Genomic DNA, 57671 nt, shown 5'->3' with positions numbered 1-57671 from the left:
CATGGGCATTCCGCGTTTCATTTTGTTGGACCCCGAAGGCAATATTGTCACAGCTAATGCACCAAGACCTTCAGATGATAAATTGATTGATTTGTTTAATGAATTAAATATTTAATAGCAGCTTTGGTGGTTTATTAAAATTAGTTGGTTAAAAAAAAGTAAGTTTTATTAATTATTCTTATATGATAAACCACTTCTTAAACTGTTGTTAAAAACCTATAGATCCATGAGAAGAGTTGCGCCTTCCTACTTCTTTTAATTACCTTTGCACCTTGAATTTTATAAGTATTAAATATTTTAACATTTTATTATAAGGGCACTCTGCATTTGCAACGTCTTATGGGTAGAGAATTTATATGTCATGTTTTCTCTATTTTAAATATTGATAATACCCTAACGAATACTATCAGATGAGAAATATCTTTCTTTATTTTTTATTGGTTTCCTTAACATGGACAACAGCAAAAGCTCAAGTTTTGGAACCCGTAAAATGGTCCACTTCAGTTGAAAAAATCTCCGATACAGAATACGATTTAATATCAAAAGCCACTATTGATAGGGGCTGGCACCTATACTCACAAGAGGTTCCAGAGGATGGACCAATTCCAACGACGTTTATATATGATACTGGTAAAGACGCTGAGCTTATAGGTAATACCACCGAAGAAGAGGGGCGTACCGTTAATGACCCTGTATTTAATATGCGCATCAAATATTTTGATGATTCGGCGGAATTCAGACAACGTATCAATGTACTCAACAAGGAGCTTTCAATTGTTAAAGGTGAGGTGGAATTTATGGTCTGTGATGATATGCGATGTTTGCCTCCAGCTTATATCGACTTGGATTTTGATCTAACAAAAGCTGAGGGATTTACTGGAACAGACACCATTGCCTCTGATGAGAATAGTATTTTTAATTTTCAGGAGCCTGTAAAGATTGATACTGATAAAGAAGAAGTCATTATAACTGAAAAGGAGGAAAAAGAAGCAGAGAACAGCGGTCTGTGGACGATTTTCATTCTTGGAATGGGCGCCGGACTTATCGCCTTGTTCACCCCATGTGTCTTCCCATTGATACCCATGACCGTTAGTTTCTTTACCAAGCAAAGTCAGACCAAGGCCGAGGGGGTGAAAAATGCCATAATCTACGGCATCTGTATCATCGTCATCTATGTTATTTTGGGTACTGGCGTCGTGGCGATTTTTGGTGCGAGTGCCATTAACGAGTTTTCCACGAGTGTCACCTTTAACCTGTTGTTCTTTTTCATCTTGGTAATCTTTGCCGTATCCTTCTTAGGTGCTTTTGAAATCATGCTGCCACAATCGTGGGCAAATAAAATCGACAGTAAAGCCGGTAAGGGAGGCTATACGGGTATATTTTTTATGGCTTTGGCACTAGCCATTGTTTCCTTTTCTTGTACAGGACCATTTGTAGGTAATATTATTGTGCTCTCTGCCACCAAAGGCGGATTGGCACCTATGATCGGAATGTTGGGCTTTTCAATTGCTTTGGCATTGCCATTTGGATTGTTTGCGGCATTCCCAGGGTGGTTGAACTCCCTGCCAAAATCAGGAGGTTGGTTGAATACCGTTAAAGTAGTTTTAGGATTCTTGGAATTGGCATTTGCGTTCAAATTCCTGTCCCAAGCAGATCTGGTTCTGCAGTTACATTTCTTGGAGCGCGAGGTGTTCATTGCCATATGGATTGCTATTTTTGGCGCCCTGGCGTTTTACCTTTTTGGAAAGATCAGATTGCCACATGATTCGCCGTTGACTCATATTTCTGTTGGACGTTTGAGTCTTGGTCTGTTGGTACTGAGTTTTACTATTTATATGATCCCTGGTCTTTGGGGTGCACCTCTTAACTTGATCAGTGCGTTCCCACCGCCATTGGATTATTCTGAATCGCCTTATGGTGTTGGTAATTCCAAAACCGGAGGAGGGTTTAGCTCAGGTGAAGCACAGGTGCTTCCTGATGGTGGACATCTTTTGGCACCTCACCAGATCTTGGCCTTCAATGATTATGAAAAAGGAATGGCCTATGCCAGGAAAGTCGGTAAACCAGTGATGTTGGATTTTACGGGATGGGCCTGTGTAAACTGTAGAAAAATGGAACAGAACGTTTGGCCAAATGACCAAGTGCTCAATATCCTTAAAAACGAAGTGGTGTTGATTTCCTTATACGTTGATGATAAGCGAAAGCTTGAGGACGATGAGATCGTAGAATCGCAGTTACGACCAGGCAAACAGTTAAAGTATATCGGACAGAAATGGAGCGAATTCCAGACCATAAGATATAAAACAAATACCCAACCTTTTTATGTCTTGATAGATCATGATGAAGAAAACCTTAATGATCCGGTTGGCTATACACCGGATGCTCAAGAATACCTTGAATGGATGAGAGAAGGATTGGATGGGTTTGAAAAATAAGAGACAGATTTTAATATTAGTAAAATATAAGAGCAGTTTCAATCTAATACATTGATCAATTACATTGATATTAATATCGAAAACCACTTCAGCTAAATGAAGTGGTTTTTTTGATGGTGAAACGCAGATTTAAAAGTGAAATACGCTAATTTTTAAAGCTTTAGTTAATCCCACTATCCAATAGTAATTCGGATAGCAGGTATTAGATGATATGGATTTGGCCATGATACCAGCAAATGGAAGTTTTATAGACTGCTGATAATTTCTACAAGACCTCCTGATATTTTGAAGTTGCTTTTCTGAGATTTTCTGAAAGCGTCTTTAACCAGATTAGTTGGTTGGAAATTAAATATGCTTCTTGAAGATTGTGGAGTGTTTCAGTGTCTATTTCTGTATGGCCATTTTGAATGTTTTCATCGCGCATTCTAGATAGGCTACGATAGGTTTCCATTAATTTCTCCTGAGCTTTTTCAATATCGACGGTGATCGTTTCGCAATCGGCCTGAACATTTTTTAAAATTGAGCAAGAGGCTTCCAAGGTATTAGCTATTCTTCGGACTATGGCATCAAATTCTTTCGAAGCTGGAGTGGTTTGATGGTTGATAATAAAACTGCCAATGGACGCAATAGCCGAAACCATGGTTTGGTTCAAGGTCACCATGTCATAGATCAGTTGAAATTCCACTTGTTTTGATTTTGGATCTTGTGTCAATCTTTGGAACGCGGCATTCAAATTACTAATGGCCAAAAAGGCTTCTTTTCTTGCTAATTTATAATTGAGTTCGTTTTTATTTTTGTCATAATATAACTCTTGGGTAGCCAAAAGATATGTTCTGTTCTTGTGTAAAGCGTCGACAAGCACATTTTTTAAGTTTAAGGCTTCCCAACTTGGCCATAAAGTGTAATTGGCAATAACGGCAATCCCCGCACCTATTATGGTGTCAATCACCCGGTATTGGATGACCTGAAAGGCATCAGGATTGATAAGCGAATACACAAATATGATATTTATGGTGATAAATGCAGCCGCCGATCTAAGATTCTGTTGTATGAGTGAAAAGGCCAAGGTTAAGGATATAATCGCTAAAACCCCGTAAACAATGATATTTTGAGTCAGTAATACGATACCTATAGCTATGGCGGCACCTATAAGTGTACCAATAATTCGTTCTTTGGATCGCTCTTTGGTCAGGCCGTAGTTGGGTCGCATAATCACAATTATGGTCAGTAGAATCCAATAGGTGTTTCTGATGTCCAAAAGAGTGCCCAGGATAAAGGCAAATATAATGGCGACAGTAAATCGTAGGGCATGCCTGAATAAAGTAGAATTCCAACTGAAATTTTGAATAATTACGTTTAGGCGATACTCTTGAAGCGTTAAAAACTGACTTGTGTTCTGGCGTTTTAAGGATACTTTTGAGGCGTCCTTAACATTGGCCATTACGCGGCGAATGGCACTGATCTCATCAAAAATGTTTTCTTGGTAATCATAAAGATTACGAAGTGCTAGTGCTCCTTCACGAGCTTTTGGCAATTGGATATCCTCTACATATTTCGATATTGCCTCTTTAGCTTTTGAAAGGGCAGGAATTAGAGTATCGTTATCTGAAATTTTATCATTTTGGATTAGTAATTCTGATAAAGTCATTAAATGGCGCCCCATGACTTTATTTAGGTCCTTAAAAGCTTTAAGGTGTTTTCGATCACTAAAAAGTCGGTCTATTTCGTTATAGTCTAAGTGTTTGGCTTCAATAAGTTCAAAAATATTAACCGAAGATATAAAGATCAACAAATGTTTTTCGTCATAATGAGAACGCCCTGAACGTTTGCGCTCTAGTAGAAGTAATTCTCTTAAAGTTTCATGTTTTTCGTTGATCTGGCTTTGCAGTACGAATGCCTTTTGTATGAGTTCATGACGTTTTGATATTTTTGTCAATAGGCGTGCTCGTAATATTAAATACTCTCCAATAAGAGTCATACTATCAGACAAAAACTGGATTTCATCTTTTTTAGGTGACAGTTTCCTGAATAGATAAGATATGAGCAAATACCAAAGTCCCCCGCAACCAATCAGTAATACATGAGACAATATATCCACTGGAGTTTCCTTTTCAACGGCAAAAGCCAATACCATAGCTAATAATCCTGAAAATGAGAACATCGAGCCCCTAAACCCATATACCGAAATAAACGACACAAAAAACGAAAAAACGGCAAGTGCTACAATGACGAGTAGGAGATAAGGTTTGCAAAATAAAATGGTGGCTGTAATCAGCATTGTTAATGCGGTACTGATTAAAATCGCATTGACCTTACGTTTTAGGCTTCCCGGAATATCTCCAGGAGCATTTAAAAAAGCACCCATAGCAATGGCGGGAGCATATTCAAAATATCCCAAAAAATTAAGGACAACCAAAGGTGTTATCACCGCAAAGGTCAATCTGATACCTCTATAAAAGTCGGATCCTTTTAGGAATATTTCTATGGATGTGAGGAGTTCTTTCAAATGTTTATGTGATTGCCTGCAAAGGTAAACTAATTGATTTGCACGGATTCCATGCAGAGGTTATTTTAATGTTATTGGTTTTGCAATATTGGAGATAAAAAAACCACCTCTGAAAGGAAGTGGTTGTAAATGTTCATTATTTAGTTATGAATGAAAAGAAATTAGACAGGTTTTTCTGAATTTAATCTTCGCTCCCCCAAGGTGCACCTGGTGTTTCCACTTCCTTGGTGAGATCAAATTTTACGGAAAATAATCTATCCGTCCCTATTCTACGAAGATTATAAGTGAAGGAACTCTCATCAACGGTAATCCACCACACGTTGTTTGCAGCATGGGCCAATAAATTGGCTGTAAACTGATCTGCTGGAAAAAATTGAATGTCAGCTCGTCCTGTATTTGGACTCAGCCCGCCGTATTGAGTGACCTCATCATCAGTGCCATCCATCTTTCTATGGTCGTGCTTTAAGAGAATTAAGTTATCTTCTCCCATCGTCAATACCCAGGTTCTTGATTTGTCATCACCAACAAAAAAAGGAATTCTGAGCACGTTGTTCTCACAACTGCGAACATGCATGACCAATTTCTCTCCGGTGAAACCATCGCCTTCTTTGCCTCCAGCTATAATTTCGCCTTCATATGCTTTACCACAGTGATTTTTAAGGGTGTCCCAAAATTGAACAGATCCAGGCACCTCCTGCGCCAACAATTGGAGCGGTACTGCCAATAAAATAAAGAGTAGTTTTTTCATGGTTCCAAGATATGTATTTAATTCTTAGTTGGCAATCCCATTAATTTAGAATGCCAGATTATTCCACCGTCAAAATCAAATCATCCTGCATCACCATGGTTCCTTCTTTAATGGTAATGGATTTTACTTTCCCAGCCTTGAACGCCGTTACGGTGGTTTCCATTTTCATGGCCTCAATGATAAATAGCGGGTCATTTTCTTTGACCTTTTGACCTCTTTTTACCAATACCTTGTATAGTGATCCTTGCAAAGGGGCTCCTATTTGATTGGCATCGGCTGGATCAATCTTCTCATGGGTCTCTTTTTTGATATTAAGTGATTTGTCCAAAACCTCTACCAGTCGATTTTCACCGTTCACCTTGAAGAAAACAATTCTGACCCCTTCCTCATTGGGAACACCAACAGAAAGTAATCTGACAATTATGGTTTTTCCTGGCTCCAGTTCAATGAGGATTTCTTCACGTTGTTTCATGCCATAGAAGAAATTCTTGGTGGGCACTAAACTTAAATTGCCATATAGTTTATAGTTCTCGTGCGCCTGTTCGAAGACTTTCGGATATAAGGTGTAGGATAAGAAATCTTCAATTTCAATAGCTCTGGTAAAACCTTTTTGGAATTTCTTTTTGAAAGCGTCATATTCCACATCAAAATCGATAGGTTTTAAGTGGCCATTAGGTCTATCAGTATAGGCTTTGTGATTTCTTAAAATGATTTTTTGTAATTTCTTTGGAAAGCCGCCAGTGGGTTGACCTAAATCGCCTTTAAAGAAATTGATCACGGATTCTGGAAAGGAAATTTCCGAGCCACGTTCCATTACATCTTCTGGAGTGAGATTATTGGTGACCATAAAAATGGCCATATCTCCCACAACTTTGGAACTTGGTGTCACTTTTATCAGATTGCCAAACATGGCATTGACCTTGGCATACATTTTCTTTACCTCGTCAAATCGATCACCCAATCCTAGAGCAATAGCCTGTGGTCGCAAATTGGAATACTGACCACCTGGAATTTCGTGTTGAAACACTTCGGCTGTACCAGCTTTTAATCCTGATTCAAAAGGATAATACAGCTCACGCGTATCCTCCCAAAAATTAGAAAACTGGTTTAAAGTATTCATGTCAAAGTCGTGCGCTCTTGGTTGACCTTTCATCATTTCAACAATCCCATTGAAATTGGGTTGTGAGGTCAATCCCGACAAACCGCCCAGAGCCACATCAACCACATCTACACCAGCTTCAATGGCTTTAAGATAGGTTGCAGTTTGTAAAGATGAGGTGTCATGTGTATGCAAATGAATCGGCAGCTTGACCGTGTCTTTTAGTGCGCCTACCAATTCCGTTGCGGCATAGGGTTTTAACAACCCCGCCATATCTTTGATGGCAATCATATGAGCTCCAGCGCTTTCAAGGTCTTTCGCTAATTGGGTGTAATATTTAAGCGTGTATTTGGTTTCGTTGACATCCAAAACATTCCCTGTATAACTTATGGCAGCCTGTGCAATACCTCCTGTTTTATTTCTCACAAAATTAATGCTCGGTTCCATGGCCTTGACCCAGTTGAGTGAATCAAAGATTCTAAAGATATCAACCCCATTTTCCCAAGATTTTTCTACGAATTTCTCAATAAGGTTGTCCGGATAGGCTTTATATCCCACACCATTACTACCACGCAAAAGCATCTGAAACAAAATATTTGGGATTGCTTTTCGCAATTCGCGCAAGCGTGTCCATGGACTTTCGTGCAAGAAGCGTAGACAGACATCAAATGTCGCGCCGCCCCAAACTTCCATGCTGAACGTGTTTGGATGGTTTTTTGCAAAACTTTCAGCGACTTTCATCATATCGAACGTCCGCATTCGAGTGGCGAGCAGCGATTGGTGTGCATCGCGCATGGTGGTATCGGTATAATGGATTTTGGTGTCGTTTTTGAGCCACTCACAGAATTTCTCCGGTCCCATTTCGGTTAGCATATCCTTTGTTCCTTTAGGATGCGGTGCGGCTAAATTGAATTTTGGCACTTTCGGATTTCTGAAAACCTTATTTTCTTCTTTGTATTTCACATCCGGATTACCGTTGACAATCACTTCAGCCAAATACTGGGTGACTTTGGTTGTTCTATCTTGCGGGAGCTTAATTTTGAATAGGGAAGGGGTGTTCTGAATGAAATTTACGGTAACTTTTCCTTCTTTAAATGTATCATGTAAGATCACATTCTGTAAAAAGTGAATGTTTGTGTTCACCCCTCTAATCCGAAATTCCTTTAAGGCGCGCACCATTTTACGAACAGCTCCATCCAAAGTCCTACCGTGGGCAGAAACTTTGACGAGCATCGAATCAAAAAACGGACTCACACTGTAGCCTTGGTATATGCTTCCTGCATCCAAACGGATGCCCATTCCCGAGGCACTTCTATAGGTGGTTATTGTGCCATAGTCAGGTGTGAAGTTGTTGCTGGGATCCTCAGTAGTCAATCGGCATTGTAAGGCGAAACCGTAAGTTTTTAAGGATTCTTGTTCGTAGATCTTGATTTGCTGATCTGATAATTTGTAACCTCCAGCAATAAAAATCTGGGTTTTCACCAAATCAATGCCGGTTACCATTTCAGTAACCGTATGTTCTACCTGTATCCGCGGATTAACTTCAATAAAATAGACATTGTCTTCCTTGTCAACCAAAAACTCCACGGTTCCAATATTATTATAATTGACTTCCGTTGCAATGTCTACAGCGTATTTATATAGATCTTGTTTGACTTTTTCAGACACGTTATGTGAAGGCGCAATCTCCACCACCTTTTGATGACGGCGCTGTACAGAACAATCGCGTTCAAACAAATGGCGGATATTCCCGTGATTATCGGCCACAATTTGTACTTCAATATGTTTAGGATCTTCTACATATTTTTCGAGAAACATAGTGTCGTCACCGAATGAGTTGAGGGCCTCATTTCTGGCAGAATCGAAATTCTGTTCCAGGTCCTCGGCTTTTCTGATGATACGCATCCCGCGCCCACCACCACCTGAGGCCGCTTTTAACATTAAAGGATAGCCTATGCTTGTTGCTTCTGATAAGGCCACCTTTAATGAGCTTAACTTCTTTTTATTGCTTTCAATAATTGGTACATTACATTTTACTGCTATCTTCTTAGCGGTTATTTTATCACCTAAGGCATCCATGACCTCAGGAGAGGGTCCGATAAAAATGATATCGTTTTTGGCACATCTTCGAGCAAATTCTGAATTCTCTGAAAGGAACCCGTAGCCAGGATGAATAGCATCAACATTCTTGGACTTTGCCAGAGCAATGATCTCATCCATATCCAAATATGGCTTTAAAGGCTGATTGTCTTCTCCAATTTGATAGGATTCATCCGCTTTATTGCGATGTTGTGAATAGCGGTCTTCATAGGTGTAAACGGCAACTGTAGCAATGTTTAATTCTGTACAGGCGCGCATGGTGCGAATGGCAATTTCTCCTCTGTTGGCAATAAGTACCTTTTTTATTTTCATACTGTGCTATGGTTATCCGGTATTTGTGATTGGTTAATTTGTTGAAACCAGTGAATGAATTGATCAATAGCTTTTCTAAAAATTGAATTTTAAAAAATCCTGGCTGGCCATTGAAATGAACTTTTTGATTGCGAATTTTCCGCAACTCGCTCGAAGATAATTTTTAAATTAGTTAAAAACAAAATCGAGGCAGAAAAAAATCTGCTAAAATAAATTTGAAGAGAATTGAAATTGAATGGGTTGACGTGATGAATCAATCGAATTGAATTGTATTTTTTTAAGGTTTTATCATCTTTTAAAATGCTAGTATTTAGAATTTAAATACAAAAAAACCATCCCGATTTTGACGGGATGGTTTTGCATTTTTAACATGATATTGCTTCGTCGCCTAAAACGGCTCCTCGCAATGACCCTCATAATGAGGTTTACTTGATCATCTCATAAGAACGCTTAATGAATTCGCTCAGTTCTTTTCCTTTTAACAAACCTTGAGATAGGCGTGCTAAATCTAAACTTTGAGAAATCAAACGATCTTGTTTTTTCTTGGTTTTGGTGCTTAAAATTTCACCTACCAAATCAGAATTTGTATTGACCACCAAGTTGTACATTTCTGGCATATTGCCCATGCCGAACATACCGCCACCTGTTGCTTGCATTTCTTTCATACGACGCATAAACTCTGGTTGTGTGATGATGAATGGTGACGCATCACTATCCATGGCTTCCAATTGAACCATGAATTTTTCTGAAGGAATGGCTTCTTTCAATATGGTTTCCAATTCCTTTTTCTGATCTTCGGATAGTTTTGAAATCTTCGTATCGTCTTTCTTGATCAAATTATCAATATGGTCAGCATCCACACGAGCAAACGTAATGTTCTCCTTAGTGGATTCCATTTTTTGCATCAAGTGGCTCACAATTGGCGAATCCAATAACAATACTTCGTATGCTTTGTCTTTTGCAGCTTCAATATAACTGTGTTGTGAATCTTCATCGGACGCATATAGGATGACTAATTTTCCATCTTTGTCAGTTTGATTGTCCTTGATTTTGTCGAACAATTCTTGATAAGTATAATATTTCCCATCAACTGTTGGATATAGTGCGAAGGCGTCTGCTTTTTCAAAGAACTTATCTTCTGAAAGCATTCCATATTCAATGACAATTTTGATGTCGTTCCATTTCTTCTCAAAATCCTCACGGTTATCATTGAATAAGGATTTCAGCTTATCAGCTACTTTACGGGTGATATAGGAAGATATTTTCTTCACATTGCCGTCTGCTTGCAAATAACTACGAGAAACGTTCAACGGAATGTCCGGAGAGTCGATCACACCTCTGAGCATGGTCAAGAATTCTGGAACGATACCTTCTACATTATCTGTTACAAATACTTGGTTTTGATAGAGTTGAATTTTATCCTTTTGAATGTTCAAATCGGCCGTCATCTTCGGGAAATATAAAATTCCTGTCAAGTTGAATGGGTAATCCACGTTCAGATGGATATGGAATAACGGTTCCTCAAACTGCATTGGGTACAGTTCTCTGTAAAAATCTGAATAGTCCTTGTCTTCTAATTCAGTTGGCTGCTTTGTCCACGCCGGATTAGGGTTGTTAATGATATTGTCAACCGTGATTTTTTTTTGTGGCTCTTTGGTTTCCTTGCCGTCTTTATCTTTTTTGGTCTCAGGTTTGTGATCTGGGTCATTGATTTCCTTAGTTCCAAATTTGATCGGAATAGGCATGAACTTATTGTATTTGGTCAATAGTTCACGGATTCTTGATTCTTCCAAGAACTCAGTAGAATCGTCAGCAATATGAAGGATGATTTCTGTACCACGCTCAGTTTTATCAGCTGGCTCTAAGGTGAACTCAGGAGATCCGTCACATGTCCAACGTGCAGCTTCTGTATCTTCTAAGTAGGATTTAGTGATGATTTCAACTTTCTCTGCAACCATAAAAGCGGAATAGAAACCTAAACCAAAATGTCCGATGATACCTGAATCTTTTCCGGCATCTTTATATTTGTCCAAAAACTCTTCAGCTCCTGAAAAGGCGATTTGGTTAATATATTTTTCAACTTCTTCAGCAGTCATCCCAATACCTTGGTCAATGATGTGAAGTTTTTTACCTTTCTTATCGATCTTGACTTCGATTTTCGGGTTGCCATATTCTACTTTTGCCTCACCAATATTGGTTAAGTGCTTTAATTTTAAAGTGGCATCTGTAGCGTTACTGATTAACTCACGTAAAAATATTTCGTGATCACTGTATAAGAACTTCTTAATCAGTGGAAAGATGTTCTCTACCGAAACATTAATATTCCCTTTTGTCATATTTAATTTATTAAATGTTCCCACGAAATTGGGAAACTAATTGAACTTTAGTTTGTTTCATTGTAGTAGTCAACAAAAATGCCAATCCAACATTTGTGACAAGATGGCATAAAAAAAAGCCATTCCCGTAAAAGAATGGCTTTATAAAAAATGATTGCATTTTTTAGTTTTTAATGCTTTCCGTCGCATTGATAGGATTATCTTTCTTTTTGTTTTTCACATAGGTTTCCAACCATTGGTCTTGTTCCCAAAGCATGTGCATTACCGATTCCTTAGCGCTATACCCATGACTTTCGTTTGGTAGCATAACCAATCTTACTGGTGCTCCCAAGCCTTTTAGGGCGTTGAAATAACGCTCACTTTGCATTGGATAAGTGCCCGAATTGTTATCAGCTTCGCCATGAATCAATAATAATGGCGTTTTCATGGTATGGGCATTCATGAAAGGCGACATGGTATTGTAAACATCTGGTGCTTCCCAATAATTGCGCTCTTCACTTTGAAATCCAAATGGCGTCAAGGTTCTGTTGTAAGCGCCGCTTCTTGCGATGCCTGCTGCAAATAAATTGGAATGGGATAATAAATTGGCCGTCATAAACGCCCCATAAGAATGTCCGCCAACCGCCACGCGATCGCGATCAATATAGCCCATGGCATCAACAGCGTCAATGGCCGCTTTGGCATTGCCTACCAATTGCTTGACAAAGGTATCATTAGGCTGCTCATCGCCCTCGCCGACGATTGGGAACGCTGCATCGTCCAATACCACATAGCCCCTTGCAACCCAAAATAAAGGTGAACCATAAGAAGGATAGGTGAATTCATTGGAATTTGAAGTGCTCTGCGCAGCACTGTTTTTGTCTTTATACTCACGAGGATAGGCCCACATGAGCATTGGATATTTTTCACCTTTTTTATAATCGGTTGGTAAATATAAAGTTCCCGTTAGTGGCAATCCGTCATCTCTTTTGTAGGTAATCACTTCTTTATGGACGTCTTGTAAACTCTTGAATGGATTCTCAAATTGTGTTAAAGGTTGTAATGCGATACGCTTTTTGATGTTTCTGATATAATAGTTGGGATATTCATTTTTTGATTCGATCTGAACCACAAACTCTCCAGCTTTGGCATCTAAGGCAGAGACAATATTCTCAACTTTATCAGTGAATGCCGATTGATATAAACGTTCTGTTTTTTGCGATTTAAGATTCATTTCATCTATAAATGGAAATTGTCCATCGGCACTATAACCATCACCAATTAAATACGCCTTCCCATCATTTAGATCTAAAACAGGTTCGTCATAGGCATTGAGCGTTGTTACGAAGTTTCCAGGATCACTATAGACATCCTGGTAATTTCTATCAGAAAGTACTTTTGGAGTTTTACCTGAATTTGAAGGGTCAAACAAATACGTTCTTGTATTTCTGCTATTCCACCATCTGTCATAGGCAATGGCGGTGTTTTCATTACCCCAGCGGATTCCGGCATAACGGTCCTTGGTTTTTAAAAGCGATTGTTTCTTTGCTGTGAATGGTGCTTTTTGTTGAAATACTTCGTCTCTAAACGCCACTTCCTTTGCAGGATCCCCGCCGTCTAAAGCTTCAGTCCATACTAAGGTTGCTGGATGGTCATTACGCCAGGTTAAATTACGCATTCCAGTACGCACGGCCATAAAACCTTGTGGCAAATCTTCAATAAGTGGTACTTCCAATATTTTTTTGACCAAGGTGCCATTGGCGTCATAGATAGTCGTCGTCGATGGAAATCTGCTATAAGGTACTAAATAGGAGAAAGGTTTGTTTATGGTGGTTATCATGACATATTTTCCGTCAGGAGAGAAGTTGATGCTTTCATAAATATCGGTTGACTTCCAATTGCTAGCGTTACCGTTAAGGTTCACTTTTTGAATATCAGACAGTGCCAATTGTTCAAAGTTATATTCGTCGTTTGGATTTTTAAGTAAGTCTTGATAGGTTCTGTTTTGTGCTTTTACGCCAGCTTCACTTACCGAGATTGTCGGTCCTTCTGGCACTGATTTTTTTGGGTCAATCAATTGTTTTTTTGAAGAAGGAAGTGTTTGTACCAACAAATAGTTGCTGTCCTTTGACCAGGTGTATGGTCTGCCCATATTGGCATTGAGGTTATCGTCTGTTATTTTCTTGGCCTGTGCTGCGTTGATATCAATGTACCATAATTCAACACCTTTTGACGTGGTATTTGTAAAAGCAGCATAATTTTGATTGGGCGACCATGATAAATAAGCAAATCGTCCGTTTTCAGGCATTCCTAAAATGTTTTTTGGATCGCCATCTCTACCGTTTCTTATTTTGAGGTCGGTATAATAGGTGGTTCTACTGCCAATGTTGGTCACCGGATTAATTCTCAATCCGCCAAGACGCATTTCAGTCTCAGATAGCTCTTCTATGGTCTTAAAATTGCTTCTATAGAGAAAAAGAATGTTTTCGCCCTTGCGATCCATGCTTATGCGTGGTGCCAATGGCGCTTCAGCAAGACTTAAGATGCTAGGATCAGGTTTTTGATAAGATAAATTGACTTGCCCAAAACTGAATAGGGACAATAAAAAGAAAAAACTTAGTAGATATGCTCTCATTGTGGATTAAATTTTAATTAATGTTCTAAAATAAACAAAACAAGGATAGTGAGTCGTCAAATAAATGTTAAAAAGAAGTCAGTTTATCACGATATGGTATTTAAAATAGGTAATTTTATGAATACTGTGAATATTGCTTAAATTGCAAATCTATTTAATGCTAAACAAAATAACTTATGTATAATTCCAAAATAATCGGCCTAGGGCATTATGTTCCTGATAATGTGGTTACTAATGACGATTTGTCCAAGATGATGGACACCAATGACGCGTGGATTCAAGAACGAACGGGAATAAAGGAACGCCGTTGGGCAATTGAAAATACAGGAGACACAACTTCTGGAATGGGTGTGAAAGCTGCCAAAGTTGCCATTGAACGTGCTGGAATTGATAAGGATGACATTGATTTTATTGTCTTTGCCACTTTGAGTCCTGATATGTATTTTCCTGGACCTGGAGTGCAGGTGCAACATGCTTTGGACATCAAGACTGTTGGGGCATTGGATGTCCGTAATCAATGTTCTGGTTTTGTGTATGCAATTTCAGTTGCAGATCAATATATAAAAACGGGAATGTATAAGACCATTTTGGTGATTGGTAGCGAGCTCCATTCGCATGGATTGGATAAAACCACTCGTGGGCGCGGTGTCTCGGTCATTTTTGGTGATGGGGCAGGAGCCGCGATTTTGACGAGGGAAGAAGATAACTCCAAAGGAATCCTTTCTACACATTTACACTCGCAAGGAGAGCATGCCGAAGAATTGGTTCTGGTAGCTCCTGGAATGGGTAAACGCTGGGTCAATGATATTATAAAAGATAACGATCCAAATGACGAAAGCTATTTTCCGCACATGAATGGACAATTTGTGTTTAAAAATGCAGTGGTCAGATTTAGTGAAGTCATCATGGAAGGTCTAGCAAAAAACAATCTGGGCAAAGAGGCCATTGATATGTTGATTCCACATCAGGCCAATTTGAGGATTTCACAATTTATTCAGAAAAAATTTGAGTTGAGTGACGACCAAGTGTTCAACAATATTCAAAAATATGGAAATACTACGGCGGCTTCAATTCCTATTGCATTAACTGAGGCATGGGAAGAGGGTAAAATCAAAGAGGGCGATGTCGTGGTATTGGCTGCTTTTGGTAGTGGATTTACTTGGGGGAGTGTGATCATTAAGTGGTAACAAATTCCTGCGGAGGCAGGAATCTCGAGTTTAAGTAAGGCGAATTTCGAGTATTAAAGGCTTTGTAAAATCTCTCAAAATCATTTTTCAGAGAGTGTAACTAATGAACGCACCGAATTCGTGCAGACTAAAAATCGATTTCGTGAAATAGTTGATACAGAATATGATGTCACACATAATTATTCGAGGTCTCTATGGCAATTGTGAGATGGCGAAAACATTTATAGGAACAAAGTAGACGGAATGAATCCAATAGCTATTGGGATGGGGTAAAGCTATATCTATAGGATAATAACAACAATGAGATTCCTGCTTTCGCAGGAAATTAAAAACCCGAAACAGTACTCTGCCTCGGGTTTCACTACTTTTAACCAACTTAACTAACACTTGATTAAATTATAAAACTTATCACAATCTATTAGACGCAGAAACGTCTAATTTATTTTATCAAAATAAATCTTTAACTATCAATTAACATAAAACCTCAGGTTTTGAAGTCCGTTACTTTCAAAATCTAATATTTATATTCCATTCTGTGCAAAGAAATATTCTTTGAAGTTTGATTTTTGAATTGGATTTATGGCGTTGAAAAGAATAGAGATTGTTTGTAATTAATCGTTTGTAACTAAATAAAAAAAATCCGAAGTCGAGACTCCGGATTTAAAATATACCTAATTCGCAAATTACTTCTTTTCAAAAGTAGAAGGCTAATTCAAATCAATTTAAAAGTAGTACAGTTTGTTAGGTCTGATAAAACAAGGGTTAAAAAGGTAATATTCCAAAGAAATCAAAAATCTTAACAAAATATTAACATATTGATGTGGTAAAATGATAATTTTTTTGATAAATAAGTTGATTTCACCTATAATAAACCTTATACAATTAGCGAAAGGCCTTTACCTAAATGATATTACATAAAGCCTCCATCACCTGATGTTTCATTTTTATCCCTGTTTTTTCGTTGTAAGGCTTTATATTTTCCACCCCCAAATCGGTAAGATAATCCAATAAACCACGTGTTGCTTTCCCAATTGAACTGTCCTTTTTGTATATAGGGGTTGGTACTATCAAATCTTGCCTTCATGGTATTGAAAATATCATTGTAATTGAAGCTGAAAGTGGCCGCATCATCCAAAAAAGAATAGCGTAAACCAGTATTGACAAAGTACATGGGCTTACCCTTAAATTGTATGCCTTCCTGCTCTGATCTGTACATTCCAAAGGCAGAAAGCGTCAGTTTTTTGGTTACCTTAAAATTGTTGCTCATTCTAAAACTATAAGCAATATTTTCAACTTCAATTTCGGTTAGAAGAATGTCATCTTCCGTTGGTTCCTCACCTATGGGAGTGTTAAGAACTTCAGTAATGCCTTTTTGAGTTTGTGAATACAGGTCAAAACTCGCATTGAAATTCCACCATGATGTTGGTTTGTAGGCACTTGATAGCTCTATACCATAGGCAGAGGTGTTATCGAAATTATCATAGGTCAGAATGACCTTGTTCAAATCTAAGCGGTCAATAAATACAGCACGATTGATTTCATCCTCTATCATACGATAAAAGACGCCTCCAGTTATAGAGCCCTTTTCCAATTTTCGGGTATAATTAATTTCAAAAGAATTTGTAAACTGTGGTTGCAATTCTGTGTTTCCAAAAGAGGAGATCAACGGACTGCTCCATTCTCTAATGGGATTTATTCTTCTCAAACTTGGTCGGTCCACACGTCGGCTTACACTTGCCTGAAAAGAGTTTTTATCTGATGGGGTATAAGTCAAGAATGCTGAAGGATATATTTGAAAATACTCATTTTTAAAAGGATTGGTTTCCCTTGAATCTTCTTTAATAGTTATGGCCTTGGCATCCTCTGTGACTGTCTCTGCACGTGCTCCAACTTGATAACTCCATTTTTCAAAAGTTTTCCCAAAGGTGATATAGGCCGAATAAATATCTCTGTTATAATTGAAGTCTGTATTTGGGGTATTGATGATGTTCCCTGTTTCATCAAAGGATTTTCCGGTAGAATCATACACGACGTCCGTATTGAATAAGCGTGCCTCGAGACCGACTTCCAGCTTGGCTTTTTCACTTAGAGGATTCACATAATCCAAATTGATTGTGGTTTGATCACGTTTGGTGTTCACAAAATCTATATAATTTGGAGGAAATGAAATATTGGAGTAAATAAACTCAGAAGACTCGTTTTCCTCAAAGCGGTTATAGTCTGCTTCCAAATCCAACTTTTCGCCTTCCTTAGCAAAATTGTGCTTGAAAACAAAGTTGTATTGAGAAGAGAGATTATCGGATATGTTGTTGAATACCTGTCCTTGTGTAGCAGTGTTTGGCCTTAGGATATTAATGCTGCCAACCCCTTTGCCGTCATAAGTGTTTTGATTTGTAAATATGGAGATGGTATTGTTGTCGTCTGCATAAAAATCGATTCCGAATTTGTAGAGATGTGATTTACTGTTGTCGAAAAAATCAAAAACCTGTTGAGTGTGGTCATCCGGTCGATCGAGCGTGCCATAATTATTGCTTTTTCCAATATTATTGCCGTAATTTCCATACAAGTTAAACTTACCATTTCTGTAGTTTAAATCGGCAGAGCTATTAAATTTTGCATTGATTTCTTTGGTCAAGCCCAAATTAATATTTCCATTAAATCCAATATTGGAATTTCTATGGAGGATGATATTGATTATGCCACTCATGCCTTCGGGATTGTGTTTTGCAGAAGGATTAGTGATCAATTCAATTTGTTTGATAGATGCAGAAGGAATTTGTTTCAATAGCTGATCCACGGGTACATTGGACAGTTTTCCATCCACCATCACACGTACGTTTTCGTTGCCACGCAGACTCAAATTGCCCGTCTGTTGATCGATACTGACAGAAGGAATATTGTTCATAATGTCAGATGCTGTAGGCCCGGTAGTAATTAAATCTTTTCCTACGGTTATGACTTTTCTGTCCACTTTTTGCTGAATGCTGGAAACTTCTGCAATTACCGTAACTTCATCCAAGGCTGCGGCATTTTCTTCTAAAAGGATCTTGCCTAAATTCACGTCGTAAGAATCCTTTCCAATAATAAAAGGCTGTGTCACGGTCTTGTAACCAATATATTGAATGGTTACAGAGAATTGACCTTCTGAAAGTTTCGAGATTTTAAAACTGCCATCATCCTGGGTAATCGAGCCGGTAATGATTTCATTTCTACTGTTTTTAATGACAATAGTCACATAGGGCAAGGGCTGATTCAGTTGCGCGTCAATAATTGTTCCTGAAATTGAACCTTCTTTCGGCAAGGAATTAGCCGAGGGTTGTGCATATAATGTTGAGCACATTAAAATGCAAATTAAAAATAAAGATTTCATTTGTGATTGATTTTTTGATTTGATTGATGAAATTTGATTGTTATAAAAGAGACGATTACTTTTGTACATTGTTACGCTCTTATAAACTTTTTTTTGAAAAAAATTCATGAAATTATGCAAACAAATAAAAAAACTCTAGTGTTCGGAGCCTCTTTGAACCCGAGTCGCTATTCCAATTTAGCTTTGAACAGGCTCATTAGTCACGGACATGACGTTGTGGCTTTTGGATTAAAAGAAGGCGAGGTTGCTGGGGTCAAGATTGATACAGAACTGAAACCATACAATGCTGTTGATACGGTGACTCTGTATATGAACCCGGACAGACAGGCGGCTTTTTACGATTATATCATGTCGTTACAGCCAAATCGGGTGATTTTTAACCCTGGAACAGAAAACGCTGAGTTTTTTACGTTGTTAGGTAAGGCGGGAATTGAGTTTGAAGTGGCCTGTACCTTAGTGCTGCTTGGTACGAATCAATACTAATCCTAAAAACGTTAAGAGGCCATTTAGGATCAAAATAAAATATCCAAATTCAAATCCTATCCATTTTAAGCTGTTGATACTGAAAAAATAGGACAGTATTGGCGACAGAATGGCAATGATAGGCACCCACTTATCTTTTATTTGCCATTTGGTGAACAAGCCAAAAGCATAGAGTCCGAGTAATGGGCCATAGGTATATCCCGCAAAGAGCAGGAGCTTTGCAATGACGCTTTCGTCTTTAATTGCGTATTTAAAAACGATAATGACCAAGATCAAGACAAAGGATATCATCACGTGGACGCGTTTTCTAATGGCAATTTGTTTAGCGGCATCGTGCTTTTTTTCGATGTCTAAAATGTCAATGCTAAATGACGTGGTTAAGGCTGTTAAGGTGCTATCGGCGCTACTATACGCTGCGGCGATCAAGCCCAACAAGAAGAACACAAATACCCCAATGCCTAAATGTTCTTTTGCCAAAATAGGGAAGAGCTCATCTTTATGTGCGTCAATGCCATTCTTTTGTGCATAGACAGTTAAAAGAAGGCCCAGGCTTAAAATCATAAAATTGACTATCGTCAGAATGACCGTAAACCAAAACATGTTTTTTTGCGCATCTTTCAGGGTTTTACAGGTGAGATTTTTTTGCATCATGTCCTGATCCAATCCTGTCATCACTATGGCAATAAACGCTCCTGATATGAACTGATTCCAGAAATAATCACCAGATTTAAAGTCCTCAAAAAAGAAAGTCTTAGACAAGTCGCTTTCCAGTATATAGCCTAAAATATTACCCCCACTAATGCCCAAATCATGACTCACATAGTAAATTGCAACCCCAATAGAGAGCAGCATAAACAAGGTTTGCAGTGTATCTGTCCAAATTATGGTCTTGATTCCAGACTTGAAGGTGTATAGCCATATTAAAAAAACCGTGAGGGTTACAGTTTGCCAAAAGCTGATGCCCAAATCATCAAAAAGAAGCACTTGCAATACATTGGCAACTAAAAACAGTCTGAAACTCGAACCCACAATTCGAGAGATTAAAAAAAATGAAGCACCAGTTTTATAGGACATGTTTCCAAAACGTTCGTCCAAATAGGTGTAAATAGAGGTTAGATTTAGTTTGTAATAGAGTGGAAGGAGTACCGTTCCAATAACCAAATAGCCTACAGTATAGCCCAACACCATCTGCATATAGCTAAATGACGAAGATTCTACCCAGCCTGGAACCGAAATGAATGTCACTCCAGAAAGTGATGCACCAATCATCCCAAAGGCCACAACATACCACGGTGCTTGTTTGTTCGCTTTGAAAAAGGTGTTATTATCTGACTTTCTTCCAGTGAGATAAGATATCAAAATAAGAATTCCAAAATAGGAAAGAATAAGCAGAATAATGGTTGTAGAATGCATAAAGAATAAAATATGGCGGAAAATTACTTATTATAGTTTTCAATTTTCAAATAACGTGAGTTAATATGAAATAAGAATATGTTAAAGCCTCAAAATTATATACTAAAATCGTAAATTTGCACCCATGGAATTTTCTTCAAAACTACTCGAAAAAGCGGTCAATGAAATGTCTCAGCTACCCGGAATCGGAAAACGAACCGCATTGCGATTGGTGTTGCATTTACTCAGACAGCCAAAAGACCAAACCATGTTGCTGACTTCGGCATTGGCGCATATGAGAAATGACATCAAGTTTTGCTCAAGCTGCCATAATATCAGTGATACCCAACTTTGTGAGATTTGTTCCAATCCACGTAGAACCGAGGAAATCATCTGTGTGGTTGAAGATATTAGAGATGTCATGGCTATTGAAAACACAAGTTCGTTTAAAGGCTTGTATCATGTTTTGGGTGGAAAAATTTCTCCAATGGATGGGATTGGCCCGAATGACCTCAATATCACTTCACTTGTTGAAAAAGTAAAAAAAGGAAATGTAAAAGAGTTGATTTTCGCATTAAGCTCTACCATGGAAGGCGATACGACCAATTTTTATATCTTTAAGCAAATTCAAGATTGTGAAATTATTACCTCCACAATTGCAAGAGGTATTTCAGTGGGCAACGAATTGGAATATACCGATGAGGTCACACTTGGACGTAGTATTTTAAATAGAATCCCTTTCGAATCTTCATTAAAATCTTAATGGTTTTTGCTGTTATCTGTTGTCATACTAAACTATAATGTACGCTACTTCTTGGAGTTGTGTCTTAAAAGTGTCGAATCTGCCATAGCAGGTTTGGATGCTGAGATTATTGTTGTGGATAATCATTCATCAGACGATAGCTGCCGGATGGTTGCACAGCTTTTTCCGAAAGTGGTCTTAATCGAGAACACAGAGAACTTTGGTTTTTCTAAGGGAAATAATATCGGTGTGGCCAAAGCAAAAGGCAAGTATCTATGCATCCTGAACCCTGATACGGTGGTTGCTGAAGACACTTTTAAAAGGGTGTTGGCGTATGCTGAGGGTCTTTCTGAGTTGGGGGCCATTGGCTGTCAACTTATTGATGGGCGGGGTCAATTTCTGCCTGAAAGCAAAAGGAATATTCCCACCCCAATGGTTTCGGTCAAGAAAATTTTAGGGTTTTCAAAGGCCTATTATGCAAATCATTTATCGCCAGCTGATACTGGCAAGGTGGACATTCTTGTAGGGGCATTCATGTTTCTTAAAAAAGAGGTTTACGATGCAGTCAAAGGATTTGATGAAGACTACTTCATGTATGGCGAAGATGTTGATCTTTCTTATAAAGTGCTGAAGGCAGGGTATCAAAATATCTATTACGGTGAAACTGCCATCCTTCATTTTAAGGGAGAAAGTACTTTAAAAGACAAAACCTATGCCAAACGTTTTTACGGAGCGATGCGTATTTTTTACAATAAACACTATAGGTTCAATCCTGTTGTGGACGTCCTGGTTTGGTTAGGAATCTTCTTTTCAAGATTTTTCTCGAAAAAACCAAAACAATTTACGACAAAGGCGACCTCCCATGTTGTGATGACCAAGAACTTAGATTTTGATATAAAACTTCCTTTCCTTGCAAAAACTGTTCATAGTACCGACCAGGTTGCAGCGCAAACACAAGTTGTACTTGATGGCAATTCGATGGATTACAGGTCGATTATTGAATTTATGATGGATTCAAAGAAAAGCAAGGAATTGACGTTTAGAGTTTTACCGAAAAACAGTCAGTTCATTATAGGTAGCGATAGTTCGGAACATCGTGGGGAAGTACTTAAGTTGTAAAATCCCAATGAATATACAAGCCTTGAATTCCGAAATTATAAAGGAATATGTAATGAAGTATGGCAATTTTAACTAATTTTGCAAGAGCAAATAAAAATTTTAGCATCTGAATAATAATATGGCAAAATTTGAACTGAAACTCCCGAAAATGGGTGAAAGCGTAGCAGAAGCAACTATCACCTCTTGGTTGAAAAATGTTGGTGATACTATTGAAGCTGATGAAGCAGTATTGGAAATTGCAACTGATAAGGTAGATAGTGAAGTGCCTAGTGAGGTGGATGGCATTTTGACAGAAATCCTTTATAATGTAGATGATGTTGTGAAAGTAGGGCAAGTTATTGCCATTATTGAAACCGATGCAAATGCTGTCCAAGCACCTATTTCACCTGCGGAAAGTGTTACTTCGGCCCCTGTGGATGAAACTCCAGAAGTAGCTCATGTGGCACAAACTGTTGAAGATGCAAAAATTGCTGTAGCTGCTCCTGTAGCTTCCAGCGAAGATCGTTTTTATTCGCCGTTGGTAAAAAATATTGCCCGACAAGAAGGTATCTCACAATCTGAATTGGACAGTATTTCTGGTACCGGTAAGGATGGGAGGGTCACTAAAAATGACATCTTGGAATATCTTGAATCGAAGAAGTCAGCTCCAGTGTCTACACCACAAACCTCTGCGCCACAAGCGTCTACCCCACAGTCGCCTACTCCAGAACCTGTAAAAGAAAATATAGCAACGGAGCCTGCTAAGCAAGAGCCTGCGCCGGCCCAACCAACTCAGGAGAAAACTCCTGAAAAATCGAAAAAAGCTCCTGTAGTAGCGAGTAATGGAGATGAGATTATTGAACTGACCAGAATGGGCAAACTGATTGCACATCACATGGTAGAGTCGGTAAAAACATCAGCTCACGTACAAAGTTTTATTGAGGCCGATGTGACCAATATCTGGAACTGGCGTAACAAAGTCAAGAATGATTTTGCAAAACGCGAAGGCGAAAATTTGACCTTTACACCAATTTTCATGGAGGCTGTAGCGAAAGCACTCCGCGATTTCCCAATGATGAATATTTCATTGCAGGATGATAAAATCATAAAAAAGAAACATATCAACATAGGGATGGCAGCAGCGCTTCCTGATGGGAATCTTATTGTACCTGTAATTAAGGATGCCGATCAGTTGAACTTGATAGGAATGACCAAACGTGTCAACGATCTAGCAAATAGAGCCCGTTTGAACCAATTGAAACCTGATGATATTCAAGGCGGGACATACACCGTCACTAATGTGGGGACTTTTGGAAGCATCATGGGCACACCAATCATCAATCAGCCACAAGTTGGAATTTTAGCACTTGGTGCAATTAGAAAAGTTCCAGCGGTTGTAGAATCTCCTGATGGCGATTTTATAGGAATTCGTTACAGGATGTTCCTGTCGCATTCTTACGACCATCGCGTTGTCAATGGCGCTTTGGGTGGACAATTTGTAAAAGCAGTCAAAGATTATTTGGAAGGCTGGGATATGAATCGCGAGATCTAATTTTTAAGGCAGGCCTGACGGGCGTATAAAAGACTGTCAGGCCTGTAAAAAAGTAAAACCTAAACAAATCTTAAACCTAACCTTATAATAGTTAGGTTTTTCTATTTTTACGATAATTAATTAAATATCAGCATCAAACATTTATACTGAACTTTTCACCTTGAATCCGGTCGAAATGATGAAGTGATAAACAACAAAATACAAAATAAATGACTCTCAATCTTACCAAACCTATTTGCTTCTTTGATCTTGAAACAACGGGTATTAATATCACCTCAGACCGCATTGTGGAAATTGCAGTATTGAAAGTTTTTCCTGATGGAAAGGAAGATCGTAAGACATGGTTAATAAACCCAGGAATGCCAATTCCAGCTGAGGTTACCGCGATCCATGGGATTTCTGACGCCGATGTGGCCGATAAACCGACCTTTAAAGAATTGGCCAACGAAATCAACTCTATGGTTAAGGACTCAGATTTGGCAGGATTTAACTCCAACAGATTTGATATTCCGTTGTTGGCAGAAGAAATGTTGCGGGCAGGGATTGATTTTGATATGAAAGGACGCGTGGCAGTTGATGTGCAAACCATTTTCCATAAAATGGAACAGCGCACCTTGGCTGCAGCTTATAAGTTTTATTGCGATAAAAACCTAGACGATGCACATAGTGCAGCTGCCGATGCAGAAGCTACTTATGAAGTGCTAAAAGCACAATTGGCCAAATATGACGAACTGCAAAATGATACTAAATTTTTAGCCGAATTCAGTTCACGTAAGAGATTTGCTGATTTCGCAGGATTCATTGTGTACAATAAATATAACGAAGAGTGCTTTTCATTTGGGAAACATAAGGCCAAAAGAGTGGAAGACGTATTAAATGAAGAGCCAGGATATTTTGGATGGCTGCTCAATGCTGATTTTCCACTGTACACCAAAAAAGTGCTGACGGCCATTAAATTGAGGGCTTTCAATAATAAATTGACCTAAACTTCCCTCGTTTGTTAAACTGTATAAAGGCATGGGAGCTCTTTGCTATCATTAAAGTTTATCTTTTGGCTAGGCATAGTAGCGCTAATTGAAATGTCGTGAGCCTACGTGAAACAATCCCAGGATCACATTAAACAAAATCATTCTATTTTTGTTAATTTTGCCGTCACTTTGATACATAAGCATAGAGATATATTTGTGTATTTGTGACAACACAACAATTAAGGATAAATAGTAAATACTCATGAAAATCATCTGTATAGGTCGTAATTACGTAGAGCATATCAAAGAACTGGCTAATGAAAGACCAGCAGAACCGGTAGTGTTTCTAAAGCCCGATACCTCTGTCCTGTTGAAAAAACAACCGTTTTACATTCCTGATTTTTCCAATGATGTCCATCACGAAGTAGAAATTTTAGTTAAAATATCTAAGGTTGGTAAGTATATCGATAAAAAGTTCGCACATAAATACTATGATGAGATTGGTCTTGGAATTGATTTTACAGCGCGTGACTTGCAGCAAAGCTTGAAAGAGAAGGGCTTGCCATGGGAAAAAGCCAAAGCGTTTGACGGTGCCGCAGTCGTTGGGAAATGGTTGCCTAAGTCTGATTTTGAGTCGGTGAATGACATTGATTTTTCTTTAGAAAAAAACGGAACCCTTGTCCAACAAGGTAATACGAGCCATATGTTATGGAAAATTGATGAACTTATAGAATATGTGTCAAAATATTTCACTTTAAAGATTGGAGACATTATCTTTACGGGAACACCATCAGGAGTTGCTAAGGTAAAAGCAAATGATGAACTTAGGGGATTGATTGAAAATAACGAAATGTTTAAATTAACAATCAAGTAAATGGAAGAAAACTATAAACTTTATCGCGTACGTGAACTGGCCGATGGTGATGAGGATTTTGTCATGGCAATTGCCGCCGCTTTTTTGGAAGAGGTTCCGGAAGATGCCGCGCGACTTAAAAAAGCCGTTGCAGAAGCAGATTATTATACTACCTATCAGGCCGCTCATAAGATGAAGCCGACTATTGATCTTTTTGAACTTGGGGTCTTGGAAGATTTGATCACCGTTCAGGATTGGGGTAAATTAGAAAAGAAAAACGAGGATATTTCGAAGGAATTGAAGACCGTTTTGAAGGCGATAGAAAAAACAGCTGCAGAAATTAAAAAGGATTTCAATCTCTGATGTTAGCTGAAATTATTACTATTGGAGACGAGATCCTAATTGGTCAGATTGTCGATACCAATTCTGCATTTATAGCCAAACAACTTAATAAGATTGGTGTATCCGTGTATCAGATTACTTCTGTTCAAGATGATAAAGAGCACATCATAAAGTCGTTTAAGGAAGCTGAAGAGAATGCCAATATCATCATTATCACTGGCGGATTGGGACCAACCAAAGACGATATCACCAAAAAAACCATTGCCGAATACTTTAATGACACACTTATCAGAAATGATGAAGTTACCGACAATATCAAACGAATTTGGGGAGATTTTACCAATAAAACACCTCCCCAACTTAGTTTAGATCAAGCTCTTGTACCTTCGAAAGCACAGGTGCTGATGAACCTGCACGGGAGTGCTCCGGGAATGTGGCTTGAAAAGAACGGAAAGATATTTATATCGTTGCCTGGTGTGCCTTATGAAATGCGGGGACTTATTGAGGATGCGGTTATACCTAAGCTCATAAAACGATTTAAGTTTCCTTATATCCAACACGAAACCTTACTGACTTATGGTCTTGGCGAAAGTGCTTTGGCAGAGCGAATTGAAGCCTGGGAAAGCCATTTGCCACCTTATATCAAGTTGGCCTATTTGCCAAGTTTGGGAAGAGTTCGATTGCGCCTTTCTGGAAAATCCATGGACAAGCATCTGATTCAGATTGAAATTAAACATCAAATTGAATTGCTGTTGCCGCAAATTAAAGATGTTTTTATTGGTTTTGAACGTGATGAATCTATTGAAGCTGTTATTGGCCAACAGTTAATGGCTTTAGGAAAAACAGTAGCCACAGCTGAAAGTTGTACTGGAGGCAAAATTGCAGAATCCTTTACGGCTATTGCGGGAGCCTCTCAGTATTTTAAAGGAAGTGTGGTCAGTTACGCCACTCAATCCAAGGTGGATGTTTTAAAGATTGATCCTGAATTGATTTCTGAGTTTTCTGTAGTAAGCAAAGAGGTTGTTGAGGCCATGGCTAAATCAGTCTTAACCTTATTTGATTCAGACTATGCTATCGCTACCACCGGAAATGCTGGACCTACCAAAGGTGATGCAGATGCTGAGATTGGTACCGTTCATATAGCCATCGCTACCAAGGATAAGGTGTTTTCTGAACGATTTACATTTGGAGATCATCGCCACAAAGTCATAAATAGAGCCACAAACAAAGCCTTTGAAATGCTGCAGAAAGAAATTTCAAAAAAGTAACAATTTAAGTTTGTTGGTATTGTAAAGTTTTACTAAATTTGCAAACTGTTTTAAATAACATTATTAAAGTTAGAAAGAATGTCAAGAGTTTGTGAACTTACTGGAAAAAAAGCGATGGTTGGAAACAACGTATCTCACGCTATGAATAAAACAAAACGTAAATTTGATGCGAATTTGATCAAAAAACGTTTTTATATTCCTGAGGAAGATAAATGGGTAACTTTAAAAGTTTCTACTTCTGCGTTGAAAACCATCAATAAAATTGGAATTTCTGCTGCAATTAAAGAGGCAAAATCTAAAGGGTTTTTAAAATAATAGCCACAAGCTAAAAAGTTAAGATAATGGCAAAAAAGGGAAATAGAATACAAGTCATATTAGAGTGTACTGAGCACAAAGAGTCTGGTCAGCCAGGAACGTCTCGTTACATCACCACGAAAAACAAAAAGAATACGCCAGACAGAATGGAGATTAAGAAATTTAATCCTATCCTTAAGCGTATGACAGTTCACAAAGAGATAAAATAAATCTAGATTCCCATATTTCATGGGAATTGTAAAAATAAGTTTTACAATGGCAAAGAAATCAGTAGCATCGTTACAAAAAGGATCTAAGAGATTAACCAAAGCAATAAAAATGGTTAAATCTCCAAAAACAGGGGCTTACCAATTTGTCGAATCGGTAATGGCACCTGAGTTTGTTGACGATTTTTTAAATAAAAAATAAATATATTCAGTGTATTTTATAAAAACTGCTTTCATTTGAAAGCAGTTTTTTTATGTCTATATTTGAGTTAAATATGACAAATTAGCAGTTTGAGCTTTAGGGACTAATATTTGTTATAAGAGTTTGGGCGCTACCTTTTAAACCCACGAGGTCTCCAAAAAAACCTTACGGATTTAATAGACCGGTTTTCCGCTATAACTTTTAATTTTGATGACTTCGACAAGCTCAGCTATCAAAATAAAATGGCTACCGCGGCAAAAGCAAAGCATTCATGAATTCGATAATCCAAAAATGGTTGGCGATTTGTAATCTCTAACATAAATCCGTCTTTCGAACTATAAAAACGGCTTAACAATAAACACCTCAAAACAAATGAGCTTTTTTAAAAAAATATTCACTTCAGAAAAAAAGGAAACCTTAGATAAAGGTTTGGAGAAATCTAAAACCTCTTTCTTCACCAAGCTCAATAAGGCGGTTGCAGGAAAATCAAAAGTTGATGATTATGTCCTTGATGATCTGGAAGAAATATTAGTATCAAGTGATGTAGGTGTAAACACCACTTTAAAAATCATTGATCGTATTGAAGAGCGCGTTGCTAAGGATAAATATTTAGGAACTTCTGAGCTCAATCAAATTTTACGTGAAGAAATAGCTGGTCTGCTATCTGAAGTAGATAGTGGTAACGCAACAGAATTTACCGTTCCAGCCGACAAAAAACCTTATGTTATTATGGTTGTGGGTGTCAATGGCGTTGGGAAAACAACGACTATTGGTAAATTGGCATCACAATTCAAAAAACAAGGTCTAAACGTAGTTCTTGGCGCTGCAGACACTTTTAGAGCGGCTGCCATCGATCAGTTGCAAATATGGGCAGATCGTGTGGATGTCCCTATGGTACGCCAAAATTTTGGCAGTGATCCAGCATCTGTCGCTTTTGATACCTTGAAAAGTGGCGTAAACCAAAATGCCGATGTTGTTATTATAGACACAGCTGGACGTCTGCACAACAAAGTCAATTTGATGAACGAGTTGACCAAAATCAAACGGGTCATGCAAAAAGTAATTGCTGATGCACCTCACGAGGTACTTTTGGTATTGGATGGTTCTACAGGTCAAAATGCTTTTGAGCAAGCCAAACAATTTACGGCAGCCACAGAGGTGACTTCATTGGCTGTTACAAAGTTGGACGGCACCGCTAAGGGTGGCGTGGTCATCGGAATTTCTGATCAGTTTAAGATTCCAGTAAAATATATTGGAGTTGGCGAGGGTATAGACGATTTGCAAGTCTTCAATAAATTTGAATTTGTAGATTCCTTTTTCAAATAGTCAATTCCTGCGAAGGCAGGAATCTTTGTCTTGTATACCCAAATTCATCTTTTGGACCTTCAGACGTTGTTGGTATTTTTCGCCAACAAATTTCTCGATTATGAGCTCCATAATCTCCTCTTATATTCATATCCGTTTTGAATAATCAATTCCTTTTGAGTATTTTTAATGAAAATTCGAAGTATGAAACCAATTTTGTTCTGTATAACATTGATGATTGTTTGCTCTTGTAAAAACACTGAAAAGAGCGAAGAAGGAGCTGAAAAGTCGTCCACAGATATCAGTGCCATTTCTACAAAGGAATTTACTGAATTCAAGGTGCTGGATTCGAAGTACATTGATAATTCAAAATTGTGGGAACCTTTCAACAAAGACTTATCAGATTTCACCATAGATAAATACAATGCTCTAAAGCCATTGATTTTAGAACAGGATATTCCAACCTTACAGCAACATATTCAAGATGGGAAATTGTCTTATGAAGATTTAACCAAATTCTATCTCTATCGTATCAGAGCCTTTGATCGCGAAAATGATCTGTCCCTAAACTCAGTAATTTCTTTGAATCCGTATGTTATTTCTGAAGCTCAACAAAAGGATGTCGATGTTAAGAATAAAATGCAAAAACATCCCATTTTCGGAATGCCAATCCTTTTAAAAGATAATATCAATACCGAAGGAATGCCAACAACTTCTGGAGCTGTGGCATTTCAAAACAATAACGCCAAGGATGCATTTATTGTAGAACGTTTGAAAGAGCAAGGCGCACTGATCTTAGGAAAGGCTAACTTAAGCGAATGGGCCTATTTCTTCTGTGGCGATTGCCCAAGTGGTTATAGTGCCATTGGCGGCCAAACCTTAAATCCGTACGGTCGAAAGATCATGGATACTGGTGGATCGAGTTCAGGTAGTGGGGTGGCGGTGGCCGCGAATTTTTGTGTTGCTGCTGTTGGAACTGAAACTTCTGGTTCAATCTTATCACCTGCCAGTCAAAATTCGGGGGTGGGACTAAAACCGACTGTCGGGTTATTGAGCAGGCGCGGCATTGTGCCTATTTCATCAACATTGGACACTCCAGGACCTATGGCCAAGAATGTCACGGATACTGCCATACTATTGGATGCCTTGGTTGGTTTTGATGATACGGATCCAAAATCTGTCAAGAGAGATTTAGAAGGCACATCCTACTACGAGAATAACTTTAAGGAAAACAAGCTGAGAGGCAAGCGTTTGGGAGCTTTCACAACCTTGTTGGAAGACTCTCTTTATGTGCGTGCTATTGAAGATTTAAAAACCCAAGGTGCCATTATCATTGAAATTGAACCAGAAAAAGTGGAATTACCAGATTTTTTGAGACTTCTCAATTTGGATATGAAAAATGATCTTCCAAACTATATCAAAACTTCAGGAGATTCTAACTTGACAGTAAAGTCCGTACAAGATGTCATGGCCTTCAACCAGAAGGATTCCATGTCGACGATGCCTTATGGTCAGAGTCTGTTTGCAGGAATTGTTGCCGATTCAGCTACAGACAAAGAATTTTCGGAGATTAAAACTACCCTCAAAACCAATGGTAAATTCTTTTTTGATACGCCATTAGAAAGAGATGATTTAGACGGAATTTTATCCATAAATAATTATCACGCTGGTTTTGCAGCTGTAGCTGAATACCCAGCCATCACGGTACCAATGGGGTATACCGACAATGGTGCACCAAAAGGTTTGACGTTTATAGGGAAGCCTTTGACTGAAGCCTCCCTTTTGTCTTGGGCCTATACTTATGAACAAGCTTCAAAGCGACGTGTTGCCCCTGAAAATTATAATTAATTTGTGAGAGCATTAATTTTGGACCACAAAGTATTATCAAAATCTGATAGTCCAAAATTAGCCGCATCTGCAGCTTCTCCCATTCTGATAACTACTAGTTTTTTGCTGGGCACGATGTAGATTTTTTGATCGTTTTTACCCAAGGCAGCAAACATATCGGCTGGAGCATTGGGGATGAGGCTTCCATTAAATTTCAGTTGGGTTTGAGGTAAATGATAGCTTGATTTACCGTTGAGCCACCACAAATAACCATAGGATTCGTTGATGTTCTGAGATGTATTGGTGGCATCATTTATATAGTTCTCTGAAACAATTTGGGTGTTTTCCCATTTACCTTTGGCATATTTCATTAACCCAAATCGTGCCATACTTCTGGTGTTGCTCCAATACACGCTCAAATCATCAAGAGGAAGCCAAGTTCCAGACATTCCGATTTTGTTTTTTAAAGAGCTGTTGAAATAGGTGTTCCAACTTTGATCACTGGCTTCTGCGACGACATCTTGCAGTTTTACATACACATTGTGATAGGCCCATCGTGTTCCAGCATCTGCAATGTATCGCAAATTTTCTGGTGAAACATTATCTCCCATACTATCATCAAGACCAGAATCCATGGACAATAGGTTTTTACAGGTTATCAAGTTTTCTTTTTCCAATGGTGCGGTGGTCCAACCCGTTCCTAAATAGTCCGACACCTTGTTATTGATATTCAATAAACCATCATCTTCAGCAATTCCAACAACAGTAGAGGTGAGAGTTTTTCCCGCACTGGCCCAATACCATGGGGATGTAGAGGAATGTTCATTGAAATACGCTTCAACGGCAATCTTTCCATTGTACAAGATGATAAAGCTTTTGGTGTTTTTTAATTCGAGATAATCTAAAAGTGGCTGAAGTTTAGTTTGATCCCATTTCAAATCAGTCGGAGAAATAGTTTCCCATTCGTCTGAATTTATTGAGGGAAAATAAATATTGTCTTCTTGTGGCTCTTGGATTTCAGAAGGATCAGTAGAGCAACTAAAACCCAGAATGCATAACGCAATAACGGATAACCAGATAGTTTTCATACGAAGGGATTTTGATAGTTAGACATCCAAAAGATTAAAAAGTTTAATTTATTTGATGACGGCAGATGGGTTGGTAATGAAGTTTGATTAATGATTGAAGAATTTTAAGTTCAGACTTCAGACTTCAGCCTTCAGCCTTCAGAGTTCAGCCGATGAAGCAAAATTTATTGCGCTATTTTCAATCAAACATAACCCAATTAATTCCTTCCCTTTCAAAGGGAAGGTGGCTTCATCCCGGGGATACGGAATGAAGTCGGAAGGGTTTGTTCTCATTCGACAATCAGGTAGTAAAGCAGAACAGGTATAAGCATTGAATTTGTGCAAGTTGAAAACCACCTCGTCTTCTGCTTCTTTACTGAAGCAGAAGCAACTCCTCCTTAAAAAGGAGGAGAAGTTGTAATGTTGCTAATTGTTTTCAAGCAGTCAAATCATCATCATCATCATCATCATCATCATCTTGCCTTCTGCGAAAATCTTCGCTACCTGCCCGACCGGATGGGCGCATCTGCGGGAGAAAAAAATTCCAAATCCAGGATTCAAGGTTCCATAGATCATGTTAAGTCCATATTACAATTATCAATCGCAAATCGTAATTCGTAAATCGTTTTCATTATGTATCTTTGCACACTTAATTTTTTTGAATATGAGAACGAAGTCGCTTAAAAAGAACCGCATAAACGTTGTGACCTTAGGTTGTAGCAAGAATGTTTATGACAGTGAAGTCCTTATGGGACAACTAAAGGCGAGCGGTAAAGATGTGGTGCATGAAGAGGAGGGCAATATTGTAGTGATCAATACCTGTGGTTTTATCAATAATGCGAAAGAAGAAAGCATCAATACCATTCTCGAATTTATGCAAAAAAAGGAAGATGGTGAAGTGGATAAGGTTTTCGTAACCGGATGCTTGAGTGAGCGTTATAAACCAGATTTACAAAAGGAAATTCCGAATGTGGACCAGTATTTTGGAACTACGGAATTACCGGGGTTATTAAAAGTGTTGGGTGCCGATTACAAGCATGAACTCATTGGTGAACGTTTAACGACAACTCCAAAAAATTATGCTTATTTAAAAATTGCCGAAGGCTGCGACAGACCTTGTAGTTTTTGTGCTATTCCAATTATGCGTGGCAAACATCGCTCCACACCAATTGAAGAGATTATTGTTGAAGCTGAAAAATTGGCAGCCAAAGGAGTAAAGGAATTAATTTTGATTGCCCAAGATTTAACCTATTACGGACTCGATTTATATAAAAAACGAAACCTTGCAGAATTACTTGAAGCGCTTGTAAAAGTAGAGGGTGTGGAGTGGATCCGTTTGCATTATGCGTTTCCAACGGGATTCCCGATGGATGTATTAGACGTAATGAAACGCGAGCCAAAGATTTGTAACTACCTTGATATTCCGTTGCAACATATTTCCAATAATATTCTTAAAAGCATGCGTCGCGGAACCACTAAGGAAAAAACGACAAAACTGCTTAAGGAATTTAGAAGTGCAGTTCCAGAAATGGCGATTAGAACCACCTTAATTGTAGGTTATCCAGGAGAAACAGAAGAAAATTTCCAGGAATTGAAACAATGGGTTACCGACATGCGTTTTGAACGTTTGGGCTGTTTTACCTATAGTCATGAAGAGAATACACATGCCTATAATTTGGAGGACGATGTGCCACAAGAAGTCAAGCAAGATCGTGCCAACCAGATTATGGAAATCCAATCCCAAATTTCTTGGGAGTTGAACCAAGCCAAAATAGGGCAGGAGTTTAAAGTGGTCATTGATCGTAAAGAGGGTAATTACTTTATTGGACGTACTGAATTTGACTCGCCAGACGTAGACAACGAAGTGCTGATTGATGCCACCAAAAATTATTTAAAAACAGGAGAGTTCGCTACTGTTACAATTACTGAAGCTGAAGATTTTGATCTTTATGGAGATGTAGTGACATCCTAAAATAAATTATTAATTGCTCTTTAAAATTAAACCAAATCTTTATTTGAATATATTTCTAATAAAGATTTGGTTTTTTGATGGCAATTTGTCAAAAGCCAAAATAGCGTGCGGCAAGAGAAAAATAAATCAGTACTCCACAAATATCAGCCAAAGACGTCACCAATGGTGCACTTGCCGTAGCCGGATCTATGTTTAGCTTAGTAAATATAAAAGGCAATAACATTCCAATGAGACTTCCAAGCATCACGTTTAGGACCATTGCCATACAGACCACAAGAATCACTTCTGGTGCCCTAAAACTCGCAACGGCCGCGACACTTGCCGCCATGGTCAATCCCAATAAGAAAGACACCAATAGCTCCCGCCCAATTAATTTATACCAATCTGACAATTGGATCTCACCTAAGGCCAAATAACGAATCATCAATGTGGCCGATTGTGATCCAGCGTTACCGCCACTATCAATTAATAAGGGCAGAAAGAATACCAGAGCAACAACTTGTTGAATGACATCTTCAAAACTCGCTAACGCAGCACCAGAAAAAACGTTCATAAATACTAAAAGAACGAGCCAAACAATCCTGTTCTTGTAAAGTGAAAAGATGCGTTCCTTAAGTGGGTTCTTGCTTGCATTTTGAACCGATCCAAATTTATGGAAGTCTTCTGTGCCTTCTTCTTCAATAACGTCCAAGATGTCATCAAACGTAACGATACCTAAAAGCACGCCTTCATTGCTCAGGACAGGTAAAGCTTCCCGATCATAATCCTTAAACACCTGAATAGCCATTTCTTGATCATCTAGTGCGTTTAAGAAAACGAAACGATGATCAGTAAGCTCCTTTACAAGTTGTTCAGGATGGGCCAGTATTAAATCTTTAATAGATAAATCATCAATTAGCTTCCAGTCTTGGTCAATAATATAAATAACGTTTAAAGTTTCAGAATCTTGGCCAAATTTTCTGATGTGCTCAAAAGCTTTGGCAACGGTAATATCCTCTTTAATGGCTACAAATTCAGGAGTCATCAATCGGCCAATACTGTCTTTTGGATAGCTTAAAAGTTGAACGGTAATTTTGCGCTCTTCGGGAGACAGCATTTCAATGAGGCTCTGTGCGATGTCTCGAGGTAAATCTTCAAAAAATGCAGTTCGATCATCCGGCTCAATATCATTGAGCAATCGTGTCAGTTTTTGAGAATTCTCAGATAGCCCATCAATGATTTCCTCTTGATCAGATTGCGGAAGCATTTTAAATACTTGCTTAGCTTGATCTCTGGATAATAATCGGAACAAGATGATCTTATCATTCTTTGAAAAGTTTTCAACCATCAATGACAAGTCTAAAGCATCCATGTCCTTTAAGGAGCGCTTTAACTCACGCCATTTTTTATTCTTTATTAAGTCGAGAAAATGAGGTTTGGTAAGTTGCATAAACGAATCTTTATATCCATAGAGTTTTCTAAAAACATCACTTGTATGAGAGTTTTTTAGAATTTTGAATGTAAATGTAAGTCTAATTTTTTTCTTAAATAAGCACAGCGTTTGTTCCTTTTGATGAACTTATTATTATCGTCAAAATTCATTATAAAACTGATTTTACGCAATGAAAATCCATAGACACTTAAAGCTTTTACGATTGCTACAAAACTATGAGCGCTGTACCCTCGATGCCTGTGACCCTTGGACTTCACCAAATCATTGCAAATTTAATTTTATATTCCTTAATTTTGATTATTGAAAAATAATCGGTCAGGTGAAAAAAATACTAATTATTGAAGATGATCCGGAACTGAACAGGAATATAAAAGAAGCTCTTGTGGCTGAGAACATGCAGGTGGAAACTGTTTATGACGGCTTGTTGGCGGAACGAATTCTTAGTAAATCACAATTCGACTGCATCTTGTTAGATATTAATTTGCCCGGAAAGAACGGTTTCGATTTGGCGAAGGATTTTCGGACACATAATATCGCCACTCCTATTCTAATGATTTCGGCATTTTCTGAACTGGAAGATAAAGTCCATGGTTACGAAATGGGGGCAGACGATTATATAACCAAGCCTTTTTATATGCGCGAACTGATTTTAAAGATCAATTCCCTTATAAAACGCAGTCAAAATATTCCAGTTGATCTTCAAGAAAACGAAATTATTATAGCTGGTGATCTACAGGTGAATACCAAATTAAAAAAAGTAAGTAGACAGGAAATTGAAATTCCACTCACGCCAAGAGAGTATCAAATTTTACTGAAACTTATAGAGTCGAAAGGTGAAATTGTTTCTAAACAGCGGCTAATCGAAGAAATTTGGGGGAGATCTTTTGACGCTAACACCAATACGATTGAAGTCTATATTAATTTTTTAAGAAAGAAAATTGATCGTCCCTTTGATAAAGAATCCATCAAAACCAAAATAGGATACGGCTATTATTTTGAAGACTGATGAGTATTAGAAGAAAGATCCTATTGTATTTTTCAACAACCATTGTCAGTTTGTTGGGCATCACCTTATTTTTTATTTATACTCTTTTTTATGAATATCGTGAAGAGGAATTTCAGCAAAAACAGAAACAGAAAATTATCTCGACCATAAGGTTTTTAACTGAAATTAAACAAGCCGATGAATCCATTATTCAAGCTATGGATCGGATCAGTATCAATGAATTTTACGACGAGAAACTCTTGATTTTTGACCATTCCAAAACCTTGATTTATTCCAGTATTGATGATTTACAGATTCCTCAGAAAGATATCGACAGTATTCTTAAGGTGTTGACCATCGTTAATCCTTGGTTGGAAACCAAAGACGATTTATACGACGTGGTAGGTGTCTATATAAAATACAATAACAATACCTACTACGGCATCAACAAAGCTTTTGATGAATCGGGGTATTCAAAATTGGATTTTTTGCGCTATGTTTTAATATTTACGTTTTTAGGAATCACACTGGTCGTTATTTTAATTGCGTATTATCTCTCACGAATTATATCAGAGCCAATAGTTGATATCACTAAAAAGATTACCAATTATAATTTTGATACGCTTTATATTCCAATAGAAGTGGAGCGTTCGGAAAATGAAATAGTGGTTTTGGCCGAGCAGTTCAACAAGTTGATGAAACGGATGAAGGAAGCCGTTTCTTTTCAGAAACACGCCATCAACCACATTTCACATGAGTTAAAAACCCCTATTGCTGTTCTGGTTTCCAATTTTGAGCGCATGCTAAATGAAACGGACTTGGACGTATTGAAATCACTGATCAATCGTCAGAAAGAGGACACCAAAAATCTTAGTGAAATTATAAATCTCTTGTTGGAACTTTCAAAAACCGATGGTGGACATAGCATTCCAAAAACCAACATTCGGGTGGATGAGTTGATTTTTGATACAATGGACGAACTGTCCATATTATATCCGGATTTTGAATTCTCAGTCGATTATATTGGCCCTACAGACAACGAGAGCCTATTGACGATTCAAGGTTCTGCGCGATTGTTAAAAGCGGCTTTTATGAACCTGATGTTGAATTCCATCCATTACAGTTCTAATAAGGAAGGTAGCATTCATATCATTACTGATAAAAAACAACTTCAATTGGATTTTATAAATGAAGGCCCTGTTATCACTAAGGAGGAACAGAAATTTCTTTTTCAACACTTTTTCAGAGGAGAAAATAGTAAAGGTAAATCGGGCTTTGGATTGGGACTTGTTTTCATTTATAATATTATTTCACAGCACCAAGGGTTTATTTCTTATCACACGGACCATAAAAATTTAAATACCTTCACTGTAATATTTCCTATTAAGAGTCAATTAGACAAATCTTAAGTTAAACTTTATCCATTTTAAGGTCTTTTTAAGCTTGATTTGAAGTCTTTTGCCACCATGGAATTGAAAGGCATTAAAACAAATGGTGAAAATGTACAAGGTAATGGACGAATCTTCTCGAAGATTACCTTCTTACTATTCATAGGATTTAGCTCCACTCTGTTATCACAGGTACGACAAACAGACACCCTAAAACTTAGCAGGCAACACTATGAAGAACTTTTCTTGAAGCAAAACCTACTGCTTCTTGCCGAGACTTACAAAATAAATCAGGCGGAGGCCATGGTGCTACAGGCCAAACTTTGGCCTAATCCAAACTTGAGCATTGAAGAAGTTAATCTTTGGGCCACTGATAAACAACTGTCTTATTTAGATGAACCACTGCCACAGGTTTTTGGGAATGTGGCCCAAAACACTCAGTTTGCAGTTCAATTGGAGCAACAAATTGTTACCGCCAGGAAACGGAAAAAACAAATGGATGTTGAAAAGGTTGGCGTTAAAGTAGCTGAACAGGAATTTGAAGAACTGCTCCGAAATCTAAAATATGAGTTTAGAAATACGCTCACAGAATTACAGTATTTGCAATTGTACAATCGCGTTTTTTTAGAACAACGCGATTTGATCCGAAATCTTCTAAATGCTTATAAAAGACAGCTGGAAAATGATCATATTAGCAAGGGCGAGTACATGCGACTCCAAACGCTGCAATTGGAAGTTTCAAAAGAAATCAATGAACTTTCCAAGGCCAAAAACGATGCCGAAAAAGAACTAAAGGTTCTTTTGAGCATTACTGGACCTGCGAGTTTATTTGTGCTTGAAGAAGATTTTACGCCCAATCTGCAAAATCTTCAAAATCTTGATATGTTGAACCTTGAGCAAGATTTCTTGAGGTATAGACCCGATGTCAAATTGGCGGAACTGGAAAATGAATACTTTAAGAGTTTGCTGACCTATGAAAAATCGCAAGCCATACCTGATATCAATTTGAATGCCTCTTACGATCGTGGAGGAGGTGTATGGCCAAGTTTCTTCGGATTTGGTCTATCTATAGACTTACCTGTTTTTAACAGAAATCAAGGCGCAATCGCGCATGCACAAATGGGTATTGAAAACACCACTTACCTATCCAATGACCTTCGGTTAAGGGCACGCGCCGAATTTGATCAGAACTATAAGGATTTCAGAGCCGCCTTAACATTTTATGAGAGCATAGATCCTGATTTTGAAACAGATTTAGATGAGATCTTTGAGAGTTACACAAAGAATTTTGTGAATAGAAACATCAGCCTATTGCAATATTTGGATTTTCAGGAAGCCTATTTGGAAAATAAGAGAATTATCCTCGAGGCAAAGAAAGAAATCCATCTGCAATTGGAAAGGCTCCAATATACCGTCGGAACAGAAATTTAATCATCACTTATTTAACCTATCAAAGCATGTATCATAATAATTTATATCGTCTTACCCTTTTTGCTTTAGTGCTCTTACTCACCAGTAGTTGTGCTAAAAATAAAAATGAACATCTCATCCAAAAAGAGAGCGCTTCTTTTTGTTTGAACGATTTTATGAAAGATGATATTATCAAAGTACCCATAGAAAAAAAAGCCATTACAGAATCTATTTTGCTAAATGCCAAAGTGGAGACCAACCCAGACAAAATGGTTCACTTTGTAAGCTTGGTTAGTGGCGTCGTTACTAAAACCTATTTTTCTTCCGGTGATGAGGTCAGAAAAGGACAGTTACTTTTAGAGATGATGAGCGGCGAATTAAGTCAGCTCACAGCCCAGAAATCGAGTCTCCAATCTCAAATCCTTGTCGCTCAACGTGAATTGGAATCGGTTCAGGAAATGCATCGTGATAAGATAGCCTCCCAGAGAGATTTGATAGAGGCACAAAGCAATTTGGATGTGTTGAAAGCAGAATTGCAAAATACCAACGCGCAACTTAATTTATATAGTGCGAGTACGGAGCGTGGTGTGTTTCAGGTTAGAGCTTCGTCATCGGGGACCATTATCAGTAAAAATGTAGCCGCCGGCATGCAGGTATCGGCAGAAGGTGAACCGCTTTTTACAATATCCGATTTAGACGAAGTTTGGATCATGGCCAATATTTACGCTGGCAATATTCCGTATGTAAAGCAGGGCATGCCGGTTGAAATAACGGCCGTGCCTTATTCCAATGAGCTGTTTTTTGGAGAAATTAATACAATATCACAAGTGTTTGATTCCGATGAACGTGTTTTAAAAGCACGTATCGTGATGGATAATAAAGAAGGCAAACTCATGCCAGGAATGCTGGTGGATGTGACCGTTGAGAAGGAGGAAGGTCTCATGGCCAACGCGGCTCCTGTAAATGCATTGATTTTTGATGATAACCAACATTTTCTTGTTCTATATAAATCTGATTGCGATATCGAAGTCCGAAAGGTGACACCCAATATCCAAAATGGTAACACGGTCTATTTTGAAAACAATATTGACGAAGGCGAACAGATTATTACAAAAAATCACTTACTGATTTATAACCATATAAAAGCTTTAAAGTAATCCTTATCCATGAAGAAATTTGTCCAAGGTATTGTGGGGTTTTCCTTAAAAAACTCCACCATTGTGTTTTTTCTAACAGGATTATTGCTGGTGGCTGGGATCATAAATTATATCAAAATTCCGATCGAAGCATTTCCGGATGTCACCAATACCAGAGCGCGAATCATTACGCAATGGCCAGGTAGAAGTGCTGAAGAAGTTGAAAAGTTTATTACACTTCCAGTTTCTAAGGAAATGAATACCATTCCGAAAAAGGCTGAAGTGCGCTCCATTTCGTTATTTGGGCTTTCGGTGGTCACCGTTATTTTTGATGATGATGTTGAAGATTTTTATGCACAACAATATGCTTCCAATAGGCTTCAAGGCTTGGTATTGCCCGAGGGGAGTGACGCACAGATAGAGCCACCTTCTGGAGCGACGGGTGAAATTTTTAGATATGTGGTGAAAAGTGATTTGCCAATCAAGGAAATTTCTGCCATTCACGATTGGGTGATTGAACGCGAACTTTTATCCGTTCCCGGCGTTGCCGATGTTGCGAGTTTTGGAGGTGAAGAGAAGATATATGAAATCCAGATCAATCCCAGCGAATTAAAAAATTATGATCTTTCGCCCTTAGACGTTTATGAAGCGGTATCTAAAAGCAATATCAATGTTGGCGGCGATGTCATTCAACGTGGCGATCAAGCCTATGCCGTTCGAGGTGTGGGCTTATTGGAAAGCGTTGAAGACATAGAAAATATTTTGATTACGGTAAATGGTTCGACCCCTGTTTTGGTAAAGCATGTGGCCGAAGTCATAATTGCTGCCAAACCAAGATTGGGCCAAGTGGGTCTGGATGAAGATGATGATCTTGTTCAGGGCATTGTGATCATGTTGAGAGGTGAAAATCCTGCCGATGTTATTGAGGGCTTAAAAACCAGAATAAATGAACTGAACACCCGAATTCTACCTAAAAATGTGGAAATAGTTCCTTTTATTGACCGTTCAGAACTGGTTGAAACTACCGTAAAAACGGTTACTACCAACTTAATTGAAGGCGTTATTTTGGTGTCACTGATCGTGTTTATCTTTCTTTATAATTGGAGAACCACCTTGATTGTAGCATCGGTCATTCCGCTATCCTTTTTATTTGCGATCATCATGTTGCGCATTCAAGGTTTGCCAGCCAATTTAATATCTATGGGTGCGCTTGATTTTGGCTTGCTACTAGAAGGAACTTTGGTTATTGTGGAACAGGTTTTTGTTTCACTTCAAATAAAATCCCGTCTTATGGGAAGAGATAAATTCGCCAAAGTTTCTAAATTGGGAATTATTAAAAAGAGTGTGGGCAAGGTGTCAACCCCCATATTTTTTGCACTGTTTATTCTCATTGTAGCCTTGATGCCAATTTTTTCATTCCAGAAAGTTGAAGGAAAGATGTTTTCACCATTGGCGTTTACTTTGGGTTATGCACTGTTAGGCTCGTTGATTTTGAGCCTGACTTATGTGCCGGCCATGTGTAAAGTCCTGTTGAATAAGGGAGTGAATGATAAGGAAAGTATTGTGTCAAGGTTTTTTAATGTCCAATTCTTCAAACTTTTTAAGTTTACAGATAAGTATAGAAAGGCAACCTTATATACGTTTGTAGGTTTGTTGGTGATATGTGCTGTAAAGTTCAGTTACTATGGCACTGAATTCCTGCCAAAATTAAATGAGGGTGCCATTTATGTCCGTGCCACCTTACCGGTAAGTATCCATTTGGACGAATCGGTGAAGCTGGCCCAGGAAATGAAAGAAAAAATAAGACAGCACGACGAAATTAAATTTGTATTGACTCAAACGGGACGTCCCAATGATGGTACTGATCCTACCGGTTTTTTTAATATCGAATTCCATATTGAGTTAAAACCTGAAGACGAATGGGAGCGAGCTATTTCTAAAGACGATTTAATGGCAGAAATACGGGACGATTTGGAAACCTATCCCGGGATCAATTTCGGATTTAGTCAGCCTATTCAAGACAACGTGGAAGAATATGTGGCCGGTGTTAAAAGCTCCTTGGTGGTGAAAATTTTTGGTGATGATCTTTTCGAATTGGAAGAGAAGGCCCATGAGGTTGCAGATGCCATCCGGGATATTGAAGGTATTACCGATTTGAACGTTTATGAAAATATCGGTCAACCCGAATTGCGAATTCAGCTACACGATCATAAAATGGCAAGATATGGTGTGACCATGGCTGATGCGCAATCGGTGGTGGCCATGGCCATCGGAGGTCAGGCAGCCACTACTTTTTATGAAGGCGAACGGATGTTTGATGTGCGCATTAGATATCAAAAACCACATCGTGAATCGGCTGAAGCTATTGGTAATATCTTAGTGCCTGTTTATGATGGTAATTATGTGCCATTAAAGGAGATAGCTACTATCGATTTTCATACGGGGCCGGCATTTATTTACCGAGAAGGCAACAGCCGTTATATTGGTGTAGGATTTAGTATTGAGGGCCGTGACCTGGGAAGCACCATTGCAGAAGCACGAAAAAAAGTGGACGCTGAAGTCGAAATTCCATCGTACAACAAAGTGGAGTGGGCTGGAGAGTTTGAAAGTAAGGAACGTGCCAGTAAGCAATTAATGGTGGTTGTTCCTATCTCATTATTACTGATTCTTTTCTTGTTGTACATGAACTTCGGGAACGTCAAAGACACTATTATTGCTGCGCTTACCCTGCCTTTTGCCTTTATTGGCGGCTTGATCTCATTATGGGTTACAGGAACGGTTTTTGGTATTTCGGCGGGGATCGGCTTTATTATCCTTTTTGGGGTGTCAACCATTAACGGACTGATTTTGATTACCGTTATTCATGAGAAATTACGGGAACGCCATAATTTAAGAGAAGCCATTTCTTTGGGGGTGCAAGAAAAAATAAGACCCATTGTTATGATAGGCCTCATGGGGGCCATGGGGCTGTTGCCAGCTGCACTGTCGCATGGTATGGGCTCTGAAATTCAAAAGCCCTTGGCGATTATGATTGTGGGAGGGATTTTAATTTGTACCCTGCTTTCCTTGACGGTATTGCCCCAGTTGTTTTATTTGGCGTATAGAAAATCTAAAGAGTAATAGATGGAGGGTAGAAAATAGAAAATAGAGGGTAGAGAGGGTAGAAAATAGAAAATAGACGGTAGAGAAAGTAGAAAATAGAGGATAGAAATTAGAGGGTAGTAGACAGTCTTCAGTAGGCAGTCTTCAGTTGACGGTATTCGATCGGTAGTAGGTTGTAGTTTGGGAGTCGCAGGTGTCTTCGGTCATCAGTTATCGGTCACCCATCGCCCTGTCATCGCTCATCCTTCACGCATTTACTCATTCCCTTTTCTTCTCTCCATTTGTCGGTTGATTTTATCGATGGCAGATTCAATAGATTTCTCGGGTTCAATAATGTTGTATTCTCCCCAAAAATCAGGGTCAGAAAAACCAGAGGCTTCATCACTTAAAATAACCGTAGGTCGCAAGGTTTCTTTTCGAGTGAAGGAATCTCCCAAATTCTTTGCCCAATCGGTAATGGCCATTTCACTGTTTAATGTGTAAACGTTGTTAAATAAACGTCCTCTCCAGATCACTTTAAATGTTAATTGGAGGTTGCTATATCCGTAGTGCCACTTACCGTTATGGTTTCTATAATCCACACGATAGGCTGCTTCTGTTGGATAAACAGTAACTCTATTCGGTTTCTTTCTAACAAACATTTTTGCCGCCATTTCACGATTTTCAACATTCAAATTGTAGATAGCGCTAACCAGTGAAAAAGTTTCAGCATCAATATAAAGTTTGCCGTAATGCATCGGTATAACAATGTTTTCATGGGGCTTGAATTTTACCACATATACACTACGGTTATTGATTTCAGTAGATTTATCAAAAGAAAACTCATAATTGCTGAAATCGTTTTCAGAAAATATATACTGCGGATATTTGATCACATCTGCGTAAAGTGCGCTAAACGGACCGCCTTCTAATTTTAGGGCTAGCGTGTCCAACCGATTATAATCGGTGCTTTTTCTAGCTTTGATAAGTTTGATTTTATCTGATTTAGAGGAGGCGTAGGGCTCTCGGTAAATTTCTACTACGGCTTCAGATAGGGATGCGTTGCGACGTCTTTTCTTAATGGTCTCTCTATAAAATGCGGTCATTATGGTTTCTTCAGTGAGGAAATGGTCACTTTTTTTATCCAATGCTGCTTTTACTAGGGTGTATGCATCCTTTGGGACATTTATTTTAACTTCCGAAAGTTCCATTGCCGCTTCGTCCAATAAGATTTGAATATCGTCGCCATTTAAATTAGAAAGGGGAATGGTCTTGACTTGATATCCCAAAAAAGAGATACTGATGGTGTTATCGACCATGGTTTTGGGAACTTTTAATAAAAATTCGCCCTCAGAATTGGTTATTGTGCTGATATTAGTTCCATCAACGATTAAAGTAGCAAAGGATAAAGGTGCTTTGGATTTGCTGTCAATAACCGTTCCTTTAAATTCAGAAAATGTTTGTACTATTTGTTGCTCTTGGAAAAAATTGAATGCGAACATTTCCATCCCACCAGAAACAATAAATACCATACATAGCAGATAATTTTTATATGCGAGGAAAACGAAATTGAGTTTTGTTTTCATAATCTGTTAGTTTTTGTTATTAAAATACGAAATAAAACAGACGTGCAAATGGCTTTAACTGTTAATTTTAGTGTTCTACTGTTCGAAGGCATTATTGTTTACAAAGAAAATGGCATTGACAAAAAATAATTTGCCATTTTCCCAAAAATTCCTGAAAAGGATATTATCTGCCATGTAAATCATACTTCCCTTACCGAGGCGTTCCTCACCGAAAACCAAAGAATTCTCAAGATTTTCCAAGGTGTTTTTTCCTGCAAATCCAGATATTTTCTTTGGGTTTACACCTAAATGGCCAACATTGTAGCCTTTCTCCAATAAACTGTAAGCCGAAGTTCCCGATTTTAAAGTAAAATAGTTTTGATCATATCCAAAAGCCATCGGATGCGTGTTGTCTATCTCCGTTTTAAAAATGGTTCCAGTAATCAAATCATTGGTATTGTCACGCTCTCGTTCTGCATAAGGAACGAGGTTGTTCTTTACTGAGGTGGTATCTTTAGGTTTGTTTTTCTTTAAATCAAAATCTTTATGGTCTGCGAAAATGTTTAAAGCTCCATCTATCGCAATCACCTTTCCTCCTTTTTTGACCCAATTTTGAAGTTTTTCCATGTTGGCTTCATTGAAGAGTTTTCCATAAGATCCGTTTGGAATCACCAATACCGTATATTTATCGAGATTGGTTCTGGCAAAATCATTGGTATTTATTGATGTTATAGGGTAATGCAATTGTTGCTCAAAGAAATGCCACACTTCGCCATAACCTAAAGATGAGGTGTAATTGCCGGAGAGTACTGCAATATTATGTTTATTGACCAACTTCACATCTGGCGAACCAAAATCGGGTCCTGTTTTCGAAAATCCACTTAAAACGGGAACCACTTTTCTCTTATGTTTATTTGCAGCGGCGATTACTAGGTCATCAAAATTTTCTACTTTTTTATTGTCACCTCGTATAATTATCAATGCTCCTCTATTAAATGATTCTGAGTTTCTGGTGGTTAGAGGCTTTTCTGTGAAGCGTATTTTAATGTTTTGTTTTAATAATTCGGCTAAAAACTCGGCATCTTTCATATGGTCCCATTTGGAGACGTACGCGACGGCATTGGTGTTTTTTGTGTTTAATTCTGGAGTTTTTCCAACAACTGTAGTTGCGACTAAATTGGAGCTCGCCATAGCATCCAATCCATAGGCATAAGGTAAACTCCAAGCGGTAATGTCGTAAGTAATTGAATCTGCCAATTGTGTGTGTGGTTCAAATAATACCTGCACCATTTGGCCTTTTGGCTGAAGGGCGCTGACCACCAAGTCTTCTGAATTTGCATTACGACTGCCCGTTTTACCGTCCTTATAACTGTAGCCAGTAATTTTTCCTGATGCCGCGGCCCCGTAAATGATTTCATGTTGGTCCAATAGCTCTTTTAATCCGTTAATTTTATCTGCCGAACCACGCATCACATAGCTTTTATACTTAACATTTTTATTGGCGAAGAACTTTTTGAATTCGGTATTTAGTTTTTCTGCATTTTTTGAAGCCATTTCTACCGTTGATAAACCCGTAGTGCAATGATGTTCCAGGCGGTCTACTAAGGTTAGGATATCGCCTTCATCATTCAAAACGCCCAATCCTGATTGGCCACTTTGCTCATAGGTCATTCCGATGGCACCCATATAGGTCGGGTAAGTATCGCCATAACTTGGGTAAAGCAAATCAAACCGCTCTTGTGTAAAGTACAGCCAACCTTTGGCATCAAAGTATTTGGCGTGATTTTCTCCAATCTGCGTCTGGAAATCGCGTTGCCAATCGGTAATGATGTCGTGAAAAGGTTCGGCAGCTGGCGCAAAATAATACGGATCATTGATGCCCTGTTCGTGAAAATCGACATGAATTTGAGGCAACCACTTATTATAGACTTTTAAGAGTGCCTGTGTTTCTTTTTGACTTGCCCAAACCCAATCTCTGTTCAGGTCAAACAGATAATGGTTGGCCCTTCCTCTTGGCCAAGGCTCATTCTGTTCGCTGGCTTGTTGATCAATATTATATGGGGTGCTTTTTGTTTGATTGTACCAATTGACGTAGCGGTCACGACCATCAGGATTTAAACAAGGATCAATGATAACCACCGTGTTTTTTAGCCATTCTTGTTTTTCTGTCAATAAGGTGAATATGGTTTTCATTGACGCTTCCGTGCTTGACGCCTCATTGCCATGAACATTATAGCTCAACCATACCACGACAATGTCATTGGAGGTTGAATTCCCATTGACAATCCCTGCATTTCTTAAGTGGTTTTGTCTGATGGTTTCAAGATTCTTTATGTTTTCCTCGGAAGATATAATCGCAGTATAAAGCGGTCGTCTTTCATAAGTCTCCCCATATTTTTCAAGTTTCACTTGATTGGGCATTTGGGCCGCTACCATTTTAAAATAGTCCACCACTTGATGGTGTCTTGAAAACTCAGTTCCCAATTCATAACCGAGAAACTCTGATGGCGATTGGAGGTGTTGCGCTTGTGATACAAAAATTGGACTCAAAAGGACAAAGAGGAAAAGGGATATTTTATGCATAATGAAGAGATGTAGTATAATTAGTTGAGTAAAGATAGGAAGCCAAAGTGAATTAACTTTAATTTAGTACTCAAAAAAAGTTAAGAGCATTATCTTTACAAATCAATTTTAAATTCAAATATGCCAACCCATTATATCCCATTTAAGGACACCAATTATTTTTCCTCTTTGATTTGCGATTATTTAGATGAAAGGGAATATCTCAAACCATTCTATAATCGATTTCCAAAACTTGAAAACTTTGAAAAGCAGATTGAAGAAAAGCAAATAAATTATAATAAGAACCATCGATCTGATTTGGTAAAAGTACTCATGCAGCAGTATGAGAATTTGAGTATTTCTTCCATTACCCTCACTAATATTGATCTTTTAAAACACGGTACAACCTTTACGGTGACTACGGGGCATCAACTGAATTTGTTTACGGGCCCCTTGTATTTTTTCTATAAAATTGTTTCTACAATTAATCTATGTAAGGAATTAAAAGCGGCCTACCCCCATTTTAATTTTGTGCCAATCTTTTGGATGGCCACTGAAGACCACGATTTTGAGGAAATCAACTTTTTTAATTTTAAGGGGAAAAAAGTACAATGGAATAGAAAGGCTTCTGGTGCTGTGGGTGAATTGGATTTAAAAGGCTTAGATCATGTGTATGAGGTATTCGCTGCTCAGTTGGACAAAAGTGAAAATGCAAAATCCTTAAAAAAACTATTTCAACAAGCTTATCTGGATCATGACAATTTAACAGAAGCAACCCGATTTTTGGTCAATAAGCTGTTCTCTGTTTACGGTTTGGTCATTTTGGATGGAAATGATCCCATATTAAAAAAAATGTATCTGCCCTATATTGCTCAAGAATTGATCGAGCAAACGGCATTCGAAAAAGTGTCCAAAACGAATCAGGCCATCAATGCATTGCCTTCCAATTATAAAATACAGGTCAATCCCAGAGAAATAAATTTATTTTATCTCAATAAAAATTTACGGGAACGGATTTTGGAAAACGAAGGCGTCTATAGCGTCTTGGATACAGATATTCGCTGGACTAAAGATGAATTACTTACTGAGGTGAACGAACACCCAGAGCGATTTAGCCCTAATGTTATCCTGCGCCCCATGTATCAAGAAATTGTTTTGCCCAATCTTTGTTATATCGGAGGTGGTGGGGAGTTGGCATATTGGTTACAATTGAAGTCTAATTTTGAAGCACAGGAGGTAACTTTTCCAATGTTATTGCTTCGGAATTCGGTACTGCTTGTCACAGAAAAGCAGAAAGAAAAACTTAGTAAGTTGAATGTTTCTTTTGCTGATCTATTTTTAAACCAGAATGATTTGATGTCCAAGGTCACCAAGTCTATTTCCGATATTAAAATCGATTTTACTCCACAGAAAGAACATCTTCAAAAACAATTTGAGGATCTATATGATTTGGCAGAGCAAACCGATAAATCCTTTAGGGGCGCGGTTGCGGCACAAGAGGTCAAACAAATTAAAGGCTTGGAGAATCTTGAGAAACGTCTGCTAAAAGCCCAAAAACGAAAAATGGAGGATGTCTTGGAACGTGTTAAAACCCTTCAGGATGAATTGTTCCCACGGCAAAGTCTCCAGGAACGATATCTAAATATTTCGGAATTTTATTTGGAATATGGTGAAGGAATCATTCAGAGTTTAATTGAAAACTTAGAACCTTTAAAAGCTGAATTTTTAATCTTGGATATTTCAAATCAATAAATCTGGAGCTATGAAAAGTATGCACAAAATTGATTTGAACCTCATTGAGATGACCCTGGATATCATGAAATATGTCATTGGACGAGTCTCTGCTACTGAACATATAATTGGCAAACCCAAAAAAGAAGAGGAACTCAAAAATTTGGTTGGAGAAACCATAACGGCCAAAGGGATTGGAGGTGAATATGCGTTTAATTTATGGAAGGACCATTTAGCAACGGCAAATGTGCCTGTAGATCACCCTCGAAATCTTGCCTTTGTGCCTGCTTCACCCACAAAAGCAGCCATTATGTTCGATTTGGTGACTTCGGCATCAAGTATACATGGTGCTTACTGGATGGAAGGTGCAGGTGGCATTTTTTGTGAAAATGAAGCCATGAAGTGGATTGTATCTCTTACAGGAATGCCCGAAGGTGCGTTTGGCGTATTTACGAGCGGAGGAACGGCGGCCAATTTATCCGCTATTGTAACGGCTAGAGAGCATTGGCGTGAAAATCCAGAATTTCAAAGAGAAAAGGGATTGATCATTACCTCCATTGGCGCGCATTCATCCATCAAAGCAATGGCAAAGGTGGCTGATGTCGATATCCTTTTGGTCGATTCTGAAGAGCGATTAACGGGTGAGGATCTAAGATTGGCCATCCGTGGCCTGACCGAGCATGAGCGAAAATGTCTTTTTGCTGTGGTCGCAACGGCGGGTACAACCAATGCAGGTATCATTGATGATTTGGATGATATTGCTTCGGTTTGCGAGCAGGAAAACTTATGGTTTCATGTGGATGCTGCCTACGGTGGTGGTGCTTTGGTTGCAGATTCAGTCCGCCATTTGTTTAATGGGATCGGAAAGGCAGATAGTGTTACCATCGACCCTCACAAATGGATGTTCTCACCTTACGATTGCGGCGCCGTGATTTATAAAAAGCCCGAATTGGCAAAGAATGCCCATTCCCAACAAGGATCCTATTTGGATATTTTTAAGGATGAAGGCGCACATGGTTTTAACCCTACAGATTATCAGATACAGTTGACCCGTCGTGTACGCGGATTACCATTGTGGTTTTCATTGGCAACCCATGGCACGGATCGGTACAAGGAAGCGGTGGAACGCGGTATTGAACTCGCACAAATTGCCGGAAGAATGATTGAAGCCCACCCCAATTTGGAGTTGGTGAGAGAACCAAGTTTGTCGTGTGTGTTGTACCGAAGAAAAGGTTGGCAACCCGAAGATTATACAGAATGGACTTATGAAAATCATCGCAAAGGCTTTGCTTTGGTCACCCCTACAAAATGGAAAAATGGAGATACCTATGAAACGGTTTCACGGTTTTGTTTTATCAATCCTGATACCACAGAAAGGGATATTGAGATGATTTTGGAATCCATGATTTGAGAATTAGAATGTAAATGGACGTTTTAAAAAACTGAAAATAAATCTTTTTTGATGAAGATTGTAGCCTCTTTGAAAGGATGACATCTTCTTGAAATTTGCTCATTATTTTACAATTTTCATCACTGCTAAATCGTAAATCTGAAAATCAATCCTTATTTTTGCGCATGCAACATAACAAAGTCCTTATTTTAGATTTCGGTTCGCAGTACACCCAGCTGATTGCGAGACGAGTTAGAGAACTCAATATATATTGTGAGATCCATCCATTCAATAAAATTCCAACAGAAATAGAAAGCTTTAAAGCGGTTATTTTATCTGGAGGTCCATCATCTGTAAGAGCAGAGAATGCGCCCCATCCAGATTTGTCAAAAATCAGAGGGCATATGCCATTGCTCGGCATATGTTATGGCGCCCAATATTTGTCCCATTTTTCTGGAGGATTGGTGGCGCCATCCGATTCACGTGAATATGGAAGGACGAATTTATCTTATATTAAAGTAAAGGAACCTTTATTCAATCATATCGATACTGGGAGCCAAGTGTGGATGAGCCATAGCGATACCATAAAAAAACTGCCTACGAACGGATTGTTGATTGCTAGTACTAAAGATGTAGAAAATGCGGCATTCATTATCGAAGGAGAGCAGACTTACGGCATTCAATTCCATCCTGAAGTGTATCATTCAACGGATGGAAAGCAACTTTTGGAGAACTTTTTGGTTCATATTGCAAAAGTTAATCAGGATTGGACTCCACAATCTTTTGTCGAAGAAACGGTTGAAGCTTTACGTGAACAAATTGGTAACGACAAAGTTGTCTTGGGTTTATCAGGTGGAGTGGACTCTTCAGTTGCTGCTATTTTACTTCATAAAGCCATTGGCAAAAATCTCTATTGCATTTTTGTAAACAATGGATTACTTCGTAAAAACGAATTTGAAAGTGTCCTTACCCAATATGAGGGTATGGGACTTAATGTAAAAGGGGTTGATGCTTCGGCACGTTTTTTGGATGCTCTTGCAGGAGTGAGCGATCCGGAGTTGAAACGTAAAGCTATCGGTCGTGTGTTCATTGAGGTTTTTGATGATGAAGCGCATCAAATTGAAGATGTGAAATGGTTGGCACAAGGCACAATTTATCCAGATGTAATTGAAAGCGTTTCTGCCACGGGAGGTCCAAGTGCTACTATTAAAAGCCATCATAATGTTGGAGGTTTGCCTGATTTTATGAAACTTAAAATAGTTGAGCCATTAAAGGCTCTGTTCAAGGATGAAGTGAGACGTGTAGGTGCTTCTATGAACATGGACGAAGGTATCTTAGGACGTCATCCGTTTCCAGGTCCTGGGTTGGCCATTCGTATTTTAGGTGATATTACTGCCGAAAAAGTACGAATCCTACAAGAAGTGGATGCTGTTTTTATCAACAATCTTAAATCGTGGAATTTATACGATAAAGTATGGCAGGCAGGAGCAATCTTGTTGCCTGTAAATAGTGTGGGAGTGATGGGTGATGAGCGTACATACGAAAAATGCGTCGCCTTAAGAGCGGTAGAAAGTACAGATGGTATGACTGCAGATTGGGTGAATTTACCGTATGAATTTTTACAAAACACATCCAATGAAATAATAAATAAAGTAAAAGGCGTTAATAGAGTAGTCTATGACATTAGTTCTAAACCGCCAGCAACTATTGAATGGGAATAACGAGGGGTGCAAGTTTTCAGCCGCAGTTTTCAGTCAATTACATATAAATAAAACATGAAAAAACTCATTTTAATTTGTGTCATTACCTTGTCTTGCAGTTGGTTTGCCCACGCACAAAAGTTTAAAGCGCATACGGTAAAGCAAGGAGAAACTGTAGAGTCGATTGCTAATAAATACCAAGTTTCCGTTTCTGATATTTATGCCTTAAATCCAGACGCCAAGAAGAAACTGACCCTGAACTCAGTTTTGATCATTCCAAATGCCGCTGCTATCTCGTCTGAGGCCGCAACTGAAACCAAGGAACTTATTGGTTATACCTCACATAAAGTAAAACGCAAGGAAACACTATATAGCATTTCAAAGGAATACAACATTGAAATTGAAGATATAAAAAAGCATAACAAGCGCTTATATTCTGAGAATTTAAGAAAAGGAGATCAGATCAGGATTCCGAAATATAAGACTGTGGTTTCGAATGTAACGCCAAGTAGCACCCTTAAAACCTATAAGGTGCAGCCTAAAGAAGGGAAATGGCGTGTGGCTTATAAATTTGGAATTACGGTTGCTGAATTGGAAGCACTGAATCCTGGTATGAACGAGATCTTACAACCAGGAGACGAAATAAATGTGCCAAGCACCACTGATGAAAAAGTTATTGATGACAACTTTAATTATTACACGGTCCAAAAAAGTGAAGGCTATTACCGATTGAAGATCAAACTTGGCTTGACCCAAGAGGATTTGGAAAGACTTAACCCCGAATTAAAGATTGATGGATTAAAAGAGGGGATGGTTTTAAAAGTGCCTCATAATGTCACCGTTGGTGAGGTGGTTGGAGAAGTTGAAAAAACAAATCTCGCCAAAAATATAAGAAATTTCAAAACCAAGCAAATTGCAGTCATGTTGCCGTTCCGCTTGAGTAGAGTGGATACCGATTCGGTTCAGGAGGCAAAGGATATGATTAAATCGGATAGGCGTTTATCAGTGTCTCTTGATTTTCATTCGGGCGTTTTAATGGCCATAGATTCGGCAAAACGGCTCGGCATTTCAACTAAATTGAAAGTTTTTGACACCGAAGATCAACCCGCTGAAATCACTAAGATTTTGAATGGTAACGATTTTTCCAATTATGATGCGGTAATCGGGCCCTTAATGGAAAATAATTTTGACCGTGTGGCTCGAGCCTTGGAAAAAGATGGTGTTCCAGTTATTTCTCCAATTACTAAACCACAGCAATTGTTCGATAATGTTTTCCAGACCATCCCTGAGCCAGAGATGCTTGAAAAAGCCATCATTCAGTTTGTGAAAGATGATGCCCTTAAAGTTAATGTGGTAATAATCGCAGACCATTCAAATAGAGCAATCAGTAATCGCTTAAAATCTGAGTTTCCAAGTGCGAAACAAATCTTCTCTCGTAAAGATGACAAGAGCGGACGAGATGCGTATTATATTATGGCCACCGATTTAAGCGGTGCTTTTTCTAATGGTAAAAATTATGTCTTTTTAGAAACTGCCAATGAAGCGTTAGTGTCAAATGTAACGAGTATGCTCAATGGATTGACCAACAGGAACCAGGATATTATTTTAGTTTCTACCAATAAAACCGATGCTTTTGAAGGCGCAAATGTGTCCAATTACCATTTAGCGAGTTTAAAATTCCATTACCCATCTATCAACAAAACTTTGAATTCAGAACAGCAAAATAGTTTTGTTAAATCGTATAAGGGTAAATACGGAATTGAGCCCAATAAATTTGCCGCCAGAGGTTTTGACCTGACTTTAGATGTTCTATTGCGATTGGCATCTGATGATGATTTGTACAAAGCATCAACCAATGCAGTTGAAACCCAATATACTGAAAACAAATTCAGATATTCCAAAAAACTGAACGGTGGTTATTATAATGAGGCTGTATATATTGTAAAGTATACGAGTGATCTCACTATAGAAGAAGCAAAATTATGACATCAAAAGTGGTTTATCTTGGCGCTTTAAGAACTGAATGTACCCATTTGAAATCTGGGAATGCATTTATTACTGATGCTCCTACGGATAACAATGGCAAAGGACTGGCTTTCTCTCCTACCGATACTGTCGCTACCGGATTGGCAAGTTGCATGATGACCGTTATGGGTATCAAGGCAAGGGATTTGGGTGTAGATATGACAGGTACTACGTCAGAAGTCACCAAAATAATGGCCAGTAATCCAAGGCGAATTTCAAAAATTGAAGTGCTCATGAATTTGCCATTTGAGGCAGATGATAAGACCAAAAAGATTCTTGAAAACACGGGCAGAACCTGTCCTGTCCTTTATAGTCTTCATCCAGACATAGAAAAAGCCATTACCTTTAAGTGGATGTGATGATCTACAATCTATTTGTTGTTTTGGCATTGGTTCTTAACGAACAGTCTATTAATGAGGAAGTTATAGAGTGGGAAGACACAGTTCAATTGAATTGGTCAGATTTTAAGGGTCGGCCTCAAAATTTTGGGGATGTTGTGGCGCTGACTTCTTCTGGAATTTCTTATAAGTTTTCCGTTAAGGAGGATCGACATAAAGTCACGGATTTTAATGTCCAGGTTCAAGCTCATTTTTACCCAAAACGTTCTTGGTTCCATAAGAAAAGAGCATCAGACCATATTCTTGCCCATGAGCAGTTGCATTTTGATATTACGGAATTATATGCGCGTAAATTCAGGAAGGAAATCACCCTTTTAAAAATTTCCAAAAACATCAAACGCGATCTGGAGAGTGTTTATAAACGCATTATCAATGAAATGGCGATCGAGCAATCTACATATGATCTTGAAACAAAACACTCAATGGACGCAAAGTCGCAATCGGATTGGAATAAAAGGATAAAAGATGCCTTAAAAGTCTACAACGATTATAAAAACCCCAATAAGTAGTGATAGAGCCTGATCAAAATTTTCTCATAAAACTTGCCCATACCAAAATGCCTTTCGGCAAGTATGAAGGTCGGTTCCTGATCGATTTACCGGAGTATTACGTGGTTTGGTATCATAACAAGGGATTTCCCAAGGGGCAACTTGGTCTGATGCTCCAAACCGTATATGAGCTAAAATTAAATGGTTTGGAGGACATAATTCGGAACATAAAACAGAGGTATCCAAAGTAATGTTTTAACTTTAAAAAATAAAAACACTCGTTATCCAATGAATGCAAAACTCATAAAGAAGTCAGAGCATGTTGAAGAATATTTCAAACTGAAGCATCTCCCTTCCTTATTTGTGAAAAGTTTCAAAACGTGGAATGATGAGGATCCGTGGCGTTTAAGTGCCGTTGTGGCGTACTATTCTGTATTGTCCTTACCTGGACTTATTGTTATTCTGATAAATATTGTGGGTGCTTTCTGGGGACCTGCTATTGTTCAAGGCCAATTGACCCAGGAAATCAGTGAAGTCTTGGGACCGGAAGCGAAAGAAATCATAAAAACAATTATTTCCGAAACACTCAATACGGAGAAGAATATTATTTCTACTCTTATAGGTATTGCCAGTATTATTTTTGGAGCCACTGGGGTATTTTATCAATTGCAGATTTCACTCAATAAAATCTGGAAGGTAGAAGACTCTGAAAAATTCAGTTTAAAAAAACTGCTTACTGATCGTGCCAGAAGTTTTGCCTTTATATTGGTCATTGGATTTTTATTGCTCATAAGTTTTATAATTTCCGCCGTTTTAGGAGTGTTTAGCAACTATATAAAAGAAATGTTTCCACATATTGTACTTTATATTGCTTATCTATTGGACTTGGTATTGTCAGTGGCTGTGGTTACCACACTTTTTGCGCTGATGTTCAAATACATGCCCGACGCAAAAATAAAATGGAAAACGGTGTGGATTGGTGCTTTTATTACGGCGCTTCTTTTTACGCTTGGCAAATATTTATTAGGTCTTTATTTTGGTACGGCAAATCCGGGATCAACTTATGGTGCTGCAGGTGGTATTGTTTTGGTCTTGCTTTGGGTGTCTTATTCGTGTCTCATTTTCTTTTTCGGAGCTGCTTTTACCAAGGAGTTTTCAAAAAAATATGGGCATGATTCGCATACAATTTCGGAAGTGCTTGAGCAGATTGAAAAAGAGGAGCGTGACTCCCAAAATGATCAAGGACCTCGGAGCCCGTCCGACCGGAAGGGACAGGTAAGGCCATGAGAACGACTCTGGAGTTGTTTTTTCGTTCGAGAAAAACCTCAAGATATTAAAACCCATTGTTGGCAATCAACCGTCTTAAATTTAAAACTTATCTTTGTAAAAATTATCATATGATGCATAAAGCAGGTTTTGTAAATATTATCGGGAATCCTAATGTTGGTAAGTCAACATTGATGAATGCCTTCGTGGGAGAGAAACTATCTATTATCACTTCTAAAGCACAGACTACAAGACACCGTATTCTTGGGATTGTCAATGGCGATGATTTTCAGGTCATTTTATCAGATACCCCTGGAATTATCAAACCCGCTTATGAGCTTCAGGCATCGATGATGGATTTTGTGAAATCTGCTTTTGACGATGCCGATGTTCTGTTATATATGGTGGAAATAGGAGAACAGGAACTTAAAGATGAGGCCTTCTTTAAGAAAATTACCACTTCCAAAATTCCAGTGTTGCTCCTATTGAATAAGATTGACAAGTCCGACCAGCAACAATTGGAAGAACAAGTGCAATTATGGTCTGAAAAAGTACCAAATGCGGAAATTTATCCAATTTCCGCCTTAGAAGGGTTTAACGTCAAAGAAGTGTTCGGGAGAATTATTGAACTCTTACCTGAATCGCCAGCGTTTTACCCAAAAGATCAGTTGACGGACAGGCCGGAACGTTTTTTTGTAAATGAAACCATTCGGGAAAAAATCCTAATGCATTATAAAAAGGAGATTCCCTATGCCGTTGAAATTGATACTGAGGAATTTTTCGAAGAGGAAAACATTATCAGAATGCGATCTGTC

At 38.4% G+C, this 57671-nt stretch carries 42 protein-coding genes (2 of these 42 only partly in view); 31 read left to right on the top strand and 11 right to left on the bottom strand.

Annotated elements, in window-relative coordinates:
• Both G6N06_RS03875 and G6N06_RS03870 read left to right on the top strand, forming a co-directional pair.
• Positions 1 to 115: the 3' portion of a TlpA family protein disulfide reductase gene (locus G6N06_RS03875; protein WP_163514738.1), read on the top strand. The gene continues 1262 nt to the left of window position 1, outside the view; 115 of the gene's 1377 nt are visible here — the last part of the coding sequence; the start codon falls outside the window, past its left edge; it ends in the stop codon at positions 113 to 115.
• A 295-nt stretch (positions 116 to 410) separates the two neighbouring features.
• Positions 411 to 2435, top strand: a complete 2025-nt coding sequence (locus G6N06_RS03870; protein ID WP_163514737.1) for a protein-disulfide reductase DsbD family protein — start codon at positions 411 to 413, stop codon at positions 2433 to 2435.
• A gap of 265 nt (positions 2436 to 2700) precedes the next feature.
• Here G6N06_RS03870 and G6N06_RS03865 read toward each other — a convergent pair whose 3' ends face one another.
• The 5 genes from G6N06_RS03865 to G6N06_RS03845 form a co-directional block, all read right to left on the bottom strand.
• Positions 2701 to 4941, bottom strand: a complete 2241-nt coding sequence (locus G6N06_RS03865; protein WP_163514736.1) for an FUSC family protein — start codon at positions 4939 to 4941, stop codon at positions 2701 to 2703.
• Positions 4942 to 5122: 181 nt separating this feature from the next.
• Positions 5123 to 5689: a hypothetical protein gene (locus G6N06_RS03860; protein WP_163514735.1), complete on the bottom strand. Its 567-nt coding sequence runs from the start codon at positions 5687 to 5689 to the stop codon at positions 5123 to 5125.
• A 58-nt stretch (positions 5690 to 5747) separates the two neighbouring features.
• Positions 5748 to 9200, bottom strand: a complete 3453-nt coding sequence (locus G6N06_RS03855; RefSeq protein ID WP_163514734.1) for a pyruvate carboxylase — start codon at positions 9198 to 9200, stop codon at positions 5748 to 5750.
• Between the two features lie 425 nt (positions 9201 to 9625).
• The gene (gene htpG, locus G6N06_RS03850) at positions 9626 to 11536 is read right to left on the bottom strand and encodes a molecular chaperone HtpG (RefSeq protein ID WP_163514733.1); all 1911 of its coding nucleotides are present in this window, start codon (positions 11534 to 11536) and stop codon (positions 9626 to 9628) included.
• Positions 11537 to 11699: 163 nt separating this feature from the next.
• A complete protein-coding gene (locus G6N06_RS03845) occupies positions 11700 to 14150 on the bottom strand; it encodes an alpha/beta hydrolase family protein (protein WP_163514732.1) in 2451 nt (816 codons plus the stop codon).
• 176 nt (positions 14151 to 14326) lie between these two features.
• On the opposite strand from G6N06_RS03845, the gene G6N06_RS03840 reads away from it, so the two are divergent.
• Positions 14327 to 15337, top strand: a complete 1011-nt coding sequence (locus G6N06_RS03840; RefSeq protein ID WP_163514731.1) for a 3-oxoacyl-ACP synthase III family protein — start codon at positions 14327 to 14329, stop codon at positions 15335 to 15337.
• Positions 15338 to 16247: 910 nt separating this feature from the next.
• Here G6N06_RS03840 and G6N06_RS03835 read toward each other — a convergent pair.
• A complete protein-coding gene (locus tag G6N06_RS03835) occupies positions 16248 to 18707 on the bottom strand; it encodes a TonB-dependent receptor (RefSeq protein WP_163514730.1) in 2460 nt (819 codons plus the stop codon).
• Between the two features lie 114 nt (positions 18708 to 18821).
• Between G6N06_RS03835 and G6N06_RS03830 the strand changes: the two genes are divergently transcribed.
• Entirely contained in the window at positions 18822 to 19190 is a 369-nt protein-coding gene (locus G6N06_RS03830; RefSeq protein ID WP_163514729.1) for a CoA-binding protein, read from the top strand.
• On the opposite strand, the gene G6N06_RS03825 is transcribed toward G6N06_RS03830, so the two are convergent.
• Positions 19161 to 20603 carry a sodium:solute symporter gene (locus G6N06_RS03825; RefSeq protein ID WP_163514728.1) on the bottom strand — a complete coding sequence of 481 codons (1443 nt, stop codon included), beginning with the start codon at positions 20601 to 20603 and terminating at the stop codon, positions 19161 to 19163. The genes G6N06_RS03830 and G6N06_RS03825 overlap by 30 nt on opposite strands.
• 124 nt (positions 20604 to 20727) lie before the next feature.
• Here G6N06_RS03825 and recR point away from each other — a divergent pair, with 124 nt between their 5' ends.
• The 12 genes from recR (at position 20728) to G6N06_RS03765 (ending at position 31281) form a co-directional block, all read left to right on the top strand.
• Entirely contained in the window at positions 20728 to 21345 is a 618-nt protein-coding gene (gene recR, locus G6N06_RS03820; RefSeq protein WP_163514727.1) for a recombination mediator RecR, read from the top strand.
• A gap of 6 nt (positions 21346 to 21351) precedes the next feature.
• The gene (locus tag G6N06_RS03815; RefSeq protein WP_163514726.1) at positions 21352 to 22443 is read left to right on the top strand and encodes a glycosyltransferase family 2 protein; all 1092 of its coding nucleotides are present in this window, start codon (positions 21352 to 21354) and stop codon (positions 22441 to 22443) included.
• A 118-nt stretch (positions 22444 to 22561) separates the two neighbouring features.
• Positions 22562 to 23974: a dihydrolipoamide acetyltransferase family protein gene (locus G6N06_RS03810; protein WP_163514725.1), complete on the top strand. Its 1413-nt coding sequence runs from the start codon at positions 22562 to 22564 to the stop codon at positions 23972 to 23974.
• 209 nt (positions 23975 to 24183) lie between these two features.
• Entirely contained in the window at positions 24184 to 24960 is a 777-nt protein-coding gene (locus G6N06_RS03805) for a 3'-5' exonuclease (protein ID WP_163514724.1), read from the top strand.
• 244 nt (positions 24961 to 25204) lie between these two features.
• The gene (locus tag G6N06_RS03800) at positions 25205 to 25816 is read left to right on the top strand and encodes a fumarylacetoacetate hydrolase family protein (RefSeq protein WP_163514723.1); all 612 of its coding nucleotides are present in this window, start codon (positions 25205 to 25207) and stop codon (positions 25814 to 25816) included.
• Positions 25817 to 26158 carry an Hpt domain-containing protein gene (locus tag G6N06_RS03795; protein ID WP_163514722.1) on the top strand — a complete coding sequence of 114 codons (342 nt, stop codon included), beginning with the start codon at positions 25817 to 25819 and terminating at the stop codon, positions 26156 to 26158. It abuts the gene before it with no gap.
• The gene (locus tag G6N06_RS03790; protein WP_163514721.1) at positions 26158 to 27405 is read left to right on the top strand and encodes a CinA family nicotinamide mononucleotide deamidase-related protein; all 1248 of its coding nucleotides are present in this window, start codon (positions 26158 to 26160) and stop codon (positions 27403 to 27405) included. Before G6N06_RS03795 ends, G6N06_RS03790 begins: the two co-directional genes overlap by 1 nt.
• Positions 27406 to 27483: 78 nt before the next feature.
• Complete coding sequence (rpmB, locus tag G6N06_RS03785) at positions 27484 to 27720, top strand: 50S ribosomal protein L28 (RefSeq protein WP_053977453.1); 237 nt, start codon at positions 27484 to 27486, stop codon at positions 27718 to 27720.
• Positions 27721 to 27746: 26 nt separating this feature from the next.
• Entirely contained in the window at positions 27747 to 27929 is a 183-nt protein-coding gene (gene rpmG / locus G6N06_RS03780; protein ID WP_007648529.1) for a 50S ribosomal protein L33, read from the top strand.
• A 46-nt stretch (positions 27930 to 27975) separates the two neighbouring features.
• A complete protein-coding gene (locus tag G6N06_RS03775; protein WP_163514720.1) occupies positions 27976 to 28128 on the top strand; it encodes a DUF4295 domain-containing protein in 153 nt (50 codons plus the stop codon).
• Between the two features lie 372 nt (positions 28129 to 28500).
• Positions 28501 to 29454: a signal recognition particle-docking protein FtsY gene (gene ftsY / locus G6N06_RS03770; RefSeq protein ID WP_163514719.1), complete on the top strand. Its 954-nt coding sequence runs from the start codon at positions 28501 to 28503 to the stop codon at positions 29452 to 29454.
• Between the two features lie 183 nt (positions 29455 to 29637).
• Positions 29638 to 31281 carry an amidase family protein gene (locus tag G6N06_RS03765; RefSeq protein ID WP_163514718.1) on the top strand — a complete coding sequence of 548 codons (1644 nt, stop codon included), beginning with the start codon at positions 29638 to 29640 and terminating at the stop codon, positions 31279 to 31281.
• Here the strand turns inward: G6N06_RS03765 and G6N06_RS03760 are convergent.
• The gene (locus G6N06_RS03760; RefSeq protein WP_163514717.1) at positions 31278 to 32348 is read right to left on the bottom strand and encodes a serine hydrolase domain-containing protein; all 1071 of its coding nucleotides are present in this window, start codon (positions 32346 to 32348) and stop codon (positions 31278 to 31280) included. The genes G6N06_RS03765 and G6N06_RS03760 overlap by 4 nt on opposite strands.
• A gap of 643 nt (positions 32349 to 32991) precedes the next feature.
• On the opposite strand from G6N06_RS03760, the gene rimO reads away from it, so the two are divergent.
• Positions 32992 to 34299 (top strand): 30S ribosomal protein S12 methylthiotransferase RimO, encoded by a 1308-nt coding sequence (gene rimO, locus G6N06_RS03755; protein ID WP_163514716.1) that lies wholly within the window; start codon positions 32992 to 32994, stop codon positions 34297 to 34299.
• An 88-nt stretch (positions 34300 to 34387) separates the two neighbouring features.
• Here rimO and mgtE read toward each other — a convergent pair whose 3' ends face one another.
• Complete coding sequence (gene mgtE / locus G6N06_RS03750) at positions 34388 to 35728, bottom strand: magnesium transporter (protein ID WP_163514715.1); 1341 nt, start codon at positions 35726 to 35728, stop codon at positions 34388 to 34390.
• A 322-nt stretch (positions 35729 to 36050) separates the two neighbouring features.
• Between mgtE and G6N06_RS03745 the strand changes: the two genes are divergently transcribed.
• From G6N06_RS03745 to G6N06_RS03725, 5 genes are read left to right on the top strand one after another with little or no spacing between them, the layout of a single operon-like run.
• Positions 36051 to 36737 (top strand): response regulator transcription factor, encoded by a 687-nt coding sequence (locus G6N06_RS03745; protein ID WP_163514714.1) that lies wholly within the window; start codon positions 36051 to 36053, stop codon positions 36735 to 36737.
• On the top strand, positions 36737 to 38125 hold the full coding sequence (locus tag G6N06_RS03740; RefSeq protein ID WP_163514713.1) for a HAMP domain-containing sensor histidine kinase: 1389 nt from the start codon (positions 36737 to 36739) through the stop codon (positions 38123 to 38125). Before G6N06_RS03745 ends, G6N06_RS03740 begins: the two co-directional genes overlap by 1 nt.
• A gap of 39 nt (positions 38126 to 38164) precedes the next feature.
• On the top strand, positions 38165 to 39535 hold the full coding sequence (locus G6N06_RS03735) for a TolC family protein (protein WP_163514712.1): 1371 nt from the start codon (positions 38165 to 38167) through the stop codon (positions 39533 to 39535).
• A 26-nt stretch (positions 39536 to 39561) separates the two neighbouring features.
• Positions 39562 to 40671 carry an efflux RND transporter periplasmic adaptor subunit gene (locus G6N06_RS03730; protein WP_163514711.1) on the top strand — a complete coding sequence of 370 codons (1110 nt, stop codon included), beginning with the start codon at positions 39562 to 39564 and terminating at the stop codon, positions 40669 to 40671.
• Between the two features lie 9 nt (positions 40672 to 40680).
• Positions 40681 to 43770: an efflux RND transporter permease subunit gene (locus G6N06_RS03725; protein ID WP_163514710.1), complete on the top strand. Its 3090-nt coding sequence runs from the start codon at positions 40681 to 40683 to the stop codon at positions 43768 to 43770.
• 236 nt (positions 43771 to 44006) lie between these two features.
• On the opposite strand, the gene G6N06_RS03720 is transcribed toward G6N06_RS03725, so the two are convergent.
• Positions 44007 to 45317 (bottom strand): carboxypeptidase-like regulatory domain-containing protein, encoded by a 1311-nt coding sequence (locus G6N06_RS03720; RefSeq protein ID WP_163514709.1) that lies wholly within the window; start codon positions 45315 to 45317, stop codon positions 44007 to 44009.
• A gap of 75 nt (positions 45318 to 45392) precedes the next feature.
• Positions 45393 to 47879 (bottom strand): M14 metallopeptidase family protein, encoded by a 2487-nt coding sequence (locus G6N06_RS03715; protein WP_163514708.1) that lies wholly within the window; start codon positions 47877 to 47879, stop codon positions 45393 to 45395.
• A 120-nt stretch (positions 47880 to 47999) separates the two neighbouring features.
• On the opposite strand from G6N06_RS03715, the gene bshC reads away from it, so the two are divergent.
• The 9 genes from bshC to era all read left to right on the top strand — a co-directional run.
• The gene (bshC, locus tag G6N06_RS03710; RefSeq protein WP_163514707.1) at positions 48000 to 49610 is read left to right on the top strand and encodes a bacillithiol biosynthesis cysteine-adding enzyme BshC; all 1611 of its coding nucleotides are present in this window, start codon (positions 48000 to 48002) and stop codon (positions 49608 to 49610) included.
• A gap of 19 nt (positions 49611 to 49629) precedes the next feature.
• On the top strand, positions 49630 to 51000 hold the full coding sequence (locus G6N06_RS03705; protein WP_163514784.1) for a pyridoxal phosphate-dependent decarboxylase family protein: 1371 nt from the start codon (positions 49630 to 49632) through the stop codon (positions 50998 to 51000).
• 164 nt (positions 51001 to 51164) lie between these two features.
• Positions 51165 to 52700, top strand: coding sequence for a glutamine-hydrolyzing GMP synthase (gene guaA, locus G6N06_RS03700; protein ID WP_163514706.1), 1536 nt, complete (start codon positions 51165 to 51167; stop codon positions 52698 to 52700).
• A 54-nt stretch (positions 52701 to 52754) separates the two neighbouring features.
• Positions 52755 to 54665, top strand: coding sequence for a LysM peptidoglycan-binding domain-containing protein (locus tag G6N06_RS03695; RefSeq protein WP_163514705.1), 1911 nt, complete (start codon positions 52755 to 52757; stop codon positions 54663 to 54665).
• A complete protein-coding gene (locus G6N06_RS03690; RefSeq protein WP_163514704.1) occupies positions 54662 to 55063 on the top strand; it encodes an OsmC family protein in 402 nt (133 codons plus the stop codon). The genes G6N06_RS03695 and G6N06_RS03690 overlap by 4 nt, the downstream gene beginning before the upstream one ends.
• Positions 55063 to 55611, top strand: coding sequence for a DUF922 domain-containing protein (locus G6N06_RS03685; RefSeq protein ID WP_163514703.1), 549 nt, complete (start codon positions 55063 to 55065; stop codon positions 55609 to 55611). The genes G6N06_RS03690 and G6N06_RS03685 overlap by 1 nt, the downstream gene beginning before the upstream one ends.
• A complete protein-coding gene (locus tag G6N06_RS03680) occupies positions 55611 to 55841 on the top strand; it encodes a DUF3820 family protein (protein WP_371865802.1) in 231 nt (76 codons plus the stop codon). Before G6N06_RS03685 ends, G6N06_RS03680 begins: the two co-directional genes overlap by 1 nt.
• 37 nt (positions 55842 to 55878) lie before the next feature.
• Positions 55879 to 56877, top strand: a complete 999-nt coding sequence (locus tag G6N06_RS03675) for a YihY/virulence factor BrkB family protein (RefSeq protein WP_163514702.1) — start codon at positions 55879 to 55881, stop codon at positions 56875 to 56877.
• Between the two features lie 110 nt (positions 56878 to 56987).
• A protein-coding gene (era, locus tag G6N06_RS03670) for a GTPase Era (RefSeq protein ID WP_163514701.1) crosses the window boundary here: on the top strand, positions 56988 to 57671 show its 5' portion. 201 nt of this gene lie beyond the right edge of the window; only the first 684 of its 885 coding nucleotides appear in the window; its start codon is at positions 56988 to 56990; its stop codon lies beyond the right edge, outside the window.

Origin of the sequence: Gelidibacter japonicus (assembly GCF_010725055.1) — a bacterium.
GTDB classification, from domain to species: domain Bacteria; phylum Bacteroidota; class Bacteroidia; order Flavobacteriales; family Flavobacteriaceae; genus Gelidibacter; species Gelidibacter japonicus.
Note: the sequence above shows the minus strand (reverse complement) of the source record. Positions and strands in the feature narration are given on the sequence as shown.

Coding starts and splice junctions, on each gene's coding strand:
- G6N06_RS03870 (WP_163514737.1), top strand. CDS start 411: ATGAGAAATATCTTTCTTTATTTTTTATTGGTTTCCTTAACATGGACA.
- G6N06_RS03860 (WP_163514735.1), bottom strand. CDS start 5,689: ATGAAAAAACTACTCTTTATTTTATTGGCAGTACCGCTCCAATTGTTG.
- G6N06_RS03855 (WP_163514734.1), bottom strand. CDS start 9,200: ATGAAAATAAAAAAGGTACTTATTGCCAACAGAGGAGAAATTGCCATT.
- htpG (WP_163514733.1), bottom strand. CDS start 11,536: ATGACAAAAGGGAATATTAATGTTTCGGTAGAGAACATCTTTCCACTG.
- G6N06_RS03845 (WP_163514732.1), bottom strand. CDS start 14,150: ATGAGAGCATATCTACTAAGTTTTTTCTTTTTATTGTCCCTATTCAGT.
- G6N06_RS03840 (WP_163514731.1), top strand. CDS start 14,327: ATGTATAATTCCAAAATAATCGGCCTAGGGCATTATGTTCCTGATAAT.
- G6N06_RS03835 (WP_163514730.1), bottom strand. CDS start 18,707: ATGAAATCTTTATTTTTAATTTGCATTTTAATGTGCTCAACATTATAT.
- G6N06_RS03830 (WP_163514729.1), top strand. CDS start 18,822: ATGCAAACAAATAAAAAAACTCTAGTGTTCGGAGCCTCTTTGAACCCG.
- G6N06_RS03825 (WP_163514728.1), bottom strand. CDS start 20,603: ATGCATTCTACAACCATTATTCTGCTTATTCTTTCCTATTTTGGAATT.
- recR (WP_163514727.1), top strand. CDS start 20,728: ATGGAATTTTCTTCAAAACTACTCGAAAAAGCGGTCAATGAAATGTCT.
- G6N06_RS03810 (WP_163514725.1), top strand. CDS start 22,562: ATGGCAAAATTTGAACTGAAACTCCCGAAAATGGGTGAAAGCGTAGCA.
- G6N06_RS03805 (WP_163514724.1), top strand. CDS start 24,184: ATGACTCTCAATCTTACCAAACCTATTTGCTTCTTTGATCTTGAAACA.
- G6N06_RS03800 (WP_163514723.1), top strand. CDS start 25,205: ATGAAAATCATCTGTATAGGTCGTAATTACGTAGAGCATATCAAAGAA.
- G6N06_RS03795 (WP_163514722.1), top strand. CDS start 25,817: ATGGAAGAAAACTATAAACTTTATCGCGTACGTGAACTGGCCGATGGT.
- G6N06_RS03790 (WP_163514721.1), top strand. CDS start 26,158: ATGTTAGCTGAAATTATTACTATTGGAGACGAGATCCTAATTGGTCAG.
- rpmB (WP_053977453.1), top strand. CDS start 27,484: ATGTCAAGAGTTTGTGAACTTACTGGAAAAAAAGCGATGGTTGGAAAC.
- rpmG (WP_007648529.1), top strand. CDS start 27,747: ATGGCAAAAAAGGGAAATAGAATACAAGTCATATTAGAGTGTACTGAG.
- G6N06_RS03775 (WP_163514720.1), top strand. CDS start 27,976: ATGGCAAAGAAATCAGTAGCATCGTTACAAAAAGGATCTAAGAGATTA.
- ftsY (WP_163514719.1), top strand. CDS start 28,501: ATGAGCTTTTTTAAAAAAATATTCACTTCAGAAAAAAAGGAAACCTTA.
- G6N06_RS03765 (WP_163514718.1), top strand. CDS start 29,638: ATGAAACCAATTTTGTTCTGTATAACATTGATGATTGTTTGCTCTTGT.
- G6N06_RS03760 (WP_163514717.1), bottom strand. CDS start 32,348: ATGAAAACTATCTGGTTATCCGTTATTGCGTTATGCATTCTGGGTTTT.
- rimO (WP_163514716.1), top strand. CDS start 32,992: ATGAGAACGAAGTCGCTTAAAAAGAACCGCATAAACGTTGTGACCTTA.
- mgtE (WP_163514715.1), bottom strand. CDS start 35,728: ATGCAACTTACCAAACCTCATTTTCTCGACTTAATAAAGAATAAAAAA.
- G6N06_RS03740 (WP_163514713.1), top strand. CDS start 36,737: ATGAGTATTAGAAGAAAGATCCTATTGTATTTTTCAACAACCATTGTC.
- G6N06_RS03730 (WP_163514711.1), top strand. CDS start 39,562: ATGTATCATAATAATTTATATCGTCTTACCCTTTTTGCTTTAGTGCTC.
- G6N06_RS03725 (WP_163514710.1), top strand. CDS start 40,681: ATGAAGAAATTTGTCCAAGGTATTGTGGGGTTTTCCTTAAAAAACTCC.
- G6N06_RS03720 (WP_163514709.1), bottom strand. CDS start 45,317: ATGAAAACAAAACTCAATTTCGTTTTCCTCGCATATAAAAATTATCTG.
- G6N06_RS03715 (WP_163514708.1), bottom strand. CDS start 47,879: ATGCATAAAATATCCCTTTTCCTCTTTGTCCTTTTGAGTCCAATTTTT.
- bshC (WP_163514707.1), top strand. CDS start 48,000: ATGCCAACCCATTATATCCCATTTAAGGACACCAATTATTTTTCCTCT.
- G6N06_RS03705 (WP_163514784.1), top strand. CDS start 49,630: ATGCACAAAATTGATTTGAACCTCATTGAGATGACCCTGGATATCATG.
- guaA (WP_163514706.1), top strand. CDS start 51,165: ATGCAACATAACAAAGTCCTTATTTTAGATTTCGGTTCGCAGTACACC.
- G6N06_RS03695 (WP_163514705.1), top strand. CDS start 52,755: ATGAAAAAACTCATTTTAATTTGTGTCATTACCTTGTCTTGCAGTTGG.
- G6N06_RS03690 (WP_163514704.1), top strand. CDS start 54,662: ATGACATCAAAAGTGGTTTATCTTGGCGCTTTAAGAACTGAATGTACC.
- G6N06_RS03685 (WP_163514703.1), top strand. CDS start 55,063: ATGATCTACAATCTATTTGTTGTTTTGGCATTGGTTCTTAACGAACAG.
- G6N06_RS03675 (WP_163514702.1), top strand. CDS start 55,879: ATGAATGCAAAACTCATAAAGAAGTCAGAGCATGTTGAAGAATATTTC.